58 protein-coding genes and 1 tRNA gene (1 of these 59 cut by a window edge) are annotated in these 56938 nt (G+C 63.6%); 11 read left to right on the forward strand and 48 right to left on the reverse strand.

The window, feature by feature from the left end; all coding sequences use genetic code 11:
* Positions 1–514, forward strand: a 514-nt coding sequence (locus tag RYL44_RS01540) for a tetratricopeptide repeat protein (protein ID WP_314974872.1), incomplete at its 5' end; no start/stop codon positions are given.
* Between the two features lie 69 nt (positions 515–583).
* Here the strand turns inward: RYL44_RS01540 and RYL44_RS01545 are convergent.
* Positions 584–657, reverse strand: a tRNA-Val gene (locus tag RYL44_RS01545).
* 100 nt (positions 658–757) lie between these two features.
* Complete coding sequence (locus RYL44_RS01550; RefSeq protein ID WP_073983219.1) at positions 758–1159, reverse strand: DUF3052 domain-containing protein; 402 nt, start codon at positions 1157–1159, stop codon at positions 758–760.
* Between the two features lie 324 nt (positions 1160–1483).
* Between RYL44_RS01550 and aceE the strand changes: the two genes are divergently transcribed.
* Together aceE and RYL44_RS01560 are read left to right on the forward strand one after the other, a co-directional pair.
* The gene (gene aceE / locus RYL44_RS01555; RefSeq protein ID WP_314974873.1) at positions 1484–4231 is read left to right on the forward strand and encodes a pyruvate dehydrogenase (acetyl-transferring), homodimeric type; all 2748 of its coding nucleotides are present in this window, start codon (positions 1484–1486) and stop codon (positions 4229–4231) included.
* Between the two features lie 165 nt (positions 4232–4396).
* A complete protein-coding gene (locus RYL44_RS01560; protein ID WP_314974874.1) occupies positions 4397–4966 on the forward strand; it encodes a flavin reductase in 570 nt (189 codons plus the stop codon).
* A 77-nt stretch (positions 4967–5043) separates the two neighbouring features.
* Here RYL44_RS01560 and aspA read toward each other — a convergent pair whose 3' ends face one another.
* The 18 genes from aspA to rpsB all read right to left on the reverse strand — a co-directional run bounded on the left by aspA (position 5044) and on the right by rpsB (position 21454).
* The gene (gene aspA / locus RYL44_RS01565) at positions 5044–6456 is read right to left on the reverse strand and encodes an aspartate ammonia-lyase (protein WP_073983217.1); all 1413 of its coding nucleotides are present in this window, start codon (positions 6454–6456) and stop codon (positions 5044–5046) included.
* A gap of 134 nt (positions 6457–6590) precedes the next feature.
* Complete coding sequence (locus RYL44_RS01570; RefSeq protein ID WP_314974875.1) at positions 6591–6971, reverse strand: acyl carrier protein; 381 nt, start codon at positions 6969–6971, stop codon at positions 6591–6593.
* Complete coding sequence (locus RYL44_RS01575) at positions 6971–7474, reverse strand: DUF3145 domain-containing protein (RefSeq protein WP_073983215.1); 504 nt, start codon at positions 7472–7474, stop codon at positions 6971–6973. Before RYL44_RS01575 ends, RYL44_RS01570 begins: the two co-directional genes overlap by 1 nt.
* A 173-nt stretch (positions 7475–7647) precedes the next feature.
* Positions 7648–8139: a peptide deformylase gene (gene def, locus RYL44_RS01580; RefSeq protein ID WP_073983214.1), complete on the reverse strand. Its 492-nt coding sequence runs from the start codon at positions 8137–8139 to the stop codon at positions 7648–7650.
* 1 nt (position 8140) lies between these two features.
* A complete protein-coding gene (locus RYL44_RS01585; RefSeq protein ID WP_314974876.1) occupies positions 8141–9949 on the reverse strand; it encodes a proline--tRNA ligase in 1809 nt (602 codons plus the stop codon).
* 75 nt (positions 9950–10024) lie between these two features.
* Complete coding sequence (locus RYL44_RS01590; protein WP_073983212.1) at positions 10025–10441, reverse strand: hypothetical protein; 417 nt, start codon at positions 10439–10441, stop codon at positions 10025–10027.
* Between the two features lie 112 nt (positions 10442–10553).
* Positions 10554–11057, reverse strand: coding sequence for a hypothetical protein (locus RYL44_RS01595; protein WP_073983211.1), 504 nt, complete (start codon positions 11055–11057; stop codon positions 10554–10556).
* A 19-nt stretch (positions 11058–11076) separates the two neighbouring features.
* On the reverse strand, positions 11077–12243 hold the full coding sequence (gene ispG / locus RYL44_RS01600; protein ID WP_314768290.1) for a flavodoxin-dependent (E)-4-hydroxy-3-methylbut-2-enyl-diphosphate synthase: 1167 nt from the start codon (positions 12241–12243) through the stop codon (positions 11077–11079).
* Positions 12244–12366: 123 nt separating this feature from the next.
* Entirely contained in the window at positions 12367–13608 is a 1242-nt protein-coding gene (locus RYL44_RS01605) for a M50 family metallopeptidase (protein WP_073983210.1), read from the reverse strand.
* A 2-nt stretch (positions 13609–13610) separates the two neighbouring features.
* On the reverse strand, positions 13611–14882 hold the full coding sequence (dxr, locus tag RYL44_RS01610) for a 1-deoxy-D-xylulose-5-phosphate reductoisomerase (RefSeq protein ID WP_314974877.1): 1272 nt from the start codon (positions 14880–14882) through the stop codon (positions 13611–13613).
* The gene (locus RYL44_RS01615; RefSeq protein ID WP_276739120.1) at positions 14882–15430 is read right to left on the reverse strand and encodes a DivIVA domain-containing protein; all 549 of its coding nucleotides are present in this window, start codon (positions 15428–15430) and stop codon (positions 14882–14884) included. The genes dxr and RYL44_RS01615 overlap by 1 nt, the downstream gene beginning before the upstream one ends.
* Positions 15430–16146 carry a DivIVA domain-containing protein gene (locus tag RYL44_RS01620; protein ID WP_314974878.1) on the reverse strand — a complete coding sequence of 239 codons (717 nt, stop codon included), beginning with the start codon at positions 16144–16146 and terminating at the stop codon, positions 15430–15432. Before RYL44_RS01620 ends, RYL44_RS01615 begins: the two co-directional genes overlap by 1 nt.
* Positions 16146–17426: a dual-specificity RNA methyltransferase RlmN gene (gene rlmN, locus RYL44_RS01625; RefSeq protein WP_314974879.1), complete on the reverse strand. Its 1281-nt coding sequence runs from the start codon at positions 17424–17426 to the stop codon at positions 16146–16148. The genes RYL44_RS01620 and rlmN overlap by 1 nt, the downstream gene beginning before the upstream one ends.
* A complete protein-coding gene (locus RYL44_RS01630; protein ID WP_073983206.1) occupies positions 17423–18334 on the reverse strand; it encodes a phosphatidate cytidylyltransferase in 912 nt (303 codons plus the stop codon). The genes rlmN and RYL44_RS01630 overlap by 4 nt, the downstream gene beginning before the upstream one ends.
* Positions 18334–18891, reverse strand: a complete 558-nt coding sequence (gene frr, locus RYL44_RS01635) for a ribosome recycling factor (RefSeq protein ID WP_073983205.1) — start codon at positions 18889–18891, stop codon at positions 18334–18336. The genes RYL44_RS01630 and frr overlap by 1 nt, the downstream gene beginning before the upstream one ends.
* A 38-nt stretch (positions 18892–18929) precedes the next feature.
* The gene (gene pyrH, locus RYL44_RS01640; protein WP_073983204.1) at positions 18930–19640 is read right to left on the reverse strand and encodes a UMP kinase; all 711 of its coding nucleotides are present in this window, start codon (positions 19638–19640) and stop codon (positions 18930–18932) included.
* Positions 19641–19770: 130 nt separating this feature from the next.
* Complete coding sequence (tsf, locus tag RYL44_RS01645; protein ID WP_073983203.1) at positions 19771–20598, reverse strand: translation elongation factor Ts; 828 nt, start codon at positions 20596–20598, stop codon at positions 19771–19773.
* A 25-nt stretch (positions 20599–20623) separates the two neighbouring features.
* Positions 20624–21454, reverse strand: a complete 831-nt coding sequence (gene rpsB, locus RYL44_RS01650) for a 30S ribosomal protein S2 (RefSeq protein ID WP_073983202.1) — start codon at positions 21452–21454, stop codon at positions 20624–20626.
* A 505-nt stretch (positions 21455–21959) separates the two neighbouring features.
* On the opposite strand from rpsB, the gene RYL44_RS01655 reads away from it, so the two are divergent.
* A complete protein-coding gene (locus tag RYL44_RS01655; RefSeq protein WP_314974880.1) occupies positions 21960–22391 on the forward strand; it encodes a M23 family metallopeptidase in 432 nt (143 codons plus the stop codon).
* 14 nt (positions 22392–22405) lie between these two features.
* Here the strand turns inward: RYL44_RS01655 and RYL44_RS01660 are convergent, their stop codons facing one another.
* The 17 genes from RYL44_RS01660 to RYL44_RS01740 form a co-directional block, all read right to left on the reverse strand.
* Positions 22406–23317, reverse strand: a complete 912-nt coding sequence (locus RYL44_RS01660; RefSeq protein WP_314974881.1) for a tyrosine recombinase XerC — start codon at positions 23315–23317, stop codon at positions 22406–22408.
* A 4-nt stretch (positions 23318–23321) separates the two neighbouring features.
* Complete coding sequence (dprA, locus tag RYL44_RS01665; RefSeq protein ID WP_276739104.1) at positions 23322–24491, reverse strand: DNA-processing protein DprA; 1170 nt, start codon at positions 24489–24491, stop codon at positions 23322–23324.
* Positions 24481–26028, reverse strand: a complete 1548-nt coding sequence (locus tag RYL44_RS01670) for a YifB family Mg chelatase-like AAA ATPase (protein WP_276739102.1) — start codon at positions 26026–26028, stop codon at positions 24481–24483. The genes dprA and RYL44_RS01670 overlap by 11 nt, the downstream gene beginning before the upstream one ends.
* Positions 26025–26465, reverse strand: a complete 441-nt coding sequence (locus RYL44_RS01675) for a YraN family protein (protein WP_276739100.1) — start codon at positions 26463–26465, stop codon at positions 26025–26027. Before RYL44_RS01675 ends, RYL44_RS01670 begins: the two co-directional genes overlap by 4 nt.
* 140 nt (positions 26466–26605) lie before the next feature.
* Positions 26606–26905 (reverse strand): DUF2469 domain-containing protein, encoded by a 300-nt coding sequence (locus RYL44_RS01680; RefSeq protein ID WP_021611788.1) that lies wholly within the window; start codon positions 26903–26905, stop codon positions 26606–26608.
* A 54-nt stretch (positions 26906–26959) separates the two neighbouring features.
* Positions 26960–27631, reverse strand: a complete 672-nt coding sequence (locus RYL44_RS01685; protein ID WP_073983197.1) for a ribonuclease HII — start codon at positions 27629–27631, stop codon at positions 26960–26962.
* Entirely contained in the window at positions 27628–28374 is a 747-nt protein-coding gene (lepB, locus tag RYL44_RS01690) for a signal peptidase I (RefSeq protein ID WP_276739098.1), read from the reverse strand. The genes RYL44_RS01685 and lepB overlap by 4 nt, the downstream gene beginning before the upstream one ends.
* A gap of 109 nt (positions 28375–28483) precedes the next feature.
* A complete protein-coding gene (gene rplS, locus RYL44_RS01695) occupies positions 28484–28840 on the reverse strand; it encodes a 50S ribosomal protein L19 (protein ID WP_009059185.1) in 357 nt (118 codons plus the stop codon).
* A 153-nt stretch (positions 28841–28993) separates the two neighbouring features.
* A complete protein-coding gene (trmD, locus tag RYL44_RS01700) occupies positions 28994–30367 on the reverse strand; it encodes a tRNA (guanosine(37)-N1)-methyltransferase TrmD (RefSeq protein ID WP_314768294.1) in 1374 nt (457 codons plus the stop codon).
* Position 30368: 1 nt separating this feature from the next.
* Entirely contained in the window at positions 30369–30881 is a 513-nt protein-coding gene (gene rimM, locus RYL44_RS01705; protein WP_314768286.1) for a ribosome maturation factor RimM, read from the reverse strand.
* A gap of 89 nt (positions 30882–30970) precedes the next feature.
* Positions 30971–31210, reverse strand: a complete 240-nt coding sequence (locus RYL44_RS01710) for an RNA-binding protein (protein WP_003792828.1) — start codon at positions 31208–31210, stop codon at positions 30971–30973.
* A 2-nt stretch (positions 31211–31212) separates the two neighbouring features.
* Positions 31213–31671, reverse strand: a complete 459-nt coding sequence (gene rpsP, locus RYL44_RS01715) for a 30S ribosomal protein S16 (RefSeq protein ID WP_276739088.1) — start codon at positions 31669–31671, stop codon at positions 31213–31215.
* Positions 31672–31891: 220 nt separating this feature from the next.
* Entirely contained in the window at positions 31892–32998 is a 1107-nt protein-coding gene (locus RYL44_RS01720) for an amidohydrolase family protein (RefSeq protein WP_276739086.1), read from the reverse strand.
* 4 nt (positions 32999–33002) lie between these two features.
* A complete protein-coding gene (gene ffh / locus RYL44_RS01725) occupies positions 33003–34577 on the reverse strand; it encodes a signal recognition particle protein (RefSeq protein WP_276739084.1) in 1575 nt (524 codons plus the stop codon).
* Positions 34578–34674: 97 nt separating this feature from the next.
* Positions 34675–35925, reverse strand: coding sequence for a signal recognition particle-docking protein FtsY (ftsY, locus tag RYL44_RS01730; protein WP_314974882.1), 1251 nt, complete (start codon positions 35923–35925; stop codon positions 34675–34677).
* 58 nt (positions 35926–35983) lie between these two features.
* Positions 35984–36355 carry an ABC transporter gene (locus tag RYL44_RS01735; protein WP_276739080.1) on the reverse strand — a complete coding sequence of 124 codons (372 nt, stop codon included), beginning with the start codon at positions 36353–36355 and terminating at the stop codon, positions 35984–35986.
* A 126-nt stretch (positions 36356–36481) separates the two neighbouring features.
* Positions 36482–38029, reverse strand: a complete 1548-nt coding sequence (locus RYL44_RS01740; RefSeq protein ID WP_276739078.1) for an RNA polymerase sigma factor — start codon at positions 38027–38029, stop codon at positions 36482–36484.
* A gap of 103 nt (positions 38030–38132) precedes the next feature.
* On the opposite strand from RYL44_RS01740, the gene RYL44_RS01745 reads away from it, so the two are divergent.
* Positions 38133–39236 (forward strand): polyprenyl synthetase family protein, encoded by a 1104-nt coding sequence (locus RYL44_RS01745; RefSeq protein ID WP_314974883.1) that lies wholly within the window; start codon positions 38133–38135, stop codon positions 39234–39236.
* Between the two features lie 23 nt (positions 39237–39259).
* Here the strand turns inward: RYL44_RS01745 and RYL44_RS01750 are convergent, their stop codons facing one another.
* Positions 39260–39613: an Rv2175c family DNA-binding protein gene (locus RYL44_RS01750; RefSeq protein WP_314974884.1), complete on the reverse strand. Its 354-nt coding sequence runs from the start codon at positions 39611–39613 to the stop codon at positions 39260–39262.
* 83 nt (positions 39614–39696) lie between these two features.
* Here RYL44_RS01750 and pknB point away from each other — a divergent pair, with 83 nt between their 5' ends.
* The gene (gene pknB, locus RYL44_RS01755; RefSeq protein WP_314770028.1) at positions 39697–41640 is read left to right on the forward strand and encodes a Stk1 family PASTA domain-containing Ser/Thr kinase; all 1944 of its coding nucleotides are present in this window, start codon (positions 39697–39699) and stop codon (positions 41638–41640) included.
* 98 nt (positions 41641–41738) lie between these two features.
* Here pknB and RYL44_RS01760 read toward each other — a convergent pair whose 3' ends face one another.
* The 3 genes from RYL44_RS01760 to RYL44_RS01770 form a co-directional block, all read right to left on the reverse strand.
* Positions 41739–43181: a class II 3-deoxy-7-phosphoheptulonate synthase gene (locus RYL44_RS01760; RefSeq protein WP_314974885.1), complete on the reverse strand. Its 1443-nt coding sequence runs from the start codon at positions 43179–43181 to the stop codon at positions 41739–41741.
* A gap of 10 nt (positions 43182–43191) precedes the next feature.
* Complete coding sequence (locus RYL44_RS01765) at positions 43192–44409, reverse strand: pyrophosphate--fructose-6-phosphate 1-phosphotransferase (protein ID WP_314974886.1); 1218 nt, start codon at positions 44407–44409, stop codon at positions 43192–43194.
* A gap of 214 nt (positions 44410–44623) precedes the next feature.
* The gene (locus tag RYL44_RS01770; protein ID WP_314770035.1) at positions 44624–45436 is read right to left on the reverse strand and encodes a lysophospholipid acyltransferase family protein; all 813 of its coding nucleotides are present in this window, start codon (positions 45434–45436) and stop codon (positions 44624–44626) included.
* Between the two features lie 58 nt (positions 45437–45494).
* Here RYL44_RS01770 and RYL44_RS01775 point away from each other — a divergent pair, with 58 nt between their 5' ends.
* Positions 45495–47228, forward strand: a complete 1734-nt coding sequence (locus tag RYL44_RS01775) for an exonuclease domain-containing protein (protein ID WP_314974887.1) — start codon at positions 45495–45497, stop codon at positions 47226–47228.
* A gap of 10 nt (positions 47229–47238) precedes the next feature.
* Here RYL44_RS01775 and trpD read toward each other — a convergent pair whose 3' ends face one another.
* The 6 genes from trpD to RYL44_RS01805 form a co-directional block, all read right to left on the reverse strand.
* On the reverse strand, positions 47239–48294 hold the full coding sequence (gene trpD, locus RYL44_RS01780; protein ID WP_314974888.1) for an anthranilate phosphoribosyltransferase: 1056 nt from the start codon (positions 48292–48294) through the stop codon (positions 47239–47241).
* On the reverse strand, positions 48294–48686 hold the full coding sequence (locus tag RYL44_RS01785; protein ID WP_073983180.1) for a response regulator transcription factor: 393 nt from the start codon (positions 48684–48686) through the stop codon (positions 48294–48296). The genes trpD and RYL44_RS01785 overlap by 1 nt, the downstream gene beginning before the upstream one ends.
* A gap of 111 nt (positions 48687–48797) precedes the next feature.
* Positions 48798–49814, reverse strand: coding sequence for an FKBP-type peptidyl-prolyl cis-trans isomerase (locus tag RYL44_RS01790; RefSeq protein WP_314974889.1), 1017 nt, complete (start codon positions 49812–49814; stop codon positions 48798–48800).
* A gap of 20 nt (positions 49815–49834) precedes the next feature.
* Complete coding sequence (gene erpA, locus RYL44_RS01795) at positions 49835–50188, reverse strand: iron-sulfur cluster insertion protein ErpA (RefSeq protein ID WP_073983178.1); 354 nt, start codon at positions 50186–50188, stop codon at positions 49835–49837.
* 85 nt (positions 50189–50273) lie between these two features.
* A complete protein-coding gene (locus RYL44_RS01800; RefSeq protein WP_314974890.1) occupies positions 50274–51236 on the reverse strand; it encodes a glycerate kinase in 963 nt (320 codons plus the stop codon).
* Positions 51233–52606, reverse strand: a complete 1374-nt coding sequence (locus RYL44_RS01805) for a M20/M25/M40 family metallo-hydrolase (protein ID WP_314974891.1) — start codon at positions 52604–52606, stop codon at positions 51233–51235. Before RYL44_RS01805 ends, RYL44_RS01800 begins: the two co-directional genes overlap by 4 nt.
* Positions 52607–52664: 58 nt before the next feature.
* Here RYL44_RS01805 and RYL44_RS01810 point away from each other — a divergent pair, with 58 nt between their 5' ends.
* From RYL44_RS01810 to RYL44_RS01825, 4 genes are all read left to right on the forward strand, one after another.
* Positions 52665–53285 carry a DUF3043 domain-containing protein gene (locus RYL44_RS01810; protein ID WP_073983176.1) on the forward strand — a complete coding sequence of 207 codons (621 nt, stop codon included), beginning with the start codon at positions 52665–52667 and terminating at the stop codon, positions 53283–53285.
* 191 nt (positions 53286–53476) lie between these two features.
* The gene (locus tag RYL44_RS01815; protein ID WP_276740635.1) at positions 53477–54151 is read left to right on the forward strand and encodes a hypothetical protein; all 675 of its coding nucleotides are present in this window, start codon (positions 53477–53479) and stop codon (positions 54149–54151) included.
* Positions 54152–54169: 18 nt separating this feature from the next.
* A complete protein-coding gene (locus tag RYL44_RS01820; protein ID WP_314974892.1) occupies positions 54170–55234 on the forward strand; it encodes a quinone-dependent dihydroorotate dehydrogenase in 1065 nt (354 codons plus the stop codon).
* A 7-nt stretch (positions 55235–55241) separates the two neighbouring features.
* Positions 55242–56114 carry a TrmH family RNA methyltransferase gene (locus RYL44_RS01825; protein ID WP_073983174.1) on the forward strand — a complete coding sequence of 291 codons (873 nt, stop codon included), beginning with the start codon at positions 55242–55244 and terminating at the stop codon, positions 56112–56114.
* A gap of 99 nt (positions 56115–56213) precedes the next feature.
* Here RYL44_RS01825 and RYL44_RS01830 read toward each other — a convergent pair whose 3' ends face one another.
* Positions 56214–56938, reverse strand: the 3' portion of a protein-coding gene (locus tag RYL44_RS01830; RefSeq protein WP_073983173.1) for an HAD-IIB family hydrolase. It continues 22 nt past the right edge of the window; 725 of the gene's 747 nt are visible here — the last part of the coding sequence; the start codon falls outside the window, past its right edge; it ends in the stop codon at positions 56214–56216.

The following is a 56938-nucleotide window of genomic DNA, read 5'->3' on the forward strand; positions in this document are numbered from 1 at the left end:
CACCGACCACACACGCGTCCTGGGCGAGGACCACCCCCACACCCTGACCTCGCGCAACAACCTCGCAGACGCATACGAGTCAGCGGGCCGCCTCACCGAGGCCATCGCCCTATTCGAGCAAGTCCTCACCGACCACACACGCGTCCTGGGCGAGGACCACCCCCACACCCTGGCCTCGCGCAACAACCTCGCAGTCGCATACGGGTCAGCGGGCCGCCTTGAGGAGGCCATCGCCCTGTACGAGCAGGTCCTCACCGACCACACACGCGTCCTGGGCGAGGACCACCCCGACACCTTGACCTCGCGCAACAACCTCGCAAGCGCGTACCATGCGGCGGGCCGCCTCACCGAGGCCATTATGCGATGGCAGGCGGTCTGCGCCGACTGCCTGCGTATCCTCGGACCCGACCACCCGCTGACCGCGACGGTACGCGAGAACCTCGAAGCAGCCAAGCGCGAGCTCGAGCAACAAGCAGAGGACTCAGCAAACGAGGAGCGCGAGCAGGAGGACTAACTCACGAGGCGCAATCCACTAAAACACGCCGAGGGGCCGGAAGCTGTTGCTTCCGGCCCCCGCCGTTTGTGGGCCCTACCGGGCTCGAACCGATGACCTTCTGGGTGTAAACCAGACGCTCTAACCAACTGAGCTAAAGGCCCCACGCACGCGCCAATCTACCAGATCAGGCACGCACGGTCATCCGAAGCCGAGCGACACGACGCAGGACAGCGCCGCCCCACCCAGGCCTCGTCGACGAAACTAGCGACGCGAACGCGGACGCGCGGTCAAGCGCACACCCGCCCAGTCCTGCCCCAACGCCGTCGACGTCGTCGCGTGCAAGCCCGCGATCTCCGCGGCCTCCTCCACGTCGCCCACGCGCACCGAATTAGAACGCCCCGGCTTAGGAATCAAGACCCAAATCAAGCCCCCGTCATCCAAGTTCGACATGGCGTCCACCAGGACGTCCGCAAGATCCTCCTCCTCGGCGTCATCCGCGCGCCACCAGACGATCGCACCATCCACGACGTCCGCGTAATCGACGTCAACGAGCGGATGCCCCGTCTCCCCTTCAACCGCGTCACGCACACCCTGATCCACGTCGTCATCGACGTAGAACTCCTGCACGATCGCATCGGACGCAAAACCCAGGCTCACTGCCATCACGCAGCACCACCCATCAACGAGCTGGCGCTCAGTGTCATATCAACGTTCACGCCTTCATCCTAGGGCATGAAAGCAGGTCGAATGCAAGGGATAACACCAGCCGAAACAGCCCCGCACGGCATCACCCCTCTGACCAGCGCATTTACTCCCACACAACACAGCCATCAGCGGTGATATGCACCTCATACATGCGCTCACTAGCAAACGCTCGCAAAGCCACACCAGAAGTGGGACAATAGTCCCGATATGCGCGGTGTCGATCGAAGACACTGCCCACGAACGCTGCACGTCGCAGCTCCGAGTCAAGCGAGAAGGTACACCGTGAGCCAACTCCACGAGTCACGCCCCGTCGTCGTCAACGGACTGATCCCCCAAGTCCCCGACAACGACCCCCAGGAGACCGCCGAATGGGTCGAGTCCCTGACCGGACTCATCAACGAAAAAGGCGGCCCCCGCGCGCGCTACATCCTGCTGCACATGCTGGACGAAGCGCGCCGCAACGGCGTTCAACTCCCCCAGGAATACACCACCCCCTACGTCAACACCATCCCCGTTGACCAAGAACCGTACTTCCCCGGCGACGAAGCCATGGAACGCGAATACCGCCGCTGGATCCGCTGGAACGCCGCCGTCCAGGTCACGCGCGCCCAGCGCCCCGGCGTCAAGGTCGGCGGACACATCTCCTCCTACGCATCCGTCGCCACCCTCTACGAAGTCGGCCTCAACCACTTCTTCCGCGGCAAAGACCACCCCGGCGGCGGAGACCACGTCTTCTTCCAAGGCCACGCCTCCCCCGGCCCCTACGCGCGCGCCTTCCTCGAAGGACGCCTCTCCGAAGAAGAAATGGACGGCTTCCGCCAGCAGGTCTCCACCGCTCACGGCCTGCCCTCCTACCCGCACCCGCGCCAACTCGACCACTTCTGGGAATTCCCCACCGTATCGCTCGGCCTAGGGCCCGCCGAAGCCATCTACCAGGCGTGGTTCGACCGCTACCTGCACATGAACGGCATCAAGGACACCTCCCAGCAGCACACCTGGGCCTTCATCGGCGACGGTGAAATGGACGAACCCGAGTCCCGCGGCATGCTCCAGCTCGCCGCCCAGCAGCGCCTGGACAACCTGACCTTCGTCATCAACTGCAACCTGCAGCGTCTCGACGGCCCGGTGCGCGGCAACGGCAAGATCATCCAGGAGCTCGAGGCCTTCTTCAAGGGTGCCGGCTGGAACGTCATCAAGGTCATCTGGGGCCGTGGCTGGGACCAGCTCCTCGCCGCCGACAAGGACGACGCCCTCGTCCACGTCATGAACGAAACCCTGGACGGCGACTACCAGACCTTCCGCGCGAACGACGGCGCCTACGTGCGCGAGCACTTCTTCGGCCGCGACCCGCGCACCAAAGAAATGGTCAAGAACTGGACCGACGACCAGCTCTGGGAACTCAAGCGCGGCGGCCACGACTACCGCAAGGTCTACGCGGCCTACAAGGCCGCCATGGAGCACACCGGCCAGCCGACCGTCGTCCTCGCCCACACCATCAAGGGCTACGCGCTCGGCACGCACTTCGCCGGCCGTAACTCGACGCACCAGATGAAGAAGCTGACACTCGGGGACGCCAAGCAGCTGCGCGACCGCCTCCAGATCCCGATCACGGACGAAGAACTCGAACGCGACCCCTACATGCCCCCGTACTACATGCCGCCGGCCGACCACCCGGCCCTGCAGTACATGAAGGAGCGCCGCGAGATCCTCGGCGGCTGGGTGCCCGAGCGCCGCGCCGACCGTGCGCCCAAGCTCCCCACCCTGCCCACCCGCCCCTTTGAAGCGCTGTCCAAGGGCTCCGGCAAGCTCGAGGTCGCCACGACCATGGCGCTCGTGCGCCTCATCAAGGACCTCATGAAGGACAAGCAGGCCGGCAAGTACTTCGTGCCAATCATCCCCGACGAGGCCCGCACCTTCGGCCTGGACGCGATCTTCCCGTCGGCGAAGATCTTCAACACGACCGGCCAGTCCTACACGCCCGTCGACGCGGACATGATGCTGTCCTACCGTGAGTCCGAGCAGGGCCGCATCCTGCACACGGGCATCACCGAAGCCGGCTCGGCCGCCGCCTTCCAGGTCGTCGGCACGGCGTACGCCACGCACGACCTACCGATGGTGCCGATCTACATCTTCTACTCGATGTTCGGATTCCAGCGTACGGGCGACCAGTTCTGGGCCGCCGGCGACCAGCTCACCAAGGGCTTCGTCATCGGCGCGACCGCCGGGCGCACCACGCTCGCGGGCGAGGGCCTGCAGCACATGGACGGCCACTCTCAGGTCCTGGCCGCCACCAACCACGCGTTTGTGTCCTACGACCCGGCCTACGCCTACGAGATCCGCCACATCATGGCGGACGGCCTGCAGCGCATGTACGGTGATGCGGGCGGCCGCGACCCGAACGTCATGTACTACATCACCGTGTACAACGAGCCGATCCACCAGCCGGCCGAGCCGGAGAACGTGGACGTCGAGGGCATCGTCAAGGGCATCTACAACGTCGATGAGCACCAGAACTTCGGTGGCCCCAAGGCTCAGCTGCTCGCCTCCGGCGTCGGCGTGCCGTGGGCGCGCGAGGCCCGCGAGCTGCTGGCCCGCGACTGGGGCGTGGACGCCGCCGTGTGGTCCGTGACCTCGTGGAACGAGCTGCGCCGCGACGGCCTGGACGCCGAGGAGCACAACTTCCTGCACCCCACCGCACCGCGCCGCACGCCCTACGTGTCGGCCAAGCTCGCGGGTCGCGAGGGCCCCTTCGTGGCGTCCTCGGACTTCGACCGTATGCTGCCCGACCAGATCCGTCAGTGGGTCCCCGGCGACTACCACGTGCTCGGTGCGGACGGCTTCGGTTTCTCAGACACGCGCCGTGCTGCCCGCCGCTGGTACCACATCGACGCCGAGTCGATGGTCGTGCGCACACTGGCTGCCCTCGCCGACAAAGGCCAGGTCGACCCGTCGGTCGTCGGCCAAGCGATCGCGAAGTACGACCTGTTCAACTACGCCATCGCAGGCTCAGATCACGCCGGCGAGGAGTGAGCGCCGCTAGGCGCCTCTTCCTCCACCGAAGCGCCTAACGACAACTGACGGGGCCGGGGTTCCCACGCGGGTTCCCCGGCCCCGCGCCGTCGTGAATTGGCCACGCCGCCCGTTCAAGCATGGGATGAACCCGCCACTCCCCGGTGAGAGGAGGACAATAGGACCATGCTCGTTCCCTACGACGCTGAGAAGTTCTATTACGGCTTTCCCGTCTACGTCCTGGCCTATCCCGATGAGGAAGTGGGAGTCGGCATCACGACGGGATCCTCGTCGTATTCGCTCGGCCAGATGGTGATGATCGGCTGCGACTCCACCACGCACGCCGCACGCTCGATCAAGCGCTCGGGCGTGTGTTCGCTCAATCTTTTCGGAGCCGAGGCCATGGGCTTATTCGAGTACGCGGGCACCGTCTCGGGTGGGCACAAGCTCGCCGACGCGCGCGTTCCATCAAGCGACCACGACGGCATCCCCGTCCTCGACGATTCCCAAATGAGCCTCCTGTGCCGCGTCCTAGAGGCCACGGAGGACGGCACCTACACGCATTTCCGCTGCGAGATCATCCAGCGTCTCGTTGACTCCCCACTCATCGACGAGCAAGGCCGCTTCCGCTACGAGGAACTGCACGCCGTCGAATACGTGGGTGATGCCCGCAGACGCATCTACCGTTACTTCTCGGACCGGGTGGAGCGCTTCGGCACCTTCGTCCGCCCCTTCAAGGAATCCCTCCTGCCCTAGCGGCGGCGTCAAACGACGAGGCCGTGGCCCACGCGGGTTCCCCGGCCTCGTCGATTCACAACGGCACCACGGAGGGCTTATTCCTCCTCACTGCCCGCATACTTCGGGTGCGCGAGGTTCTCAGGGGAGAGAATACGCTCCACCTCGGACTCGGAGAGAAGTTCCATCTCGTGGATCACCTCACGGATCGTCTTACCCTCGGCCGCAGCCCGCTTACCGACGACGTCGCCCAGGTGGTGGCCGATCACGTCGTTAAAGTAGGTGACGATGCCGATGGAGTTCTCCACGTAGGAGCGGCACACTTCTTCGTTCGCCGTGATTCCCGTGACGCAGCGCTCACGCAGCGTATCGCAGGCGTTGACCAACAGGTTGATCGACTCAATAAGGGCCTGAGCGATGACAGGTTCCATGACATTGAGCTGAAGTTGGCCGGCCTCGGCCGCCATGGTGACGGTCTGGTCGTTGCCGATCACCTTGAAGCACACCTGGTTAACCACCTCGGGAATCACAGGATTGACCTTCGCCGGCATGATCGATGAACCAGCCGCCATCTTCGGCAAGTTGATTTCGTTGAGGCCAGCTCGCGGACCCGACGCGAGCAGACGCAGATCGTTGCAGACCTTCGATAGTTTCACCGCGCTGCGCTTAATCGTGGCGTGCATGGACACGTAGGCACCCGTATCGGATGTCGCTTCGAGCAGGTCCGGGGAGCCGACAACACGCGCTCCCGTGATGCGACGCAGGTGGCGCACAACAACCTGTTGGTAGCCGTCCGGAGTGTTCAGGCCCGTGCCGATCGCGGTGGCACCCAAGTTCGTCTCCAGGAGCAGTTCCGCGTTGTTGACAAGGCGTTCGTCCTCCTCACGCAGCGTGTGCGCGAACGCAGAGAACTCTCTGCCCAGCGACATCGGGACGGCGTCCTGGAGCTGCGTGCGTCCCATCGTCAGGATGTTACGGAACTCCGCGCCTTTCTCATCAAAAGCGTCGGCAAGCTCGTCGATGGCCTTGCGCAGGCGATTCACCTTGCGCCACAGGGCGATGCGGAAGGCCGTCGGGTAGGCATCGTTCGTCGACTGTGAGCGGTTAACGTGATCGTTTGGATTAATGACGTCGTAGCGCCCCTTAGGCTCCCCCAGAATCTCGAGTGCAAGATTCGCGATGACCTCGTTCGCGTTCATGTTCACGGAGGTTCCTGCGCCGCCCTGGAACTGGTCGACGGGGAACTGATCCATGCAGCGACCGTTTTCGATGATCTCATCGCACGCGGCGATAATTGCCTCAGCCTTCACAGGCTTCATCGCCTTGAGTTGCATGTTTGCTAAGGCGCATGCCTTTTTCACTTGCGCGAATGCGCGAATCAATTCGGGTGCTTCATTGATAGTTCGGCCAGAGATCTGATAGTTCTCAATGGCTCGTAGTGTGTGGATGCCCCAATACGCGTCATCAGGTACTTCGCGTGTGCCGAGCAGGTCCTCTTCGGTGCGGGTCAACGTCGTTCCTTCCGTAGGAGTGTAGCCGGGGACTCCCCGGCGATCCGCCTCCATGGTAGGCCGGAAGTCCTTGACTGTCAGGAACTTTACGAATCTCGGGAAGGTCCTTGACGCTACCCTAACGAGCGCTTGCGTCAGTCATGACAAGCACCATTCGCGACGGCGCCCAGTAGGTCCCCGAGAGTCTGCCACCCCTCGATCTGTGCGTCGCTGAAGCCCACCTTCGCCTCGCGTTCGACGCGCGCAACGACGGCGTACAGCGCCACGTCGTCCATGTCCAGGTCCCGTCGCAGCGTCAGCTCAGCGCGGGCATCCGCTGGGTCTATGCCGCTTTCATCGAGAACAGCCTCCATGGCCGTTTCGCGTGCTCGTTCCTCCGCGGTCGCGCTCTCCCCCATCGCGTCGATAGACGAGGCCTGGGCAGGGCTGACAGCATCGCCATCCGGCGCGGGATCGACCAGCTGCGCTAAGCCTGCACGCAGCTGGTCGCCCAACAGGTCAGCGATGGACCCCATCAGCCCACCCTGTTGTTGAGCCAGCGCACGGGCGCTCCAGCTCCGGCATGGCGGAAAGACTCCAGCTCGTCATCCCAGGCCTGGCCGAGCGCCAGGTCGAGGCCCTCGCGCAGTTCCTGGTAGTTGGTGGCGGACTTCATAGCGGCACGGATACGATCCTCCGGGACTACCACGTTACCGACGGTGTCCATCTGCGAGTGGAAGATACCCAGCGAAGGAGTATGACACCAGCGACCGCCGTCGCTCGAGGCCGTGGCTTCCTCCGTCACCTCGTAGCGCAGGTGTTCCCATCCGCGCAGAGCAGACGCCAAACGAGCGCCCGAGCCGATCGGTCCCACCCACGAAAACTCGCAGCGAACCATGCCCGGCGCCGCTTCCTGATCCGACCATTGGAGGCGAACCTCCTGGCCGAGCGCGGTACCCAGCGCCCACTCGATGTGCGGGCACAGAGCGGGCGGTGTTGAGTGCACGAAAAGTACACCGCGGGTGTATGACCCTCTCATTGTTCCTCCTGTTGGCTTTGTCAGGATCGTCTTCCCCTACGTCCTAGGTAGCCGCGAGTAGCAATGAACTGTGCCTAATCGGCACACACGATGTATTTACAGGATAGTGGAACGCGCCGAACAATGCACTCCATTGTTCGGCACGTTCTCACGCTATGACCGCTGGGACTAGCTCAGAAGCCAGCTTTGCGAATGTCTCGCAGCGCCTTCTTTCGAGTCGGGCGATCCAGACGATCGATGTAGATGTGGCCGTCCAGGTGGTCGCACTCGTGCTGGATGCAGCGAGCCATGAGCTCCTCGCCCTCGACGACAACCTTCTTGCCGTCCAGGTCTGTGCCTTCGCAGCGCGCATACCAGGCACGCTCGGTCGGGTACCACAGGTCAGGGACCGACAGGCAGCCCTCGTCTCCGTCCTGGTACTCATCTTCGCTCAGTGCGACGATGCGGGGGTTGAGTACGTAGCCGATGTCCCCGTCGATGTTCCAGGAGAAGGCACGCAGGCTCACGCCGATCTGGTTGGCGGCGAGACCCGCGCGCCCGTCCATGTCGACGCCCTCGAGCAGGTCCTCGACGAGAGCCTTCACGCTCGGCGTGATCTCCGTGATCGGGTCACACACGGTGCGCAGAACCGGGTCGCCGATAATGCGGATGGGACGAATAGCCATGTCACTCCCCCTTCAGGGCCGCCGCGTGGGCCTCGCGCAGTCGCTCGACGGCCTCCTCGACGGGCACCACCATCGTCTCACCGGTGGCGCGCACGCGGATCTCGACCTGGCCGTCGGCCAGCGACCGGCCCACGACCAGACCGAAGGGCACGCCCACGAGCTCGTAATCCTTGAACTTCACGCCCGCGCTGACCTTACGGCGGTCGTCCACCAGGACATCCAGGCCGGCCGCGTCAAGCTGCTCGCCCAAAGACTGTGCGGTCTCGAAGACCTCGTCGCCCTTGCCGGTGGCCAGGACGTGCACGTCGAAGGGCGCAATCTGCGCGGGCCAGCTCAGGCCCTTGTCGTCGCAGTTCGCCTCAGCCAGGGCCGCCATGACGCGGGTGACGCCGATGCCGTAGGAACCCATGGTCACGACCTGGGTCTTGCCGTTCTCGTCGAGGACGGTCAGGCCCAGGGCCTTGGCGTACTTGCGGCCCAGCTGGAAGATGTGGCCGATCTCGATGCCACGCTCCAGATGGAGGGGACCCGAACCGTCGGGGGCCAGGTCACCCTCGCGCACCTCGGCGGCCTCAATCGTCCCGTCAGCCGTGAAGTCGCGGCCCATGACCAGGTTCAGGACGTGACGCTGCTCGGCGTTCGCGCCCGTCACCCAGGCGGTTCCCTCAACGACGCGGGGATCGACCAGGTAGCGCACGGAACCGGAGGCGTTACCTTCCTCATCCACAACGCGCTTCGGCGAGTTGGGGCCCAGCACCGTGGGGCCGATGTAGCCGCGCACCAGCTCGGGGTGCGGCTCGAAATCCGAATCCGACGCCATCTCGACCTCGGCGGGGGCCACCGCGGCCTCGAGGCGCTTCATGTCGACGTCGCGGTCGCCGGGCACGCCCACGACGAGGAGCTCACGCTGCCCGTCCGGGTGGGTGAGCGTCACGACGACGTTCTTCAGCGTGTCGGCAGCGGTCCAGGGACGATCATCGCGCGGGTACGAAACGTTGAGCAGATCGACGAGCGCCTCGATCGTGGGGGCATCGGGCGTGGGGACCTCCACGGGCGCGGGCACGCCGGACGCATCGACGGCCTCGGGGACAGGAGTCGTCACGGCCTCGGCGTTGGCAGCGTAGCCGCCCGGGGACGCCACGAACGTATCCTCGCCGATCGGCGAAGGATGCAAGAACTCCTCCGAGCGAGAACCGCCCATCGCGCCACTCATCGCGGAAACAATGACGTAGCGCAGGCCCAGACGCTGGAAAATGCGCTCGTAGGTGTCACGCTCAGCCTGATAGGAGGCGTCCAAGCCCTGGTCGTCAATGTCGAAAGAGTAGGCATCCTTCATGACGAACTCGCGGCCGCGGATCAGGCCAGCGCGGGGGCGCGCCTCGTCGCGGTACTTCGTCTGAATCTGGTAGAGCGTCGCGGGCAGGTCCTTGTACGAGGAGTACATGTCCTTGACCAGGAGGGTGAACATCTCCTCGTGGGTGGGAGCCAGCAGGTAGTCGCCGCCCTTACGGTCATTGAGCTTGAACAGCGTCGGGCCGTACTCCTCCCAGCGGTTCGTCGCCTTGTAGGGCTCGGCGGGGATCAGGCCCGGGAAGTGCACCTCCTGAGCGCCCATCGCGTCCATCTCCTCACGAACAATCGCCTCGATCTTGCGTAGCGTGCGCAGACCGAGAGGAAGCCAGGTGTAAATACCCGGAGCACAGCGGCGAACATAACCGGCGCGAACCAGAAGCTTATGCGAATTGACTTCGGCGTCGGCCGGGTCTTCACGCAGGGTCCGCAAGAAGAAAGTCGAGAGATTTCGAAGCATGGTCCAAGAGTACGGCACGCGCGGCTTTGAAGGCCAGCGGCACAGCCGTGTCAACACGCATCAGGGCGCCACCCCTCAGATCAGAGCACCGGCCCCCAGCTCTCGCTCGCGCGCATGCGGGTGGGCCGCATAATAGCGACGCGCCATCCAGCCCGGGTACGCCCACTCAGGAAGCCCACCCAGGTACAGGGATTGAATCGCAACCGCAATCATGACGCCAAAGAGGCCGAGCAGCAGCGCGCACGACCCCGTCGTGTCGGTGCCAGCAACCTCGTGACTCACCAGGTGGGCGGTCACGAACCACACGAGGGAGAGAAGAGGCACGAGCGGCCATACAACACGGTTCACTTCCGCGTTGGTCGATCCACCGCGCAAATCCAGGCGCATCGCGACACGCCTTGCGCTCGCAAAAAGCCCCGACCATACCCATGCCCACAAGAGCGCAATGAGTAGACCAACAACGGCGAGCAGCGCGGCGGAACTGAGGACCATCCCATCCCCCTCCTTCTAAGAGCGCAACATCCCCATCGGCGTTGCGTGTAGTTCGATACTACAACACCGCGGGGATGAGCGCGCCATCCGAGGAGCAGTGGCATCGAGCGAGTCAGGCGCCGGACACGTGCGCCACGCACGCGTCGCGCAAATCTCGCAGCATGGACAGCGACGAAAGCGACTCTGCGGCAACACCGGCCCACACAAGCGCGCGTTCGCGCCCGAAGGCCTGGTGACGCTCGCGAATATGAAGCAAGGTGCGTGAAGGAGACAGGGGCAGCAGGGCAATCACGCACGTTCCCGAGGCCGGGGCTCCCTCGGGTGCAGAGGGTGCGGCCACCCGCATAAGGACGTGGTCCCCGTCCTCAATGTCGATGATCGTTGACTCATCCGCAGGCTCGAAGGCATGCCCCAACACATCCCACACAACGGAAGCGGGGGCATCAATTGAGACTCCGCGATCAACGACGACATTCGCGCCCGGAAGCAGCAGATCACCGGGCAGCGACACGTCAGCCTGCGATGCCGTCAGGCCAATGCGACGCGGGAATCCACTCGCTGCCAGAGCGCACGCGCCGCCGAGCAGGGACAGACACACAAAAGTACGAAAACGCATCGGAAATTCCTTAGAGTTCTCAGCAGTCAATGCCCGGAAGCTTAACATCGGGAGTGGCGATGGGGGCAACCTCAACGGTACCCGACCCGGGTTCGAGGCCAAGTTCTTCAGCCAGCGCGTTTGCGCGACGGATCAGTGTTTCGACGATCTGATCCTCGGGAACGGTCTCCACGACCTCGCCACGGATAAAAATCTTACCCTTGCCGTTGCCGGACGCAACACCCAGGTCGGCCTCACGTGCCTCGCCCGGACCATTGACGACACAACCCATGACGGCCACGCGCAGCGGAACACTCAAGTCCTTCAACCCCTCGGTGACGTTTTCGGCCAACGTCCACACGTCCACCTGGGCGCGTCCGCACGACGGGCAGGACACAATTTCGAGTGTCTTATCGCGCAGGCCCAAAAACTCCAGCATCTTGGTGCCCACCTTCACCTCCTCGACGGGAGGGGCGGACAGGGAAACACGGATCGTGTCACCAATGCCCTCGGCGAGCAGGATCGAGAAAGCAGACACGGACTTGATGGTGCCTTGGAAAGCCGGACCAGCCTCCGTCACGCCCAGGTGCAACGGCCAATCCCCCGCCTCCGACAACATGCGATAGGCCTGGACCATCGTCAGCACGTCGTGGTGCTTGACCGAGATCTTGAAGTCGTGGAAATCATTCTCCTCGAAGAGGGAAGCCTCCCAGATTGCCGACTCAACCAAGGCCTCGGGCGTGGCACGACCGTACTTCTTCAGCAGGCGCGGATCCAACGATCCCGCGTTCACGCCGATACGCAACGAAACACCGTGATCAGAAGCAGCCTTGCAAATGTCCTTCACCTGGTCGTCGAACTTGCGAATATTGCCCGGGTTCACGCGCACGGCGCCGCAGCCCGCCTCGATCGCCTGGAACACATACTTCGGTTTGAAGTGGATGTCCGCGATGACGGGGATACGGGACTGCTTCGCGATAATCGGCAGCGCCTCGGCATCCTTATCCGTCGGGCACGCCACGCGGACAATGTCACAGCCCGCGGCAGTCAGCTCCGCAATCTGCTGCAGCGTCGCGCCAACATCATGCGTCTTCGTCGTCGTCATGGACTGAACAGACACAGGCGCGCCCCCGCCCACAGGAACATCTCCCACCATCAGGCGATGCGTCTGCTTGCGCGGAAACGGCGACGAAGCCACTGAAGGCATACCAAGATTGATTTCACTCACCCGCCCATTATCGCGCACCCGGGCGATTCCTTCCCACGCGGACGGCAGCCACGTGGGAAGGGTCGCTTTCCCCACTCCCACCACAGCGGGCGCGACACCCGCTTAGCCAATCGAAACGGGCTTGACGATGTCAGCGACGATCAACACCACACTCATAGCAACAAGCAAACCCCCAACCACCCACGTGAGGGGAACCAGCCGAGCTGTGTCGGCGGGACCAGGATCCTGTGCGCCGCGCACACGCGCAACCTGGCGCCGTACACCCTCATAGACAGCGCCCAGGATGTGTCCACCATCCAACGGTGGCAACGGGATCAAATTAAAAACGAAGAGCGCCATGTTCAACGACGCGAGCAAACTCAGTAGAACAGCTATCACCTGACGAGTGTCACGCAAACCCAACGCCTGCGAATCACCGGTTACTTCTCCAGCCATACGGCCCACGCCCACGACCGACACAACGCCACTCGCGTCACGCTGCTCATCAGTGAACACCGAGCGAGCCACCTGCCACACAGCCTGGGGCAAACGCACAACAACCGAAGCCGTTCCAGTGAACATCTGCCAGTCAGCGTGGATGACATCCGCGGGCGAGGCCGACACATACTCGTAGCTCGCTGTCACACCCACGTAACGCGCACCCTGGGCGCCCGTCACCGGCGTGACCGTGAGATCCACGCGTCCACCGTCACGCTCAACCGTCAGAGTCGCGGACTCGCCCTCGGGGGTCGCGCCCACGGCCTGCTGAAGCTCCGCGAAGGTAGTGACCGGCTGCCCGTTCCACGCCTCCACCGTGTCCCCGGGACGCACCCCCGCCTCGTAGGCAGGAGAAGCAACCTCACCAGAGGACGTAGAGATTGTCGCTGGCACGGCCGCAATGGTGCGCGAGGCGGTGGGGGCACCGATCCCGATCATCGTCACGGCGCTGAGCACAATCGCGATCAGCAGGTTCATGAGGGGCCCGCCCAGCATCACGACAATCTTCTTGGGCGCACTGAGCAGGTAGAACGCGCGATGCTCCTGCCCCTCGGGGATCTCCTCCGCCGAGGCCTCGCGAGCCTCCTGAGCGAGCGTCGGCTTACCGCCCCGCCCCACCAGGCGCGTGCCCGGGCGCGCCGGCGCGTACATGCCGACGATCTTCACATAGCCGCCAAGCAGAATCGCACGCAGCGCGTACGTCGTATCCCCGATCTTCTTCTTCCACAGGGCCGGACCAAAACCAACCGCATAATCCGGCACCAGGACGCCGAACTTCTTAGCGGGCAGCATGTGCCCCACCTCGTGCAACGCCACCGACGCCAAAATCCCCACGATGATGACGACGATACCGACGATAGAACCCACGCTCACAAATCCTTCCATTGGCCAGCCGCGACACACTCGCGTGCGCGCCGATCCGCCCAGCGCTGCACGGCCACAATATCCTCCATCGAGGGGTCCGCGACCCCCTCATGCTCACCCACGACCGCTGAGACGGTGTCGACGATCGCGAGCCACGGAACGATGCCCTTGATGAAGGCGTCGACCATCACCTCATTCGCGGCGTTGAGCACCGCAGGGTGCGTAGCCGAGGCGCCCACGGCAAAGCGCGCCAGATCAATCGCCGGGAACGTCTGGTCATCCACCGGCTCAAACGTCCACCGCGAGGGATTGCCCCACGTCAGGGGCTCCTCCACGCCATCGAGGCGCTCGGGCCACGTCAGCCCCAACGCGATCGGCAAGCGCATATCCGGAGGGGAGGCCTGCAGCGTCGTCGCCCCGTCGCGCCACGTGACCATCGAGTGCACGATCGACTGCGGGTGAACCGTCGCCACAATATGCTCCGGCTCCACGTCAAAAAGCAAGTGGGCCTCGATCAGCTCCAGACCCTTGTTGATGAGCGTGGAGGAATTAATCGTCACCACCGGCCCCATGTCCCAGGTCGGGTGAGCCAGCGCCTGCGCCGCGCGCACCCCGCGCAGCTGGTCGCGCGTACGACCGCGGAAAGGCCCGCCCGAAGCAGTCAGAACCAGGTCAGCGACCTCCGAGCGCCCCGACACCACCGGCGACGTCAGTCCGCGCTCATGCACGCCCGAAGCCAGGGCCTGCGCGATCGCCGAGTGCTCCGAATCCACCGGAACGATCTGCCCCGGGAAACGCATCGCGTTCTTCACCAGCGCGCCGCCCACGACCAGCGACTCCTTGTTCGCCAACGCCAGGCGGGCGCCGCAGCGCAGCGCCGCGAGCGTCGACGACAACCCCACGCCACCCGTAATGCCGTTGAGGACCACGGGAGTCGCGCTCGGATACAGCTCCTCCGCACGCTGCACCGAAGCACACACGACCTCGACCGAGGCGTCCTCGCCGACGAACACCTCCGGGCACGTGCCGCCCATCGACTCCACGGCAGCAGCCAGTTCCGCGCGCACGTCTCGAGCCACACCGACGAACGCGGGATTCAAGGCAAGGACCTGCGCGGCAAGCTCGGCGATCGACGAACCGCCAGCGCTCACACCCAACACGTCGAAACGGCCCCGGTTCGCTTCGATGACCTCGCGGGCCTGCGTGCCGATCGAGCCGGTCGAGCCCAGCAGAACAACGGGGATGGGATCCACCCCGAACACGTGATGGTCAGACATCAGTCGACCGCGAGCAAGATCTCGATCGCGCGCCCCAGGTAGGCGTCCACCGGCCCCTCGGCGTAGGCCTTCTTGCCACGCTTAGGGCGGAAGGTCGCCATGCGAATCTCATTCGCAGTCAGCTCCCCGGCCTCGTCGAAGTAAGCGGCAATGCGGTCAAGCAAATCATCTACCGCCTCGCAGTCATAACCGCGCCCACTAGTGGGATGAGCAAAACGCTCCCCGCGGGGGCGCTGAAGGCGCGGATACAGAGTAGTCGCGCGATCAGCGATACGGTCATACCATGCAGCCTCACCCTCAACCGCCACAGAATCAGCGCGGTCACGGTTAACGAACGCCGCCTCCAAGCGATTCATCGCGCCGTCCACAGCCTCAATGTCGTAACCACGGCGTGTGAGTTCGAACGTCGCCAAACGAACCTGCTCCGCGCTGAACTGCTCGGGAGGAACACCACCCTCGTACGCCCGGCGCGCATCCTCAAAGAACGCATCAACCTGACCGCGGTGGTAGCCCTTCGAGAAAAAACCAACCTTAGGGAACTCAGTCATCATTGCTCCTTACCTTGAGTCATGGAACGAAGAATCTCATCGACAGCCTCCTGGGTGCCAAACTGCGCGGCCACCTGATCCACAACAGTCGTGATCGGCGAATCGTCCACCAACGCATCACGCACGCGGTCAGCCTTGAAAGCCCCCGGAACGAGTGACGCGCCCACATCCGAGCTGTGAACGGGGACGACGAACGACTCGCGCGAGGGCATGGACACCGGAGCCGCCAGGGTCCCCGCCTGCTGTGCATCAGGAACGGGCACACCAACGTCAGGCGCAGGGACCCCGGCCACACTCGGGGGCTGGACGGATACGGACGGGGGCTGGACGGATGCGGACGGGGGCTGGACGGATGCGGACGGGGGCTGGACGGATGCGGACGAGGCCGCAGACGCCACTGCGAGCTTGCCCACACCAGCGGCCGAGGCATCAGCACTCGCGTCCCTGTCATCCTCTCGCTCGCCTTCCCACTCACGCGCACGATCCAGCCCACGTAAAACGCCAATCAGTCGATCAATCTCAGCATCGACTTGCTCCATGTCAAAGCCCCGGAACTTAACAGAAAACTCGATCTCCGTCGCTTTTTGAGCAGTCACGATGTGCTCGTCATCCGTCGCCTGACCCGCGAGAGTGCGCTCAACATCAGCGAGAAACGCGCGAACCTCGCTCATGTCGTACCCCTCACGTAAAAAAGTACGCGAAAACTCTGCCACCATCACACCTGCCCCTTTCCGGTGACCCGCTTACCCTGGGCCACCGCCGTTGCCAACTGACCACACGCACCATCAATATCAGACCCACGCGTATCACGGATAGAGGTCGCAATCCCGTTGTCGCGCAGACACTGAACAAACGCATCCTGAGCACGCCTGGTCGACGCCGTCCAAATGGAACCCGGCGTCGGATTTAAAGGAATCGGATTCACGTGAACCCAGCCATGGCCTCGTCTATTAAGCTCATCCGCCAACAACTGAGCACGCCACTCCTGATCATTCATGTCCTTAATAAGAGCGTACTCAATCGATACGCGTCGCCCCGTCGCCAAAAAGTAAGCGCGAGCAGCATCCAAAAGCTCCCCCACCTTCCACCGCGAATTGATTGGAATCAGCTCATCACGAAGGTCATCATCCGGGGCGTGCAAAGACACCGCCAGCGTCACCGCCAGCCCCTCCCGCGCCAGCTTCCTAATAGCAGGAACCAAACCAACCGTCGACACCGTGACGTTGCGAGCACTCATCCCAAAACCCTCGGGAGCCGGATCAATCAAGCGATGAAGCGCACCAACGACGGTCTTGTAGTTAGCGAGCGGCTCACCCATACCCATGAAAACAACGTTCGACAGCGTCGTAGGGCCGCCTGCCAGCACACCGTCACGGCACGAAGCCTGCGCATAACGAACCTGATCGACAATCTCAGCCGTCGACAAGTTACGGGTCAACCCCATCTGCCCGGTCGCACAAAACGGGCACGCCATCCCGCAGCCAGCCTGAGAGGAGACACACAGTGTCGTGCGGTGCGGGTAGCGCATCAGGACCGACTCAACCTGGGCTCCGTCATACAGACTCCACAGGTCCTTGATCGTTCGACCACCATCAGCCTGAAGTGAAACGACCTTCGACACCAGCACCGGCAGAAGCGCCTCACGCACCTGCGCGCGCATACCAGCTGGGATGTCACTCATCCGCTCCGGATCCGCCTCAAAGTGAGTGAAATAATGACGCGACAGCTGATCAGCCCTAAACGCCGGCAGTCCTAAGTCTTTCAGCACCTGCTTACGCCCAGCCGCATCCAAATCCGCCAAGTGCGACGGAGCTTTACCCCTGCGCTTAGCGGTAAAAGACAGAACAGGCTTAGCGCCCTCATGCGTCGCACCCTCCGGCGGCTGGTCCGTCGGACGGACCTCGCGGCGTGTCCCCCGGCGGGACGCAGACGAGGCTGCGGCAACGTCGGAATCAAAACCCTGCGGTGCGCGGCACCCCTTAGTCAACTGGCTCAATGACTGGACTCCCAAGAAATACCCGGCAGCGCCCACGCAAAAATGAAGTAAGCGACCGGCGCACTCATCAGCAGCGCGTCCACTCGGTCGAGAACACCACCATGCCCAGGCAGAAGCTGCGACATGTCTTTGAGGCCAGCCTCACGCTTCACAAGAGACTCCGTCAGGTCTCCCATCGTTCCAACGAAAGCAATCGACACGCCAGCAATAATGCCCCACCACCAGGCGGCACCCAGCAGCCACAGACCGACGCACCCAACGCCGACAGCAGTCAATGCGGAACCCGCGAAACCCTCCCACGACTTCTTCGGAGACAACGCAGGAGCCATCGGATGCTTCCCGAACATCACTCCGGCAGCCCAGCCGCCCGTATCGTTGGCAATGACCATCAGTTCGAAGACCACGAAGACCCACGGATTACGCCACGCAGCCAGCATCAACACGACAAACGAAGCCAAGAAAGGCACGTACACGGCGGTGAACGTCGTCGAAACGACATCGCTCATGCGCGACGCACGGCGCCGATCGAGCAATCTCCACGCCGCACAGACGAACACAGTGATATACAGGGCGAAAAGCATACCCTCGCTGCCCAGCCACCAGGCACACGTCACCATACCGATCGCGCCCACGTACAGAGGAGTCACAGCCAGGGTGATGCCCATGCGCGCGAACGCACCCGCCAACTCCCAAATGCCAATCAGGCAGACAAAACCGATCACCCCGACGAACGCAGAAAGCGACGTAAACAGGGGGACCGCAACGGCGGCGATCAGGACAACAGCCGTTGTGATCGCCTGCGTAAGATTACGCCCGGCCTTCCCCGTCGCCCCACTCGCGGGATGATCGTCGCGTGTGGGGCCCGGGGAGAAAATGCGAGCAAGCAGTGAAGGATCCGTTGACGCCATCAGATCGTCAGCAATTCGCTTTCCTTCGTCGCGAGCATCTTGTCGATTTGCTCCGTGTGTGACTTCGTCATCGCATCAAGGTTCTTCTCTGCGCGCTCAACATCGTCCTCAGAAGCCTCGCCATCCTTCTTCAGACGATCAAGCTGATCCTTTGCCTTGCGGCGCACACCGCGCACAGAAACACGGCCTTCCTCTGCCTTGCTCTTAGCCTGCTTCACGTACTCTTTACGGCGCTCCTCAGTGAGGGCGGGCAGGACCACGCGCACGACATTGCCGTCATCCGTGGGGTTCACACCCAGGTCGGACTCGCGCAGCGTGCGAATGATCTCCTGTGTCGCAGTGCGGTCAAAGGGAGAGATCAGGACCGTACGAGCCTCAGGAATCTGGAAACTCGCGAGCTGTTGCATCGGTGTGGGCGCGCCGTAGTAGTCCACCGGCAACTGCTCGAACATCGCGGATGTCGCTCGTCCCGTACGAATGTTCGTAAACTCGTGCCTGGCCGACTCGACAGCCTTGTCCATCTTGTCCTCAGCCTCGAGGAGAATATCGTCGATCACTATGTGCTCCTTAACGTCAGTGGTCTGTGAAGGTTATATCACGCCGTCACTAGGGTACCGATTTCAGCGCCCATCAGCGCGCGGGTGACGGCTCCGTCACCGCTCATACCGAAGATACGCGTCGTGAGTCCATTATCTCGACACAGAGCCAAAGCCGATCCGTCGATCACCTTCAGGTCACGACGCAACGCTTCCGAGTAGGTCAGCGTGTCAAAACGATGCGCGTTGGGGTTCTTATTCGGGTCGTCATCATAGACGCCGTCCACACCGTTCTTGGCAACCAGCAGTTCATCACAGTGAATTTCCAAGGCACGTTGAGCTGAGACGGTATCCGTCGAGAAGTAGGGCAGGCCAGCGCCTGCGCCGAACACGACAACGCGGTCCTTCTCCAGGTGACGAATCGCCCGCAGCGGTAGGTAGGGTTCAGCAACCTGCGCCATCGTGATCGCAGTCTGGACGCGCGCAGGAACACCGGCCTGGTCGATAAAGTCCTGCAGGGCGAGAGCGTTCATCACGGTTCCGAGCATGCCCATGTAGTCCGCGCGGGAACGCTCGAGGCCCTCACGCGCCAGCTGCGCCCCACGGAAGAAATTGCCTCCCCCGACAACAATCGCGACCTGCACGCCCTCACGCACCGCCGTGGCCACCTGCTCAGCAATGTTTCGCACGACCTTGGGATCCAAGCCGATCGACCCACCTCCGAATGCCTCTCCGGAAAGCTTGAGCAAAACGCGGCGCTTCGTCGACATGACGCTTCTCCTTTATGACGGCCCAGGGCGGGCGGAACGGTTCGGAACCATACTACCTGGTAAAAGGGAAGCGGCCCCGCCGTTAGGCGGAGCCGCTTCCAACTGTCAGCAAGCTGACGAGAGACTCATATCAGGCGCCAACGTGCACGCGCACGAAGTTGGTCACCGTTGCACCGGCCTCCTTCAGGACCTGGCCGACGGACTTTGAAGGGTCACGCGCGAAAGCCTGGTCGACAAGGCAGTTGTCCTTGAAGAACGCGTTCAGGCGCCCCTGAACGATCTTGGGAACGATGTTGGCGGGCTTGCCTTCCTCAAGCGTGATCTTCTCGAGGGTGGCGCGCTCCTTGTCGAGCACGTCGGCCGGAACCGAATCGCGGTCAAGGTACGCGGGCATGTAGGCAGCGACGTGCATCGCGATGTCGTGCGCAACGGACTTGCCAGCGGCATCGGTGACGACGAAGACGCCAACCTGCGGGGGCAGGTCGGGGTTCGTCTGGTGCAGGTAGAGGTCGACGTTCTCGCCCTCAACGCGCACGATACGGCCAACCTGCAGCTTCTCGCCGATAACGGCGGCGAAGGCGTCCAGGCGATCCTTGACGGTGCCCTCACCCATGGGTGCGGCGAGCAGCGCGTCCAGGTCGGCGGCACCGGAAGCGACCGCGGCGGCCAGGACCTCGTTGGAGAAGTCAATGAACTTCTGGTTCTTGGCGACGAAGTCGGTCTCGGAGTTGACCTCGACCAGCACGCCGACGGTGCCGTCGGTCTGAGCGGCCAGCAGGCCGGCGGAGGCCTGGCGGCCCTCGCGCTTGGACAGGGACTTCAGGCCCTTCAGGCGGATGATCTCGAGAGCCTTCTCGGCGTCGCCGTCAGCCTCGGTCAGAGCCTTCTTGACATCCATCATGCCGGCGCCGGTCTGCTCACGCAGCGCCTTCACATCTGCAGCGGTGAAATTCGCCATCGGATGATTCCTCTCAGTAAAAACTTCAGTCCTGCTTGGTGGCCGACTCTTCGGCGACCTCGGCGGCGACAGCTTCGTCAGCCTGAATCTCGCCCTCGAGGAGCTCGCGCTCCCACTCGGCCAGCGGCTCAGCGGCGGTCTCTTCGCCCTTGCCTTTGCGCACGTCGGAACGGGCGATGAGGCCCTCGGCGACGGCGTCGGCGACCACGCGGGTCAGCAGGGAAACGGCGCGGATGGCGTCGTCGTTGCCGGGGATACGGTAATCGACCTCGTCCGGATCAGCGTTGGTGTCGAGGATAGCGACGATCGGGATGCGCAGCTTGCGAGCCTCAGAAACCGCGAGGTGTTCCTTCTTGGGGTCGACAATCCACACCGCCGAGGGAACCTTGGTCATGTCGCGGATGCCGCCGAGCGTGCGCGAGAGCTTGTCCTTCTCGCGGCGCATCATGAGCAGTTCCTTCTTGGTGTGACCGGAGGAGGCCACGTCGTCGAAGTCGATCTGCTCGAGTTCCTTCAGGCGCTGCAGACGGGTGGCAACAGTCGAGAAGTTGGTGAGCATGCCGCCGAGCCAACGGTGGTTCACGTAGGGCATGCCGACGCGCTGGGCCTGCTCGGCCACGGCTTCCTGGGCCTGCTTCTTGGTGCCGACGAAGAGCAGGGTGCCACCGTGGGCGACAGTCTGCTTCACGAAGTCGAAAGCAATGTCGATGTCAGCAATGGTCTGCTGCAGGTCGATGATGTAGATGCCGTTGCGCTCGGTGAGGATGAAGCGCTTCATCTTCGGGTTCCAACGGCGAGTCTGGTGACCGAAGTGGACACCGGACTCGAGGAGCTGACGCATGGTAACGATCGCCATGGTTCGTCCTTTCCCCGCAAGTCGCGAGTGATCAGTGGGGTCTCCCCCGGGTTTATCGGTTTTCTGTGCGCTTGGCGCACCCTGGTGCCATGACCAGCGACCATCCCCGAAGGGACCGAAGCCGCCACGCCTCGCTGCCTTCTCGGTTTCGTGCGGACAGCGATAAATGGCACGCGAAGTCACCTGCACAAGGCAAGTGCCCAACAATGTTACCGCACAGGCACTCGTTGTCTGATCACGGGAGGGGTGTGAGTGTGCTGACTTTCACGTCGATGAACGAGGCGTGGGTTGGTTGTCTCCGTCATGCACAGTCGGAAGTGGGCATTGACCGCTATCCACAGGGACCCGGACCTGTCGCAGCCTGTGCACAGGCTTACTCGTTCGGGTGGATTCGGCCTGGTGGCGAACGCAGAGTGAAGAGATGAGTTCATTACGTTGTTACCACCGTCGGCTGAGCGCTGTCCTCGCCGCATGTGTGTCGTGCTGTCTCTTGCTTGTCGTGTGCATGCCCGCCCGATCTGCGCGCCGTGGTGAGCGCTGGCAGTGGCCGAGCGGCTCACCCGTTCCCGTTGTGTCCTCCTTCGCTGCGCCCGTCCACGATTGGTTGCCAGGTAGGCGCGGCGTCACCCTGGCATATCCGGGCGGCTCACCCGTGCACGCGTGTGATTCCGGCACGGTAACGTTTGCGGGCCAAGTGGGCGGACACTGGGTCGTCTCGATCCAGCACGATGTGCGCGGGCGCACCATTTGGTCGACATATCTTCCGGTAACGCCGAGCGTAAACGTCGGAGATACCGTCACGAAGGGCTCGCAGATCGGCCTCGTCGAGGAGGAATCGGAAACTCTGCACTGGGGAGCGAAAATCGGGCCGAAAACGTACGTCGATCCGATCCGCCTGACGGTGACAAGACCTCGGCTCCTCCCCTGGGACGGGTAGAGCCAGCGGACGCCTCAGGCGCGCGGATGAGCGCGCTGGTAGATTGCGCTCAGCCTGGCGGTGTCGACGTGCGTGTACCGCTGGGTTGTCGACAGCGACGCATGCCCCAGCATTTCCTGAACGGCACGCAGATCAGCCCCTCCCTGGAGGAGGTGAGTCGCCGTGGAATGCCTCAGCCCATGCGGAGCAATGTCGTGCACGCCCGCTCTAGCGGCCATTTTGTGGACCATTGTGCGTATGACACGCGGATCGATGCGCCCCCCTCGGTCTCCTAAGAACAACGCGTTACCACTGGTATCCCCCATGAGCTGAGGCCGACCGCGCACGAGCCAGTGATCAAGCGCCCGAGCCGCTGGAGGACCGTAGGGCACCACCCGTTCCTTGTTCCCCTTCCCAAGGACGCGCACTGTCAGCGCATCACGGTTCAGTGAGGACACGTCAAGGGCACACACCTCGGAGACACGAAGTCCGCACGCGTAGGTTAGCTCGAGGATCGCCCAGCTTCGTATTTTGGCAGGGCTGCCACCGAGTGCTTCGTCGCGTGCCGTATTAATGAGGGCGCGCGCGTCCGATTCGTCGAGAGGCACCGGCAGACGCTGGTCGGCACGCGCACTCGTGAGCGCCGCCGCAGGGTCGTTGGCCAGGATTTCCTCCCGCACCGCCCACGCTGTGAAATTACGGATGGCAGCAGTGTGGCGAGCGATCGTTGAGCGGGCACCCCCTCTGGTCAGCGTGTCTGCTAGCCACGAACGGATGCGACGCTGCGTGAGCACTGCTCGAAGCTGAACGACCGACGCATCCGGGCTAAGCCCGAGGAATTCCAGGAGCGAACGCAGGTCCCCCAGATAGGCGTCCACGGTATGCTCGCTCATCCGACGGCTCAGGCGCAAGTATCTCCCCCACTGATCGCCAACGGACTCACTCATGCGCTCATCCTACGGTGTCAGGTCCCGGTCTGCGTGCCCACCCACGGGTCGAACTCGTGACAAGTCCGGCCACTGACAGGTCCATCAGGGCGCGATTAACTTCGCCTCGTTCGAGTCCCGCGGACACGCAAATCGCCGCCACGTCAGCCGGCGAACTACGAGGCAGTGCCTCCCACACGCGACGCGGAATGGAAGCCAGCGCGCTGATTCCGCGGTCCTCCTCAACCGGCATACCAAACAGAGGTGTCTCGCTATCGACCGAAATGGGACCGGCCAGTTCCGCGGCGTCTTTCCCGTCACGAATGATCGTCGCGCCGTTACGCGCCAGCTCGAGGCATCCCACCGACATGGGGGCATCGACGGCCCCTGGAACGGCTCCCAGCTCGCGTCCACTAACCATTGCCCAGCGTGCCGTTGCGAGAGCACCTGATCGTGCCCCGGCCTCGACAACGATCGTTGCGGCACTCCAGGCCGCGATAAGCCTGTTACGAGTGAGGAAACGCCACTTCGCGGGTCTGGCCGTGGGAGACACCTCGGAGATGAGCGCCCCTCCGCCCGCGATCATCGCGCGGAAGTCCTCCGTGTGACTCGCCGGGTAAGGGTTGAGGACACCACCGGCCAGGATGCACACCGTCGCACCGCCACCCGCAAGCGCGCCGCGGTGTGCTTCGATGTCGATACCAATAGCTCCTCCCGATACGACGGTGTAGCCGACGCGCGCCAGGTGGTAGGCAATGTTGCGCGCGCACCTGCCCCCCGCTCCTGTCGAGGCGCGAGCGCCGACGATCGACACATGTCCGTCACTCCGGGCGCTTTCAGGTAGGGTTCCGAGCACCCACAGGCCGAGAGGTTCGTTGTCTCCGAGGCACGACAGCTGCGAAGGCCACCGAGGATCGGAGGGGGTGATCAGGGAACCGCCGACGCGCTCGATGCGCGCAAGGTCGCGGTCGGCATCGACCGACAATGCTCGCTCGCGCCACCGACCCCATTGGTGGTGCCAGTCAACGTGTCCGTAGGCGTTCAATTCGCGGGGCACGCCTTTCCAATCGTTCTGGAGCCATTCGCGTCCCGCACGGTCTCCGAGCAGAGTGCGCACGACACGTGCTGAGTTTTCGGCTGGTTCGGCCACGGCAGACCACCAGGCGGCCTCCCATGTGTGAGCGTCATGTGTCATGATCGTGTCCGTTCCGCAGCTGTTGCGCTGCAACGATATGGTCGAGTGTTGGGCGGCGGGTGCCTTCTAAGTCAGCCAGCGTCCATGCCAGGCGCAGCATGCGGTCAATGCCGCGCATCGACGACTCTCCGGCATCAACGAGTCGGTCAAGGTAGGCCACCAGGCCCGCATCGATGCCGCTGTGACGCCTGATCCACGCGCCTGGCAGCTGCGCGTTGCAGACCCACGGAGTCGCGGCAAGACGATGCCGCGAGCGTTCACGCGCCTCACAGACACGGCCTTTAATGGCGGCAGAATCGTGCACTGTGCCTACTGCCATATCGGCTCGCGTCGGAGTGTGCACGTCGATACGGATGTCCATGCGATCGAGCAGTGGGCCGGATAGGCGCGCCATGTATCGCCTCTTTGCAATGGAGGAACACGTACATCGTCGGCCGCCCTTGCGTCCTCCACACGGGCACGGGTTTGAGGCCATTACCAGTTGAAACGAGGCGGGGTAGCGCGTGTGGATTCCTGAGCGATGCAGGTTGACGACCCCCGTCTCGAGGGGTTCACGCAGGGAATCGAGGACCGAGGGAGCGAACTCCGCGGCTTCGTCGAGGAAGAGGATTCCGCCGTGGGCCAGCGAGGCTGCGCCCGGCGTGAGCGTGCGCGATCCTCCGCCGATGAGGGCCGCCATGGTGACGGAATGATGGGGGGCTTGGAAGGGCGGGTGTGTGACCAGACCGACACCAGCTGGTACTAGCCCTGCAACGGAATGCAGGGAGGTGGTCACCAGTGCGGTGTCCGGGTCAAGGTTCGGCAGGATCGTGGGAAGGCGCGAGGCCAGCATCGTCTTGCCAGAGCCGGGTTCTCCGAGGAGGAAGACGTGATGGCCCCCCGCTGCCGCGACTTCCATTGCTGCGACAGCCTCTGGTTGTCCACGTACATCCGCCATGTCGAGCGGAGGCTGCGCATCCACAGAGCGAACGACCTTGCGCGTTCCCATTCGTCCGCGGAACGGAGCTTTGAGCGCTTGTCCCCCACCCCAGGAGATCAGATCGGCCAGGTGCGAAAAGCTGATGACTTCGATACCGGTAACAAGATTTGCTTCGCTGGCGCATGAGGCTGGGACAATGACGCGGCGTACCCCGCGTGAGCGGGCGGCGAGCACAGCGGGTAGCACCCCGCGGACGGCTTGAATGCTGCCGTCCAGTGCGAGTTCACCGATGATCACACTGTCCTCGAAGGCCAGCGGAGAAACCAAGCCAGTGGCCAGCGCGATGGACGAAGCGATGGCCAGGTCAAAGCCCGATCCGGATTTGGGGATGCCAGCTGGAGAGAGATTGACGGTGATGCGTTGATCCAGCACGTCCAGGCCACACGATTCGAAAGACGCGCGCACTCGATCGCGAGCCTCACGAACCGACGTGTCCAGCAGGCCCACGAGTGTAAAGGCCACAAGCCCCGCCCCCGCGTAGGTTTCGACATCAACCAGGTGCCCTTCGATGCCGACGACACTGATTGAGTAGGTGCGGGCAAGACCCGGCCCGTTCATTGCACGCCTCGCAGCCATAAGGTATGTGCCCCACGTGTGCGCAGGTCCACGCCGGATCCCGGTGCTGTCGGCCAGTCGCGCAGTGCCCGCGCGTTAAGGGTCAAGGCGACAACGTCGATGCGGACCCGAGACCCGAGATGGCCTCGTTGCCGACACCACGCTCCAGTGAGCGCACGAAGACGAGCGACTTTACGTGGATCGACTGAGGCTAACGCGCTGCCCTTCCCCCGTCCCACCCGGGTGCGCACCTCAACTATCACCGTCCACGCTTGAGCCGAGTCAGTGTCGTCAAGTGCGATGATGTCGAGTTCACCTCGTCTTCCATCGCGCCAATTGCATTCCAGAACCCGCAGTCCAGCCTCTTCGATCATGAGGCGTGCCGTATACTCCCCGGCCGCGCCCAAGACCTTCCGATCGGGCCGTGTTGAGTATTCCATGTTCTCTCACCTCCACCACAACACTGCATCGGGGATAGACGGCCCTTCAACGCGGAAACCGCCCCCTGTGGATAGGGGGCGGCGAACAATAGTGGCTGTGGATAGGCCCGCAGCAACGGCGGGCCTGTGGATATGGAGAGTCAGGGGATGTCAAGCTCGGGTTTTGACAGCTCTTCGACGTTGACATCCTTGTAGGTGATGACTCGTACCGAACGCACGAAACGCGACGAGCGATAGATGTCCCAGACCCAGGCGTCGGTGAGCGTGAGTTCAAAAAACACGTCCCCTCCTACCGGTCTTGCTTGGACATCGACGTGGTTGCACAGGTAGAAGCGCCTCTCAGTTTCCACGACGAACTTAAACAAGCCGATGACGTCCCGGTACTCCTTGAAAAGCTCCAGCTCCAGGTTGTTTTCGTAACCTTCGATTTCTTCGCTCACGGACCCATCATGCCGGGCGCGTCGCTGCATCTCGCCGAGCTGACCCGGCGCGCCCTACTTTGTGGGGTTTGTCGGCATCTTCCACGAGCGGCGATGAAAATCGCTGACACCCAGGTGCGCGATGGCACGTGCATGCGCGGCCGAACCGTATCCTTTGTTGGAGGCCCACCCGTATCCGGGGTCCTCAACCTCACTCATGAGGCGATCACGCGAAACCTTAGCGAGAACCGAGGCGGCGGCGACGACCGCGCACGTTAGGTCAGCTTTGACCTGCATGTGCACGGGCAGGTCAACGCCGAAAGGGTCATCCGGACCGTCGAGTGTCCCGAATAGATCAACGGGGGCACTGAGCCAATCGTGTGATCCATCCAATAGGACGCCTCCGGGGACGAGGCCGTGGCTGGCGACCTCAGCCAGGGCACGTCGTCCGGCGAGGCGCAGGGCAGCGATAATCCCCCATTGATCGATTTCCTGTGGGGACGCGTAGCCGACGAACGACGCTAGCACCCAGGCCTGGATGGGCTTGACGAGGCTCTCGCGTCTGCGCGCGGTCAGTGCCTTGGAATCGGTGAGTCCCTCGGGTACGGGCGGCGCATCTGCACCGATGAGGGCGACACCGACGGCGACGGGGCCGGCTAGGGCGCCGCGTCCCACTTCGTCCATGCCGGCGACGACTCCCCACCGCTTCGCGAGGGAGAGTTCAAGATCGCGTGAGGCTGTAATCATGATGGGTCGGGGACGGAGGAGAACACCTCCGGATGCCCGACGTCACTCGACCAGCGCGAGATTGGCCAGATCACTGCCTGGACGGTACCCACGACCGAGGACACGGGCACGTAAGGCGACTGCCCCTCGCCCATATGATAGCGCGAATCCGCGGAGTTTGAACGGTTATCGCCCATGACCCACAGGTGTCCCTCCGGAACCGTGATGTCGAATGATCGTTCGCCGCACGGACTTTGCCCATTGGCGACGTAGGGTTCGTTGATTTCGACCCCGTTGACGCTCACTTTGCCGCTCGTGCTCTCGCAGGTAACGCGATCACCTCCGACACCGATGACGCGTTTGACAAGGGTCTGTTCGCCGCCGCCGGGCACAAAGCCCGTGAACTCCCCGAGTCTGCGCGCCGCCGACGGCGAGGTAACCGACGTCGTTCCGAGCCATCCGAGTGTGTCGTCGAAAACGACGACATCGCCGCGATGAATATTAGAGCGCAACGCGTCCACGCGAGACACGGCGATGCGATCATCCTCGACCAGCGTGTTGCGCATCGAGGGAGAGGGAATCCAGAAAACCTGGACAACGAAGGCGCGCAGGAGGGAGGAAATCACCAGTGCGACGACGATGATCATCAGGATTTCGCGCAGCCATACCAGGGGGTTACGCCGGGCGCGCGCTTCGGCGCGTTCACGATCGCGTAACGAGGGAGCATGCACCGGTCCGAGCTCGGTTCCTGCGGTCGGGCTCATGCGTCCTCCTCCTGAATTCGTCAACGTTCCAAGGATACGGCGAGGCCCGACACCGGCGCGCGGTGTCGGGCCTTTCCGTGAAAAATGCCAAGGCGCGTGGCCGCTGGCCTCACTCGGCCTTGCCGGAGCGGTGCTCCTTGATCTTCGCGGCCTTGCCGTGACGCTCACGCAGGTAGTAGAGCTTGGCGCGGCGCACGTCGCCCTTGGTGACGACCTCGATGTGGTCGATCGTGGGGGCGTGAACCGGGAAGGTACGCTCGACGCCCACGCCGAAGGAAACCTTGCGGATGGTGAACGTGGAGGACACGCCGTGACCGCGACGAGCGATCACGACACCCTGGAAGACCTGGATACGGGAGCGGTTGCCTTCGATAACCTTCACGTGCACCTTGAGGGTGTCGCCCGCGCGGAACGGCGGGATGTCATCGCGCAGCGAAGCCGCATCAACGGCGTCCAGCTTCTGCATTTTTTCTCCTTGACGCCTTCGCCGCAGGTCGGGGGCGCCTGGTTGGGCGAGCCTGTGCCCGCTCATTCGGTCGTCCGATCGTGCGCCTCGGTGTCCCCCTGCGGCAGGATCAACCGCGCACAATCTTGATAATTATCCCACGCGACCCCTTGTTCAGGGGAGCGTTGCGCCGCCCGTCGGGGTGAGATCACGCACCATGACGATGTCGTGGTTGAGGACGCCACCGACGTCGAAGGTCCTGGTGGAGCATCTGCGGAAGCCGTGGCGCTTATAGAAAGCCTGGGCTTTCTTGTTGGCGCGGTTCGTCCCGAGCGCGAGGGAGGCGTGCCCACAGTGGGCGGCGTCGCTCGCTGCCGCCTCCACGAGGGCGTCGGCGATGCCGCTGCCCCGCCACGGCGCGTCGACGTAGCACTTCGACAGGTAGGCGGCGTCCGCCTCGACCTTTCCGGGGCGAACGAGTTCGGGTGGGATGGCGTCCTTGCCGACGATGGTGAGGGTGTAGCCGACGAGGTGGGCGTCGATCTGCGCGACGAGGATCCTGTGGCGCGTCGGGTCAGCGAGCATGGCGTCGAACATATCCGGCCCGAGTTCGGCGGCAATGAACGCGTCGATAGCTGCGCGCGGCAGCTCGGGCGGGCACGCCTCGGGGAAGGTACGCGAGGCGAGAGCGCTGAGCTGTGCGGCGTCGCCGGGTTCGCCCTGGCGAATCGACACCGGACGCGCGCTGCCCTCACGCGGGTAGGCGACGCCGCAGGCGGCCAGGGCCGCGCGGTCCTCACGTCCGAGCGAGTCGGCGCGAAGCTCCAGCGCCAGGTCCGGGCGAACAGCCGCGGTCTTCTCGATGGCTCGGTCTCGCCGCCAGCGCTCGATGGCCGCATGGTTGCCTCCCAACAGGACCTCGGGGACCGGGCGGGAACGGAACTCCCGGGGCTTTGTAAACACGGGGTATTCGAGCAGACCTGCGCCCGAGTAGGATTCCTCAACAAGAGAGTCCGGGTTGCCCATGAATCCGTCGAGGAGGCGCGCGACTGCCTCAGCGAGAACCATTGCAGCCACCTCACCACCGTTGAGCACGTAGTCGCCGATGGAGAACTCCAACACCTCGATACCCACTCCCCGATAGTGCTCGGCAACGCGCGCATCGATCCCCTCATAACGCCCGCACGCGACGATAATCTGATCGGCGCGAGCCAGGTCCTCGACCAAAGGCTGGGTGAGCGGTGTGCCCGACGGAGTCGGGATCGCGAGAATACGCCGGGACGAGGCCGGGGCGGCGTCCTCGTCACCGGCGCGCAGCGAGATGGCGAGCACCTCATCGAGGGCACACGCCCACACGTCCGCGCGCATGACCATGCCGGCGCCACCACCATAGGGAGTGTCGTCGACGCTGCGGTGCTTACCGGTAGCCCACTGCCGCAGGTCATGGGCAGCGAGGGTCACGAGGCCGACGTCCTTCGCCTTGCCCATGAGGGAGAGGGTCAAGGGCGCGAAATAGTCGGGGAAAATGGAGATGAGATCAAAACGCACGCTACTTGCCGTCCCGCTCAGATACGGCCTGGTCATCGAACAAGCCTGGAGGCGCGTCAATGACGACGAAACCACCCTCCACGTCGACAGTCGGCACAAGCTGAGTGACGAAGGGAACCATGACGGTGCCAGCCTCAGTCGTGACGAGCAACAGGTCCTGGGCGGCACCGGGGGTCAAGCCACTGACGGTACCGAGCGCCTCACCACTCGGTGCGCGGGCTGCAAGACCCTTGAGCTGATGCGGATACCAGGCGCCCTCCTCCTCATGCTCCTCAACGAGCAGTCGAGCGCCACGCAACGCTTCAGCATCCTCGCGCGACACGCACTCCTCGAAAGATGCCAGGACGCGATCCTTGTGGACGCGGATGGATCGGACCGTCACCACGGCACCGCGTCCCGCGACGTCCAGGCGCGCACCCGGTGTCAAAATCTCCGGGTCGTCGCTGCGAACGTCGAGAATGACCTCGCCGCGCAGACCGTGGGCGGGGCCGACGATAGCGGCTGTGAGCTGCATGGGATCTCCTCATCATGAACTGGGATCTGTCCGAAGGATACAACGAAGGGGTCCGGCATCGCCGGACCCCTTCGTGACGTGTGCGAGTCTTACTCGCGATCCGTGTCGACGACGTCGACTCGGACTGTGCCGCGCGTCGACAGCGCACCCATGACGGTGCGCAGCGCGCGAGCCGTCCGACCGCCACGCCCGATGACTCGACCCAGATCCTCGGGGTTCACGCGAACCTCCAGGAGCTGACCGCGTCGCATCGAACGAGGGGTCACCTCGACATCTTCGGGGTGGTCAACGATGCCGCTGACCAGGTGCTCCAACGCGTCGGCGAGCATGCTCAGGCATCCTCTCCGGCGGCCTCTTCGGAAGCCTTCTCGGCCTCGGCGGCGGCTGCGGCAGCAGCGGCCTCTTCCTCGGCTTTCTTCGCGGAAGCGGCGGCCTTGGACTTCTCAGCCGCAGCCTCGGCGTCCTTGACGGCTTGCTCGGCCTGGGCGGCCTTGTCAGCCTCGGAGACCTCCACGCGGGAAACCGCGTCGGCCTTGCCGTTGAACTTGGCGATGTCACCGGTCAGGACCAACAGGTTGCGGACCTGGTCGGAGGGCTGAGCGCCGACACCGAGCCAGTACTGGGCGCGCTCAGAGTCGATGCGGATGATCGACGGGTTGGGCTGAGGATCGTAGTAGCCGACCTCTTCGATGACGCGGCCGTCACGCTTCTTGCGGGAATCGACGACGACAACACGGTACTGGGCGGCGTGGATCTTACCCACGCGCTTCAGGCGAATTCGAACTGCCACTTGTGTGGTCTCTCCATTTCAGAATTGGTGTGGACCTTCGCGTCCCAAGGTGGGAAACACAGGGGTCGCATCGGACCGGGACACGACGATACGCAGTGAGAGGGTCTACGAACCGTCGGGTACAGCTAGCGATTATGCCACAGATTGGGCCGAATTCCCACATGGACCCCTGACTCTCCCCCCAGCGATACGGTTAGATCAATCACTACGATGATGTGAGTCAGGGACGCTGCCAAGCGAGAACTCCCCCGACGTAGACGTCGGTTGGGCGAGCGAGCGCAAGAGGATCGGTGCGCGGATCCTCGTCGAGAATCAGCAGGTCGGCTTCCCCTCCCTCAACGAGACCCGGCCCCCCCAGGTAGCGCTGGCTGATCCACGTGGACGCATCGATGACGGCCTGAGAGGTTGCTCCCCATCGCTTCCACAGGTCAAGCTCGCCCGCGATCGACCCATGCTCCTGGTAACCTCCCGAATCTGTACCTTGGAGCAGGAGGACGCCCTGGTCGAGGAGCATTAAAAAGTGCTCGCGACGCCGCTCATACATAGCCCGCATCGTGGCGGCATACACGGGGTACTTGGTGCCCGCCTGGGCAGCAAAATCCGCGAAAAGCTCCACCTGGCGAAGCGTCGGCGTCACGGCGATGCAACGCTTAGCGATCTCGGCGGCCTGGTCAGCGTCAATACCGCTGCCGTGTTCAATGTCATCGACCCCAGCCTCAATAAGCGAGTCGATGACGCGGTGAGAGAAAGCATGGACCGCGATGCGAGCCCCGGCCTCGTGAACGGCGGCCACAGCCTCGCGAAGAATTGACGGATCCCACAGGGGCATGAGGTCCGCCTCCACGCCATCCGAGCGATCAATCCAGTCGCCGACAATTTTGACCCACCCATCCGAGCGCGCCGCCATGTCGGACAGGACAGCAGGTAGCTCGCGTTGTTCCCCGACATCGACGGGCAACCCCCGCATGTAGCGCTTCGGACGAGCGACGTGACGCCCACAGCGGATCAGCCGAGGTCCAACCAGAGAAGCGACGCAAGAATTATCGACAGGCACGCCACAGTCGCGCACGAGGGTGACGCCACTGGCTACTGTAGCCCGAGCCTGACGCACCATCTCGTCGGCGTCGACCGGACCATCCTTGGAATACCCGACGTGACAGTGAGCATCGACCAATCCAGGGACGATAAAGCACGAACACTGCCCGCGAGTGTCCCCCTCGGCGCATACCCGCCGAATAATCCCATTGGAGACGGACCACGTACCCTTCACCCACTGCGGGCGAACAGACGCATCATCGGCCCACAGGCACACGCCGCTGACGAGCATACGATCAGAGCCGCCCAAGCATTCGCTTGACGTCGTCGGGCAGATCGTCAAAAGTCGGACGCGGAGCGGGGACCCCAGTCGGTGCGCCAAACGAGGACCCCTGAGCGGCGTTGCGTTCCGACGGGGGTAGCATCGCCTCGAGTTCTTGCTGGCGGCGCTTCGCCGGATTACCGGAACGAGCCTTCTTCTTCACGCGCGCACGCTGAGCCTGCGCCTTGCGAGCATTCGCCTTCTGTTTGGCCTTGCCGCCGCGCCCAGGAAGAGCACCCATGCCAGGCACGCCAGCACCCATCTGGCCCATCATGTCGCGCGCAGCCTCGAAGCGTTGGACGAGCTGGTTGACCTCAGCGACGGTCGTACCGGAGCCTCGGGCGATACGTGCACGGCGCGAACCGTTAAGGATAGAAACGTCCTCACGCTCCGCGGGAGTCATCGAACGAACAATGGCCTCGACGCGATCAACCTCGCGCTCGTCGAAGTTCTCGATCTGGTCGCGCAACTGCGCAGCCCCCGGGATCATGCCGAGCATCTTCTTCATGGAACCCAGCTTCTTGATCTGCTGGAGTTGACTGAGGAAGTCTGCGAGGGTCAGCTCACCGGCCAGTGCCTTAGCGGCGACCTTCTCGGCTTCCTCGGCATCCATCTTCTTTTCGGCCTGCTCAATGAGGGTGAGAATGTCACCCATGTCGAGGATCCGCCCGGCCATGCGGTCCGGGTGGAAACGCTCGAAGTCGTCAAGGCCCTCACCCGTGGAGGCGAAGAGGATAGGCGCCCCTGTGACGCCGCGCACGGATAACGCTGCGCCACCTCGCGCGTCACCGTCCAGCTTGGACAGCACGACTCCAGTGAAACCGACACCGTCACGAAAGGCTGTGGACGTCGAAACGGCGTCTTGGCCCACCATTGCGTCTAGGACGAACATAATCTCGTGCGGTTTCACCGCATCACGGATCGCGATCGCCTGGCCCATCATCTCCTGGTCGACGCCCAGCCGACCAGCCGTATCAACGATGACGACACTGATGCCGCTCTGGCGGGCAAACTCGACACCCGAGCGGGCGACCTCAACGGGATTGCCGACTCCGTTACCCGGCTCAGGGGCCCACACCTTGACCCCGGCGCGCCCGCCGACAACCTGGAGCTGCTGGACAGCGTTCGGACGCTGAAGATCGGAGGCCACGAGCAGGACAGTCTTACCTTCCTCACGCAGCCATTTGCCAAGCTTTCCAGCGAGCGTCGTCTTACCGGCACCCTGGAGGCCGGCGAGCATAAAAACAGTCGGACCGGAGTCAGCAAAGGAGAGCTCACGAGTCGCACCGCCCAGAATCTCCACGAGTTCGTCATGAACAATAGAAACGACCTGCTGGCCGGGGTTCAAGGCCTTCGAGCGAGCCGCGCCGTAAGCCTTCTCGCGCACCTGGGACGTGAACTGGCGAACGACAGGGAGGGCGACATCCGCATCGATCAGGGCGCGACGAATGTCGGAAATCGCCTTGTCGACGTCCGACTCGGTCAGGACCCCGCGGCTGCGCAGGGTGCGGAAGGATTGGGTCAGGCGATCTGACAGGTTTCCAAACACGTGATCTCTCCCAAGATGGCGACAGTACAAGGCCAGAGTAGCGCACCTCGGCCCCGGTCGTAGGACCGGGGCCGAGGAGAGCAGCATGGAAGGGACTCTAGGCGTTGCCCACGATCGCGTCAACGAAGCCTTGCGGATCGAAGGGGGCCAGATCATCTGCGCCTTCACCGAGACCGACAAACTTCACGGGAACACCCAGGGCACGCTGAACCGAGACGACGATACCTCCCTTTGCGGAGCCATCAAGCTTCGTCAAGACGATGCCGGTCACGCCGGTCGCCTCCGCGAAAACTTCGGCCTGCTTCATACCATTCTGGCCGGTGGTGGCGTCCAAGACGAGGAGGACCTCGCAGACGGGCGCTTGCTTTTCCATAACGCGCTTGATCTTGCCGAGCTCGTCCATCAGGGTCGACTTGTTCTGCAGGCGGCCCGCGGTGTCGACGAGGACGACGTCCACATCGCGCGAGATTCCCTCGCGCACGGCCTCGAAGGCGACGGATGCCGGGTCGGCACCCTCACGATCACTCCTGACGACGTCGACACCCACGCGCTCACCCCAGGTGGCGAGCTGATCGGCGGCGGCCGCGCGGAAAGTGTCAGCGGCGCCCAGAAGAACGGTCTTGTCCTCCGCGACAAGAATGCGGGCAAGCTTGCCCACGGTCGTGGTCTTGCCGGTACCGTTAACACCGACCATCAGGACGACGGCGGGCTTGGTGACATCATCGGCCTCTGGACGGGTCAGGTCGAGGGAACGATCCATGTCGGGACCGACGAGGGCCAGGAGTTCCTCACGCAGGATCTCGCGGATGCGTGCCTCGTCGCTCGTGGACTCGACGGCGACGCGACGCTTGAGGGCCTCCATGAGGGAATCAGTGGCCTCGAGGCCGAGGTCGGCGATCAGGAGGGATTCTTCAATCTCCTCCCAATCGGCGGCGCTGAGCTGACCACGACTGAGTACTCCAAGGATGGCGCGGCCCAGGGAACCGGACGAGGCAAGCCGTTCGCGCAGGCGCTGCATGCGCGAACGCACAGGTTCGGGGCGCTCGACACTTGGCTCCTGCGCAGCTTCTTCTTCGGCGACCGGGCTCTCATCTTCCTCGGCGACCGGACTCGCGTTTTCAGCGGTCGGGCCAGCGCGCGGCTGCTCGGCTGGCTCCTCCTCAGATTCGATAGGCGTTGGGCTCTCGCCTTGGGCGGACACCCGGGACTCAACCGTGATGGTTACGTCGTCGGTGGAAGGGCGTCGGGCGCTGACGGCGAGGCGAATAACCACGCCGATAAGCACAGCGAACACCACAGCGACGACAACCGCCCACGGCGTGTGAAGGAATGAAACAAATGCGTCCATGGGGTCATTATCCCCCATGGACACATTCGGATGAAAGAGGCAGTGAGTTCGTGGTTCCTTAACGCCCCTCCGCGTGGCCTCCCTTACGCCCTCGGTCGAAGCGACCGCTCATCCGCTCGGTAACGTTTTCGAGACGATCCACGCCCGGGAGGCGGTCGGCATCGAAATACGCATTGGAAGTGTCAGCGCTAAGCAGGAGGGATTGCAAAGAAGCAGTGCGCGGTGTCACGGGTCCGTCACCCGAGCCAGAGGCGCGCTTGGGCAGGGAATGGCTCTTGACGTCCTCCTTCAGCTCTTCGCCCTCACGCCTAATGACCCCCTTCCAATCGTCGGCACTGCGCCTCGACAGTGCGAGCGCGGCAACGACACCACCCGCAACGACGAGAACAAGGACGACAGTCACGACAAGAATCAGTGCACCCTCAAGCATGTCTTCATCCTGCCCTACCGCACGCTCAGCGGCGAGAGTGCCACCCGATACTGACCGCATTGTGACAATAATGTCACGGGCCGGGAACGCGATGGTCCCGGCCCGTGCGTGGCGTATGAGGTACGGTCAGTCGAGATAGTCTCGAAGCACCTGCGAACGCGAGGGGTGACGCAGCTTCGACATGGTCTTGGATTCAATCTGACGGATGCGCTCACGCGTAACACCGTAGACCTTGCCGATCTCGTCGAGGGTCTTAGGCTGGCCGTCCCCAAGACCGAAACGCATTGAAACAACCCCCGCCTCACGTTCGGACAGTGTGTCAAGCACGTGGTGGAGCTGCTCCTGAAGCAGCGTGAAAGACACGGCATCAGCAGGCACGATAGCTTCGGAATCCTCGATAAGGTCACCGAATTCTGAGTCACCATCCTCGCCCAGAGGCGTGTGAAGCGAGATGGGTTCGCGACCGTACTTTTGAACCTCCACGACCTTCTCAGCGGTCATGTCGAGTTCCTTGGCCAGCTCTTCAGGCGTCGGCTCGCGGCCCAAGTCCTGCAGCATCTGGCGTTGGACGCGGGCGAGCTTGTTGATGACCTCGACCATGTGCACGGGGATACGGATTGTTCGTGCTTGATCTGCCATCGCGCGTGTGATCGCCTGGCGAATCCACCACGTGGCGTAAGTCGAGAACTTGTAACCCTTCGTGTAGTCGAACTTTTCGACCGCGCGGATAAGGCCCAGGTTGCCCTCCTGGATCAGATCCAGGAACTGCATACCGCGACCGGTGTAGCGCTTGGCTAGCGACACGACCAGACGCAGGTTAGCTTCGAGCAGGTGGTTCTTCGCCTGCTGGCCGTCCTGGGCGAGGAAGTGCAGCTCGCGACGCTTCCGGCTGGTCATCTCGTCAGCCTGGTTCTTCAACTTGTACTCAGCGTACAGGCCAGCCTCAATACGCCTGGCCAGGTCAACCTCCTGCTCGGCGTTGAGCAAAGAAACCTTGCCAATCTGCTTCAGGTAATCCTTCACCGGATCGGCGGTCGCGCCGGCGACCGTCACTTGCTGGACAGGTTCGTCGGTCTCATCAGAGTCGGAGACGACGAAACCACCCTTCACGTGAATACCCGCGTTTGTGCGTTCACGCAACGCCGCCCCTTCAGAAACCTTGGCGTCTTCTTCCTCTGCTTCTTCCTCAGCCTCTACCACCTCCTCGTCGTCGCTGCCGGCGCCAAGATCAGGATCCTCCAGGTCTTCGCCGATGGGTTCGAATTCCTCCTCGGATGTCTCGAGATCAGGCGTAACCTCCTCGACAACCTCGACGTCCTTCTTCTTGCGTCCGCGCGGCTTCTTGGCTGCAGCCTCCCCGTTGGCCTTCTCCTCGGGGGCGCCGCTCGCCTTCTTCGTACTCTTGCGAGGCGCAGTCTTCTTCGCGGGAGCCTTCTTCGCAGCGGACTTCTTCGCAGCGGGCTTCTTGGCGGCAGGCGACTTGTCCTCGGCACCCGAGGCAGCCCCACTCTTCGCCGACGCAGCCTTGGCGACACGCGTCGTCTTCTTCGCGGGGGCCTTCACCTCCGGGGTCTCCTCGCTGGTCGCAGAGTCCTTTGCCGAAGCGCGCGATGCACTCACACGGGTCCCTTTCGTTGATGGGTATGCACAACAGAGCCGATTGCAAATCGGCATACCACGCCCATTTTAGTGCGTTACCCGCGAGTTTTCCTGACGGTAGGTGTGAATCTTCCCAGCTGTGCCGCGCCCGCCCACAACCGTCCATTAGAGTAACCATATGAGTCTGAGCGAGAGTTTCTCAATGCTGCGTCCCCACATCGACGAGGCCACAACCACCGCGCTGGCCAGCCTCCTCACCCGCGTGGGAACCACGCAACGCTCAACGAATTTCGCCGAGGCGGTGGTGGCCTCAACATCCGGAGGCAAGCGTTTTCGTGCGCTCATGGCACACGTCGGCTGGTCTTTGACATCCGGCCTGCCTCTCACGCAAGCTTCCCTGCCACACCTGTCCGCGGCCCTCGAACTCTACCAGGCGAGTGCTCTCGTCCACGACGACATCATTGATCACGCTGACGAGCGCCGAGGCGCACCCACGCCGCACCGCCGCTTGGCCGACCATCACGTATCCAGCGCATGGATTGGTTCACCCACCGATTTCGGCGATCACGCGGCCATCCTTGTCGGTGATTTCCTCTTTTCAGCTGCCGTCAATGCGGCGGATGAGCAGGCCCTGGCCCTGCGTGGCGACTCCGTGCGGGCATTCACCCGTCGTTTCGCCGACATGCACGCCGAGGTTGCACTCGGCCAATACCTCGACATCGTCGCTGAGCAGACCCCGCTCGATCCGGAGCGTACGGACGCGCTGAACACCTGTGACTCCCTGGAGGTCGCACTCCACAAGTCAGCGCGGTATTCCGTCGTCCACCCGGCGGTTCTCGGAGCAATCTGCGGGGCAGCGTCACTGAGCGAAGCCCTCGGACTCATCGAGGTCCTCGAAAGGATCCTCACGCCCTGGGGGCTGGCCTTCCAACTCCGTGACGACGACCTAGGCGTCTTCGGAGACCCCGCTCTCACGGGCAAGCCTGCCGGCGACGACCTACGCGAAGGCAAACGTACCGCGTTACTGGCCCTCACCTGGGAAGCGTCCTCCCCCACCGAGCGCCGCGCGCTCACTGATGTGCTCGGGGTCGCCGAGGCCTCGGCTGGGCAGATCGAGGAAGCAAAGCAGATTGTTGAACGCAACGGCCTCGCTGCCCACGAAGCAGAGATCGCACGACTGGTCCGTGACGGTCGCGAAGCCCTGGAGACAAGTGGCATCGACGCAGACGCAGCCATCATGCTGCAAGAGCTGTGTGACATCCTCACCGCTCGGCGCGCCTAGAGGCCCCGGCAAGGAAGACTCCCCTAGAACGCCAGCGTCGACGCAATCCGGTTAACCCGATGGTGACGTCCAGACGTCATCGCGTCGATCGGGCGTTCACCGAGTTCGTCCTGCATCGCGTAAAGCCAGGCGACAGACTCCTCAGGCGTAAATCCATCGTCCGCCAGAAGAGTGAGCGTGCCCTGCAGCACAGGCAGAGGTTCCCAGCCGTTAGGCCCCTTGACGATGACCTCGCGGGGAATCCCACGCTCTCCGTCCTCGCCGCGTACCTCAATGAGGACACGGTCACGAAGGAGCTGCTTCAGGCGTCGTTCTTCGATACCGAGCAAACGGCACACCTCATCGCTAGACAACAGGGTTATATCAGTACTGCTCATGATCGCAACACTACCCCATCGCGGCGCCGCACCGATGCACGCACCTCCAATGATTTGCCGAAAACTCCCATAGAATCAAACAAGTGAGCGACGAGAAGACATTTGACCAAACTGATCCACTGATCGGGCTCTTGGTCGACGAACGCTACCGGGTCACCCGCAGGCTCGCCCGCGGAGGAATGGCCACCGTGTACATCGCGCAAGACGAACGCCTTGACCGCCCCGTTGCCCTCAAGGTCATGCACCCACACCTGGCGGACTCCGATGCCTTCGTCGAACGATTCCGCCGTGAAGCACGCGCCGCCGCTCGCATCGTCCACCCGGGGGTGGTCTCCGTCTTCGACCAGGGCGTCGTCACCGGCCAGGGGTTCCTCGTCATGGAACTCATCGACGGTACCAACCTACGTCAGCTTCTGCGCGCACAAGGAGCGTTCACGATCCCCCAGGCGCTGCGCTATACGACCGACACGCTCGAGGCGCTGCGCGCCGCCCACCGCGTCGGTGTCATCCACCGCGACATCAAGCCTGAAAACATCCTCGTTCCCTCCGATGGACCCGCGAAGGTCACCGACTTTGGTCTGGCCCGGGCCGCCTCGGAGGTATCGATGTCGTCCACAGGCAACATGCTGGGCACCGTCGCCTACATCGCCCCCGAGATCGCGACAACGACTGAGGCGGATGCACGCTCCGACATCTATTCCGTGGGCATCATGCTCTATGAGATGCTCACGGGTTCCGTGCCGTGGGCAGGCGAGACTCCCCTGCAGATCGCCACCCATCACGTCTCCGACGACGTGCCCAGCCCATCAACCGCCCAACCGTGGATTCCCCGAGAAATCGACGACCTCGTCGCCGCTCTCACAGCGCGCAACCCAGCGAATCGCCCAGCTGACGCATCCGAGGCTATCGACCTTGTAACGCGCGCAGCCGCAGCCATTCCCTCTGAACTGAGCAACCGACGCGCCGACATCGCAATGAAGAACACGCAGGATGGTGCCCAGACAAGCGCACTCAACACCGAGGTTTTATCCTCCCAATTCACGAGGCCGCTGCCGGTGCCCGCGTCACGAACCATCGCGACAGTTCACACATCCGCTCCCCCGCCCCCGCCTGCGCCCAGGACCGCCATGAAGAGTCGCCGCCGTGCGCTCACCTGGATCGCGCTCGTCACTCTGCTCCTCATCGTCGCTGGCATCGGCGGGCGCTGGTGGTGGACCGAATACGGTCCCGGCTCCTACCTGACAATGCCCGAGACAACGGGACGTCCCCTCACCGACGTGCAAACGGACCTGGGCGCCCTCGGATTGACCTCCCAAGTCGAAGAAGAGTTCTCCGACGACGTTTCCAGCGGCGCCGTTACCCGCTCCGACCCGCAAGGTGGACAGTCCGTGCACAAGCGAGCAACTGTCCAACTGTACGTATCAAAAGGCGTAGACATGAAGACCGTCCCCGATGTCACTGGCAAGAGCCAGGACGAGGCGGGGCGTACCCTGAGCGATGCCGGACTCGGAATCGGTTCTGTCACCGACGCATACTCCGAGGACGTGCCCCAGGGACAGGTCGTCTCCCAGTCGGTGAGCGCTGGAACCTCCATCGCACACGATTCAACCGTCGACATTGTCCTGTCCAAAGGCCGCGAGCCCTTGACCGTTCCCTCCCTGAGCGGACTCGGCGCCGACGCAGCCAAAGCCACGATCGAAGCCCTCGGCCTCGTGGCCTCACCCTCCGAAGCCTACTCCGACACCGTTGCTGCCGGCCAAGTCATCTCCCAGCAAACCCGCGAAGGCTCCACACTTTACCGCGGAGACTCCGTCGCCTACACCGTGTCGAAGGGTCCCGAACAAGTGGCCGTCCCCGATGTGGTCGGCCTCCAGCGAGAAGACGCCAAGAACCGACTCGAAACCGCCGGTTTTACCGTTAAAGAGGAAGCCATCCTCGGCGGGTTCTTTGGAACCGTTCGTTCCACCGACCCAGCAGGCGGCACGATGGCCAAAAAAGGATCCACGGTCACGATCACAATCGTCTGAGGAGTCGCGCGCACCGACTCACCGATGACGCTGCACTGACGAAACCCGGCCTCGTTCATCACAAACGAGGCCGGGATCGCGTATGAGCAGTAGAAAACTCACCCCTCGTTGGAAGCAGACCCCTTCGCCAGATACTGGGCGACCTGGAAGGCCATCTCCAGGCTCTGCTGGTGGTTCAGCCGCGGATCCACGAGCGTCTCGTAGCGATCGCGCAGAGATTCATCGTCAATGTGCTCCGACCCGCCGACCACTTCGGTGACATCGTCACCCGTCAGCTCCACGTGCAGGCCACCCGGGACTGTGCCCACTGCCTCATGCGCCTCGAAAAAGCCACGAACCTCATCCATGACCGTCTCGAAGCGGCGCGTCTTGAAGCCGGTCGACGACGTGATCGTGTTGCCGTGCATCGGATCCGTCATCCACGTGAGCGGGCGACCATCCTCGCGGGCAGCCTCAAGCAGTGGCGGCAAAACCTCACGAATACGATCAGCACCCATTCGGGTAATAAACGACAGGCGCCCATCCTCACCATCCGGATTCAGCCGGTCGATGAGCGAGAGCATCTGATCGCGCGTCGTCGACGGACCCAGCTTGACCCCAATCGGGTTACGCACGCGTGAGAGCAACTCGATGTGAGCACCCTCCTCCTCACGCGTCCGCTCCCCCACCCACAGGAAGTGAGCGGACGTGTTGTAGGGTTCGCCCGTGCGCGAATCGATGCGCGTCATCGCCGACTCATACTCCAAGAGCAGAGCCTCGTGCGACGAAAACAGATCCACATCGCGCAACGTCTCAAAATCAACGCCCGCCGCACCCATGAACTTAATGGCCCGATGAATGTCTGCGGCCAACGACTCATAACGAGCGTACGCCGGATTCGACATGAAACCCTGGTTCCAGCGGTGCACCTGACGCAGGTCCGCGTAGCCACCTTTCGTGAAGGCGCGAATCAAGTTAAGCGTCGAGGCCGCATGGTTGTACAGAGCGAGGAGACGCTGCGGGTCGGGCTCGCGTGCCTCGGGGGTGAACTCGAACGAATTCACGGCGTCACCGCGATAGCTCGGCAGCGTCACGCCGTCTCGCGTCTCTACGTCGGAGGAACGCGGCTTGGCGTATTGGCCGGCGATGCGCCCCACCTTTACGACGGGCAGCGAAGCACCGTAGGTCAGCACAACAGCCATCTGCAGCAGCGTCTGGATCTTCAAACGCACGTGATCGGCCGTCGCCTCTGCGAACGTCTCGGCGCAGTCTCCCCCCATCAGGACGAAAGCCTCGCCGCGCGACGCGGCCCCCATCCACGTGCGCAGGTCATCGACCTCGCCCGCGAACACGAGAGGCGGCTGGCAGCGAAGCTGAGCCGTCACCTCGGATACGGACTCGGCATCCGCATACGAAGGTTGCTGGGCAGCGTCCAGGCCGCGCCACGTGTCCCAGGGAGCGCGCTCCCCGGACTCGGGCGACCACAAACGCTCGGGGACGCGGCGGGAGTAAGGCTTACGCACAGGCTCGCCGCCACGTCCAGGAGTAATAGAAGGAATCACGCGAAGCGACTCACTCGCCAGCCGGCTCGACGCTCTGACCAATTTCGGCCATCATCTCGAGGAACCACTGAGCCGAGACGTCGAAAGGCTTGCCACCTGCGATACGCGGGAACGCAATGGCCTTCAGACGATCGTTGTCCTCTTCGTCGTGACCGATGACGCCAGACTCGCCCTTGAACGCGCACTCGACGGCCAGGTCCGTCATCGACTTGATGAGTCGCAGGTCGTCGGCGTTCGCGCGCGAGGAACGCGAGAAGTAACCGGACTTTTGAACCATGACCTTCTCAGCGTTGATTCTCTCGGCGAACTGCTTGGCGAACCACTGGCCGGGGTTGATCGTGTCGAGCTTGACGTGGCCGAAGGGATCACGCTGAACCTCGCCACCGGCAGCCTCGATCTCCGCAATGATCTCGGGGACGCCGGCGCCCTCGGACAGGAAGATGTTAACGTTGCCCTGCTCGTCCATGATCGCCTTCAGGCGCTTCGCCTCGGCGTCCAGGTCGATCTTCATCTCGGGCACGAAGATGGCGTGGATGTCCCAACGCTCCTTGGTCAGGCCGATCGAGGGCACCCACTCCTGGGTCTTGAGCCACTCATGATAGCGCAGCGAACCCGCGGCGGTCAGCCAACCGCAGTGGCGGCCCATGATCTCGTGGATGATGAGCATGCGGGGGTTGGAGCGATGCTCACCGATGACGTTCTGGGAGTATTCCGAAACCTCTTCAGCGGCGGTCCACGCGCCCAGGGACTGGCGGATCGGCACAACGTCGTTGTCGATCGTCTTAGGCAGACCCACGACGGTGAGGTGGTAGTCGTGTTCCTCCAGGTAGGCGGCCAGGTCGGCGGCCGTCGTGTTGGTGTCGTCACCACCGATCGTGTGCAGGACGTCGACGCCGTCGGCGCGCAGCTGCTCGGCGGCCTTCTGCAGCGGATCTTCATCCTCAGACACGAGGCCGCGCTCGACGAGGTTCTTCTTGTTCGTCAGCTTGACGCGGGAGTTACCGATCGGCGAGCCGCCGAAGCGGTGCAGGACGGCGGCGTGCTTGCGCGCTTCCTCGTCCACCAGCACGTAGTTGCCGGTGAGCAGACCGTGGTAGCCGTTCTGGTAGGCGATGATCTCAACGGTGGGATCAATTTCGTTGTAGCGCTCGATGAGTCCACCGACGGCGGAGGACAGGCACGGGGCGAAGCCACCTGCGGTCAGCAGGGCAACACGACGGACCGACATGAATGTCACCTTTCTCAGGTTGGTTGGGGACGGCCCCGCGCATTCATGCGCTGCCCGCGTCACCCTGGCTGCCCAATGGGGCTGCCTAGTGCACGGGCGCGCGCGTGCGCAGGGCACAGTTCATTCTACCCGGCCCACATCGCCTTTCGCCAAGGACGCCCGTCCCACGAAACACCGATGCGCGCCACCAACCGCCGCGTTGAATCCGAGCCGATTACTCCTTGTCGGCGCCCTTGTCCTCCTTGACGCTCTCCTCCTCGGGAGCGGTCGGCACGGGTACGTCGGGAGCTGTGCGTCCGCCGGGCGCGGGGCGACCGTTGGAGGGAACCGGCCCCTCGAAGGCGCCCTCGGCTGCCAGCTGTGCTTTGACGTCGGCGGCGTACAGGTCGACGTACTCCTGGCCGGACAGGAGCATCAGGTTGTACATGATCTCGTCGGTGATCGCGCGCAGCACGTAGCGGTCCTTGTGCAGGCCCTTATAGCGCGAGAAATCGAGGGGCTCGCCAATCACCATGCCGATGTTGGTGCGTGATGGAATCTTCTGACCGATCGGCTGTGCAGCGTGAGTGCCGATCATGGCGACAGGAATAACGGGAGCGCCAGACAGAAGAGCCAGTCGGGCCACGCCGGTCTTGCCGCGGTAGAGGCGCCCGTCTGGGCTGCGCGTGCCCTCGGGGTAGATGCCGAACAGTTCCCCGGAGCGCAACCGTTTGAGTCCGGCGTTGAGCGCAGCCTCAGAGGCACGACCACCGCTGCGATCCACGGGGATGGTACCCACCGCGCGCATGAATTCCTTCGTCATCCACCCCTTAACGCCCGTGCCGGTGAAGTAGTCGGCCTTTCCCATGAAGACGACCTCACGGTCGAGCATCATCGGCAGGAACACGGAATCCCACACAGCGTTATGGTTGGAGGCCAGGATCGCAGCACCTTGCGCGGGAATATTTTCCTTGCCGCGAATCCATGGGTGATACGCAGCCTTCAGGATCGGGCTGCCGGTAGCCTTGAGTGCCTGATAGAACGCCACTGTGACTCCTCGATTGTTAGCGGGCGCGCGGGCGCGCGTTGGAATTAGTATCAAATCTATGACGAAACAGACTCCCGTGCGCAATTGTGGGGAAACCATCGCGCCCGAAGAGTCTGACAAACGCTTTGCTCGCGCGATTGTTTCTGACGCCCTGTCTCGTAGTGCGAGACCGGAACTTCAACCGAGCCTCGACGAGGTGGGAACCCCGGCCTCGGGCGGGCACTGGGTGATCGTTGACCTGGAGACAACTGGACTCAGTGCGGACGCAGAAATCACGGAGATCGGAGCGGTTCGGGTGCGCGACGGTCACCTCTCGGATGAGTTTTCCTCCCTAGTGTGCCCTTCACGCCCGATTCCTCCTTTCATCACGTCACTGACGGGGATTACTCCGGCGATGGTGAAAGACGCAGAGCCGATCGCAGCCGTGCTGGAGCGTTTTATCGACTGGGCGGGCCTGGAGGATGAGCGCGCGCCCGTCCTCGTGGCTCACAACGCATCCTTCGACGTGGGGTTCCTGCGCCGGGCAGCACGCGCCGCGGGACGTCACTGGCCCAAGCCGCCAGTTGTCGATACGCTGGCGCTCGCGCGACTGGCGCTGCCACGACCCCTTGTGCGCAACCACAAGCTCGCGACCATTGCATCATATTTCGGCACGGCGACCACTCCGGGGCACCGCGCCCTAGGAGACGCTCGCGCCACGGCGGAGGTGCTGCTCGGTTTCATCAACCTGCTCACCTCGGCGGGCGTAACGGACGTGGAAGACCTGGTGGCCCTCAGCAAAGAGGCCCCCGCGCGACGCCCGACCGTCCCCTCCTTCGTGTCGGAGATGCCCACCACCCCGGGTGTCTACCACTTCATCAATGCGTCTGGCGACACGCTCTACGTCGGGTCAGCCTCGTCTCTGCGATCACGCGTGAGCAGCTACTACACGCGCGCGGAGAAACGACAGAAAATCCAGCGCATGGTGTCTGTGGCTTCCGGGGTGCGTACCTTTCCCACGTCATCAATCCTGGAGGCCCGCATTCGGGAACTGCGCGACATCGCAAGCCTGGCTCCCCCGTACAACTCAGCGTCGCGCCGCCAGGCCTGCCAGCATTGGGTGGTGCGCAACGGACACCGCGCAATCGTCACCCCCACCGTAGCCCTGGAGGACCTTCCCCGTGCCCTCGGCCCTTTCGGTACGCGGGCGCATGCAACGCGGGCGGCAAACGCGATCGCTCGGGCGCTCGGCGAGCACGGCAGCTGCGAGGTAAGCACCCTCATCGACGAGGCCGTGGCCGCCTCCTCGCTCGCCGTTCCGACAGCCCTCACAGCGATCATGACGCGCCTGTCGGAGCGGGGACTATTCGAGTCGGCAGCCACCGTGCGCGACGAGTTGAGCGCCTACGTCGCTGGCGTGGAGCGCGCGACCATGCGTCCGGTACTAGCGGCACCGCGCATCGTGTGGGGGATGCGCAGGGACACAGGTGAGCCGGGTTGGCTGATACACGCCGCATCCTACGGGCGCCATGTGGCTTCGGTCGTGGTGCCACCGCGCACCGACCCCACTCCGTGGATCAAGGTCATGACTTCGACGATCCCACTCGAAGTGAATGGACTCGCGGCGACGGTCGCATCGTGGGCGGAGACAGCGCTAATCAGTGCCCAACTGTGCGAACCCGGTATTCGCTTGATCGAGTGGAATTCTCCCCTGCCGTGGACCCAGCCAGTGTTCAGCCCGCTACGCGAGGGACGGCTGCGCGAACTCTTGGCTCAGGCAACCGCCAATCCGTGCCGTTCCCAGCGCTCCTAGCGCAGGCGTGTCATGCGTTGGAAGCATCCACCCAACGATCAATGAGTCGCACGCCACTACCGTCAGCCAGCGCGCCCAGGGCGCGTTCAACGGCACAGGCCATGCGATCCTCGAAGTTGTCCCGCGTCACCGCCTTGTCCAGGCTCTCCCAGGCCAGGAGACCGGCACCCACGTTAAGGGCAACCGCGTCACGAATGGCATCCGATCCCCCACCCGACAAGACGTCACGGGCCACGACCGCATTGTGCGAGGCCTCACCACCGGCGAGTTCCCCGATCGAGGACGGGGCCATGTCCAGGGATTCACGAGCGTCGAAAGCGACCTCACTGACCCTACCGTCCGACACAATCCAGATCTGGTTCGAGTCAGCGGTTGTCAGCTCATCCAGACCCGTTGTCGCACCACGGAAAACCAGGGCAGAGTTGCCGCGCGACGCAAAGACACCCGCCATGAGGCGCGCATTGTCCTCGCGTGAGGCACCGATCGCCAGCGCCTGCACCTTCGCGGGATTGGTCAGCGGACCCAACACGTTGAATGCCGTGGGGAAGCCGAGCGCACGGCGCACAGGTGCCGCAAAACGCATGGATGGGTGCATCTTGTTCGCAAACAGGAACGCGATACCAACCTGGTCGAACACGCGACGCAGGGAATCAGCGTCAAGGTCGAGGTTGATACCGAGAGCCTCGATAGCATCCGCCGAACCAGACTTCGAGGTCGCCGCGCGATTGCCATGCTTGACGAGAGGAATCCCCATCGCTGCCAGAAGAATCGCGGACATGGTCGAGATATTGACGGTCTTAAAGCCGTCCCCGCCAGTCCCCACGATGTCAAGCGCGCGGCTGGGCAGATCCACGCTCGCGGCGTGATCGCGCATGCCGTCCGCAAGGCCGTGAATCTCCTCAATAGTGGCGCCCTTGATCGCCATGGACGTCAGAAACGAAGCTAGGCGTGCCTCACCCAAGTCACCGCTCATCACCTGGTCCATCAGCCAGTACGACTGTTCGTAGTCGAGTGAGCGACCTGCGTTGAGCGAAGCGATGATGGGTGCCCATTCCTTGTTGCTCATCAGTTAGCCTCACGCAGAATGTCGGCAACGGTCTCTTGCAGGATGATCGGGTCGATCGGGTCAGCGACAGCGGCCACCGCACCAGCCCAGGTAGCCAACCACTCGTCCTGCGCGCGCGCCGTCAGAAAAACCATCGGGGGGACGCCTTCGCGCGTTTCAAGAAGGTCCCGAGCGACGGACATTCCGCCTTCCTTCTTTGTCTCCGCGTCAAGGATGAGCACCGAGAAATCCTGCTGATCGAAAGCATCGCGCACGCCAAAGGCCGTGGCGGCCTCCACCCAGTCGATGGGGGGCGTGTCCTTGGAGGCACGCAGGCCGATACCGTTGATGACAGCGGCACGTTTGTCCTTGTCATCGCTGAAAACCAGGATCGACACGGTTTCGTCGCTCATGAAAACTCTCCTTGAGTATGTGGCGTAATCGACGCATTGGCCTCATTCTAACGGGTAGCGGACGGCTCCCCCACTGGGAGCCGCCCGCACACGGTCTCGATACGCAGGCGATTACTGCATCGAAAGCGTTCCAACAATATCGATGACCAGAACACTCACATTCGGTGCTTGGCCGGACTGACCGGACTGCTGCTCACCCGACTGGCCGGACTGATCGGCGCCGTTATCGGAGGGCAACACGAGGAGGAGACGAGAACCCACCGTGTAGCCAGCGAGGCCAGCCTGAGCGACACCGCCTTGTTGAATGCTGTCCCCCCACGTGGATTCAGTGTGTCCATTGGTACCCCACACTCCGCCGACAGCCTTGTATAGGAATGCCTGATCGTCGGTGAGTTCCTCACCGCTGCCCTGGTAGATGACGTAGACCTTACGCTCGGTCGGGGCCGCCGCGTTGTCATCGATCGACAGAGTCGGCTCCTGGGCCGGATCTCCAGTAACGGTAATTCCGGCCGGAAGCTCCTCACCGGTCGCGGTCGCGCCCGTCAGGACAGACTCGTCAGCGATGTTTTCCACACTCGCACTGACGATGTCAACGACGAAAACCAGCGTCGAGTTCGCGGGAATACTGCCCGCAGCTTGACTGCCGTAGCCCAGGGCGGCAGGGATCACGAGTTGAACACGATCACCCACATGCGCATGAGCCAGGCCATAGCTCCATCCCTTGACAACTCGGTCGAGGGAAAACGTCGCAGCCTGCCCGCGATCGAAAGAAGAATCGAAAACAGTTCCGTCCCACAGCGCACCAACGTAATTTGCCTTAATCGTTGCACCTGGGCACACAACTGCTCCATCGCCCTGCTTGAGGGTCTTGACCAGGACCTTGTCGGTCGGCTCATTTCCCTTGCCCGCCGAGATGACAGGCTTATCGTCGCCCGACACAGCAGGGAAATTCCCCGTGCCGCTACGGTCGACGTTTTGGGTCTGCTGCGAGGAATCGTTCGTCGAGCAGGCAGAATAATCGATAGCAGACGACGAGGAAGACGCAGTCAGATCCGTGCAGGCGGACATGCCCAGGGCAAGAGCGACCGCACCAGCGAGGGCGCCGAAACGGCGCAGGGTGAACATCATGAGGTGGAGTCTCTTTCGGCTCAGTGGAAGGATTCGCCGCAGGCGCAGGTGTTCTTGGCGTTCGGGTTGTCGATCGTGAAACCCTGACGCTCAATAGTGTCAGCGAAGTCGATCGTTGCACCGCTCAGATAGGGAACACTCATACGGTCGACAACAACCTCGACGCCGTCGAAGGAACGGATAGCGTCTCCGTCGAGCGTGCGGTCGTCGAAGTACAGCTGGTAGATCAGGCCGGAACAGCCGCCGGGCTGCACAGCGATGCGCAGGCGCAGGTCGTCGCGACCCTCCTGCGTCAGGAGGCTCTTCACCTTCGCAGCTGCGACGTCGGTGAGGATAACCTCGTGGGTGGGAGCCTGAGTTGCGGACTCGGACATGGCGCTCCTTACGATGCTGAAAAGACGTATGCGCTTGACACACTACTCCCCCCTTCGCACCTGGCGCCAGGGGTGGGGTGTGCGCTTAGCGTAACCAGGTGCGCGCGATGCGCCGCCCAGCTTCCTCCAGTGTGATGCGCGCCTCTGTCTCAAAGACCCCATGCAGGCCCCACTGCGCTCGCTCGTAGCGGGACAGGCTGGAGCGTACGGTCACCGCAACGACCGGCAGGGCCAGTTCGGCGGCAGCGTTGGTGATCGTGTCCATCGTCGATTGTGCCAGAAGAGGCGAAGACAGCTCCGGTTCGACCACGATAACAAGATCAGCTGGCGTGAGCGCAGCACCAAGCCTCGTCAGATCGGCGAGGACCTCTCCCGTGCCTACGATCCGACCACCGATCGCCGCGATGACCGCGCCGACACCACCACCGGCACCGGACCCCCACATGCGCCCCGGATGAGCCTTCGAGTCCTCCAGGAGCAGACGGCGCCCCAGAGGCCGGTGCGCGAAAGCCTGCATGAGGTTCCCCGTCAGCGATGTGTCCTGTTCCTCAATAGGGTTAAGGTCGGGAGCAACCGCCAGCACCGAGTCAAAACCAAGGAGAGGACGCGGCGTGGAGGCGGCGCACACCAGGTCGGTGCCGCTCGCGCCGAGCATGTCTTCTGCACGCGTCAGGGCGGGACCCAGTCCCTCGCCGCTCACATCGGACTCGGCGACGCCAAGAAGCCCCGCGAGGAACCCGAGCCCGCAGTCGGGGGAAGCGCCGTGTCCGCCCTCGACGACGACCCTGGGTTCCCCCAGCGCAGCCGCCACGCGCTCGCCGACCTGGCGGGTCGAGGAAGCCTCGGTGGGCACCCGCACGAACGAGGCCTGGGAGCGACAGGCGGCCACGGCCTCGTCGAACGTGGGTCCGGAGCCGAAGGGAACGAGGACGACGTCGAGGCCGTCGCCCCCCGCCCTCAGGCCGCGCCCGATCTCTTCCAATGCGACGCCGGTCGGCAGGAGGGGACGCGCCCCATCCCACCGACCGGCAACGACTACTCGCCTCACAGGGAAGCCAGGCGGGTCAACAGCAGCGCCTCGGCGAGAATCGCTGCCTTCAGATCCGGGATCGACTGCGATTCGTCCTCCGAATGCGCGTTGGTGAGCGGATCCTCGACTCCCGTAACGAGAACCTGCGCTCCCGGGAAAATACGCTGGAAATCGGAAATGAAGGGGATCGAGCCGCCCACCCCGATGTTCACGGACGACACGCCCCAGGCCTCGGTCAGGCACTCGTGCAACATCGCGGTAACCGGAGAGTCCATGTCCGCCTGGTAGCCCGCACCCGCATCCTCAGCCGTCACCTCGACGCGCGCGCCGAAGGGCACGTTCGCGAGCAGGTAATCGACGAGCGCGGCCTGTGCCTGCGTGGGATCTACGCCCGGCACCGTGCGCATCGACAGGCGGAACCGCGTGTGCGGGGCGATCGTATTCGAGGCATTGGCCACCGGGCGCGCATCAAAGCCGATGACCGAGATCGAAGGCTTGGTCCACATGCGTGCGGCGATGTCACCCGAACCGGCCAGCTGAAGGCCCTCAACCATGCCCGCGGCTTCACGCAGCTCATCCTCAGGCCAAGCCACGTCCGCGTGGTCCGAGCCACCCAGACCCGGCACCGCGACGTCGCCCTTTCCATCAAAAAGAGACGCAATCAGCATCGAGGAGATCGCGACCGAGTCAAGCAACGGGCCACCGAATGCGCCCGAGTGCACCGCGTGGTCCGCGACGGTCACGTCGACGGTCACAATCGCGTTGCCGCGCAGCGTCGTCGTCACAGCGGGTTCGCCCGGCTTCCAGTTCGACGAATCCGTCACGACGATAACATCGGCCGCGAGTTCATCGCGGTGAGCATCCAGGAACGCAGTGAAAGACGGCGAGCCGATCTCCTCCTCGCCCTCAATGAAAACGACAACGTTGACGGGCAAGTCTTTGCCAAGAATCGACAGCGACCCCAGGTGAACAGTCACGCCAGCACCGTCATCGGAGGAACCACGTCCGTAGATGCGGTCCCCGCGCACCTCAGCCCTGTAGGGATCCAAGCTCCAGCGATGCAGCTCCCCCACCGGCTGGACATCGTGGTGAGCGTACAGGAGAACAGTCGGCGCTCCCTCGATATGGGGCGTGTGAGCAATCAGCGCGGGCTTACCCTCCGTGCCATCCTCCGCGTTCTCACGCAGGACCTTAGCCTCAAGTCCCAGGGCAGCGAAACGCTCACGCAAGTGCTCGGCGCTGCGCTCCACATCGGCAGCGTGCGCGGGGTCCGAGGACACAGAAGGAATAGCCACCAGCTGGGTAAGTTCTTCGAGGAGAGAGGGGAAAGCGGCCTCGAGGCGCTCTCGCAGAACGGATGTCGACAACTCATGTGAAGTATCAGCCATACGCCCAGGGTAGACCATGACAGTGCACGGCGGGTGGGCTTTCCGCTAGCCTGGGAGCGTGTTTGGACGAAGCAAGAACAAGAGCGAGGACGACGCGGCAACCACCGCGGTCGCCTCCACGACTCCCACCGGTAAAAAGGGCCGCCCTACGCCCAAGCGTAAGGCGGCCGAGGCCGCACGCATCCACCCGCTGGTACCCGCCGACCGCAAGGAAGCCAAGCGCGCCGCGAGGGCCGCACGAAACGCCAGATGGGATGCCGAACAGCGTGCACTTCTAACGGGTGACGAGAAGCACCTGCCTGCGCGAGACAAGGGACGCGCGCGGCGCTTCGTGCGCGATTACGTCGACGCGCGCCATTCTTTCGCCGAGTGGGTTCTGGCCTTCATGATGGCAGCCCTGATCTTCCTCATGGCACCATCCATATTCAAGGATGCCGTATCCGAACAGATGCTCATGGTCTTCATCTACGGATCCACGATCCTCATGTACGGCTCCTTCATCGTCACCGGTATTGAGGCCTTCCTCGTGTGGCGAGCGATCAAGACACAGTTCGCACAGAAGCACCCGCGCGAGGACATCCCGCGTGGCACCGGCTACTACGCCTTCTCGCGCATGATTATGCCGCGCCGCTGGCGCTCCCCACGCCCGCAGGTAGCCCGCGGAGAGTTCCCCAAGTAAACTCCTGCCCGTCTTTCCGCGGTCCCACACCCGTCCACAGGGTGTGGGACCGCGGCTTGTGTGTCCACAAGGACGCGTCGCTTACCTCCCCTATCCACAGGGGACTGCACGCGGCTGGTGTTGGCCGAGGCATCGGCGTCATCCTGGAAGAGAAACGGCACCGATGCCGTTTTCGAACGGAAGGACACCCCATGCACGTTTCAGTTTCACTCAGCGCTTTCTCGCAGGTCACAGTCGACGAGGAGGACAGGATCCCAGCCCCGGTCGTCGACGGCGCCGACGAGCCGACACCTCCCGCACACCACTCCACGGTTTCGCCCGAACCAACAACACAGCAAAACCCCCTCGAGGACACAACTGACGACGAACCCGCACGCGAGGGCCTTTATGGGCCGATGCACTGGCTCGACGACCGCCACGTGAGTTCCCTGCTCGCGCCCTACATCTGCGACGGGTGGGATACGGGAGACTACGCACGCTTCGCCGACCTCTCCGGGGCGGACGCACGAACGCTCAGTAGCCTCCTGCCGCCCCTGGCCCGCGAAGACCGTCAGAACAACGCGCCGCGCATCACCGACCTTTTGCGCGCCGCCTCCCGCATCGATGGACTCGCCCTTGACGGCTACGTCATCCGGGCGCCACGCTGGGACGAACGTGTCAGCATCGACACCGTATGCGTGCCAGAAAGCGCGATCATCGCCCAGACGGGACAACCAATTGACGAGACCGCCTTCCCGACCTATCAGCACTGGCTCATTCTCGCCGACGTACTCGGCTTGGACGACGACGCGACTCCACCCGACGACATGCGCATCCTCGCGCGAGACACATCGACCACGCGCTGGTGGTGGGCATGGTGGGACTAATCAACTACCCTTGGAACCATGATCCGACGCGCCTACAACTGGACATTCCGACACTTTATTTCCCGATCCGACCCGGAGCGAGCACACCACCTGGGTCTGGGGGCTATTTCCCTCGCCGGGCGCTTCGCCCCCACGCGCGGACTCATGCGGGCGACCCTGGGATACTTGAATCCCCTACACCGCCCAACTCGCACCATCGGAGGCGTCGAGGTCCCGCTCATGCTGGGTCCCCGTCCCCTGTCCTCTCGTCTGGGCCTAGCCGCGGGAATGGACAAGGATGCCGAAGCCGTCTTGGGCATGTGCGCCCTGGGCTACGCCTTCGTCGAAATCGGCACCGTGACGCCACGCCCTCAGCCGGGCAACGAAGCGCCGCGCCTGTGGCGTCTCATGGAGGAACGGGGACTGCGCAATCGAATGGGCTTCAACAACGCGGGCGCGGACGCGACCGCGAAGAAGCTGCGCGAGCTGCGCGCCACGCCTGCGGGGCGCGCCACCGTCGTCGGGGCGAACATTGGAAAGAACAAACTCACCCCCGAGGCCGATGCGCCCGCCGACTACGAATACTGCGCGCGGGTTTTGGCCCACTGGGTGGACTTCGTCGTCGTCAATGTCTCTTCACCCAACACTCCTGGTTTGCGCGACCTGCAGTCCGTCGACCACCTGCGCCCGATTCTGCAGGCCGCACGCCGCGGCTGCGAGGCCGGCGCCCCAGACCGCGTCATGCCCCTCTTCGTCAAGATCGCACCCGACTTGGCAGACGAAGACATCGTCGCGGTCGTCGAACTCACCAAAGAACTTGGACTGGCAGGAGTCGTCGCCACGAACACGACGATCAACCACGACCTGGGTGAAGGCGGTGTCTCGGGTGCTCCCCTGCTGTCCCGCGCCCTCGAGGTTGTCTCGCTGGTGGCACGCCACCTGAATGACGAGCAAATCCTCATCGGCACGGGCGGCATCTCCTCCCCGGAGGATGCACTGCGCATGATCGGTGCGGGCGCCGATCTGGTCGAGGCTTTCTCTGCCTTCATCTTCGAAGGTCCCTCCTGGCCAGGCGAAGTCTCGCGCGCTCTGCAGCGCGCCTGAGGACGCCATGATCATCGAGCTGACCAGCGCCGATCTGTCCGCCGATCCGCGACTGGATGACTATACGCGCCTCAAAGACGTCAAGCTCCGCTCGAAACTCGAGCCGGAGCGCGGCCTGTACATGGCGGAGTCCACCAACGTCATCGAAAGGGCGTTGCGCGCAGGCCACAACCCGCGTTCCTTCCTCATGTCCAGCCGGTGGCTGCCCACGCTCTCCCCCCTCATCGAAGCTGCGACGGGAAAAGCAGACGGGGCCGACCTGCCCATCTTCGTCGCACCCGAGAACATCCTGGAGCAGATGACGGGCTTCCACCTGCACCGCGGCGCACTGGCCGCCATGCAGCGACCGGTTCTGCCCAGCCTCGAGGAGTTGCTCGCGACGGCTCGAGGAGGAATGCCCGCGCGCCGCGTCGTGGTCTTAGAAGACCTCGTCGACCACACGAACGTCGGCGCGGCCTTCCGCAGCGCCGCCGCCCTGGGCGTGGACGCCGTCCTCGTGACCCCCTCCTGCGCCGATCCGCTCTACCGCCGAGCCGTCCGGGTCTCGATGGGAACCGTCTTCCAGGTCCCCTGGACGCGCCTGGAGACCTGGCCGGCCGGCATCACGACGCTTCAGGAATCCGGCTTCACCGTCGCTTCCCTGGCCCTCTCGGACGATTCCATCTCACTCGACGACTTCGCCACGCTGCCAGCCCTCCAAGGACCGGGCGCCCGCCTGGCAATGGTCATGGGTACCGAGGGCGATGGCCTGGCACGGCGAACCATCACCGCCTCCGACTACACCGTCAAAATTCCGATGGACCACGGGGTAGACTCTCTCAACGTCGCAGCCGCCTCGGCTGTCGTCTTCTGGGCGACGCGCGGCATCGGCGCCTCCTAGCGCCACGCACGCGACGACGCCCTCCCCCTGCGCAGGGACAACAAAACGAGGCCGGAGCTGGTGTCCCAGCCCCGGCCTCGTCGTTGTTGGTCTAACGGGTCAGCTCATAGACTCCACGAGCTGATCGATCACTTGAACGCACTCTTCCCACCCGGACACGGCGCGCGTCGCGTAGCCCGCTGCCATCACCGGGTAGTCGTTGCCCTCGGGGTCCAGGCGGTCCCCGATGAAGAGCATGTCGGACGCGGGGATACCGGTCTCCTCGACCAGCTTGCCCATTCCGTAGGCCTTATCGATGCCGCGCGTCGTGATGTCGACCGAGGTCGAGCCACCCCCACGGACATCCAGCTCCGGCACGTCGGGCTGCACCGCGTCGCGCAGGGCAGCTTTCTTGGTCCCATCCGGATCCCAGGCACGCTTGGCGTCCAGCGGTGCCTCCTGGCCCAGGGCAGAGAAGGTGATCTGCGAGCCGCGGTCCTCGATGATGTTGCCCCACGGATTCTCCTCCCACAGGCCAAGCTCACGAGCGTGGCGCTCCAGGGATTCGATGACGCGGGCGGCTACCTCGGGGTCCAGGTCGTGGGCGTAACGCTCGACCCACGCGCCGTCCTCGAAGCGGTAGTAGCGCGTCCCGCAGGTGGGCATCAGGTGCAGGCGCGAAAGCTCCTCGTCAGAGGCATGGAGGTTATCGAGCACCTGCGTGCGGAACTGCCCCATCTGGCCGCCGGAGATGATGCACACCTCCACGTGGTCCAGCAGGGAGCGCAGCGCCACGTCCATCTGGGGTGGGAGCGGCGACTTCGAGGGGGCCAGCGTATCGTCAA

It is taken from the genome of Actinomyces bouchesdurhonensis, from assembly GCF_963540955.1.
GTDB classification, from domain to species: Bacteria; Actinomycetota; Actinomycetes; order Actinomycetales; family Actinomycetaceae; genus Pauljensenia; species Pauljensenia bouchesdurhonensis.

Coding starts and splice junctions, on each gene's coding strand:
- trpD (WP_314974888.1), bottom strand. CDS start 48,294: ATGAGCAACAAGGAATGGGCACCCATCATCGCTTCGCTCAACGCAGGT.
- RYL44_RS01585 (WP_314974876.1), bottom strand. CDS start 9,949: ATGCTTCGAAATCTCTCGACTTTCTTCTTGCGGACCCTGCGTGAAGAC.
- rpsB (WP_073983202.1), bottom strand. CDS start 21,454: ATGGCGATCGTTACCATGCGTCAGCTCCTCGAGTCCGGTGTCCACTTC.
- RYL44_RS01740 (WP_276739078.1), bottom strand. CDS start 38,029: ATGCCGATTTGCAATCGGCTCTGTTGTGCATACCCATCAACGAAAGGG.
- RYL44_RS01630 (WP_073983206.1), bottom strand. CDS start 18,334: ATGGCGTCAACGGATCCTTCACTGCTTGCTCGCATTTTCTCCCCGGGC.
- RYL44_RS01670 (WP_276739102.1), bottom strand. CDS start 26,028: ATGAACGGGCCGGGTCTTGCCCGCACCTACTCAATCAGTGTCGTCGGC.
- RYL44_RS01815 (WP_276740635.1), top strand. CDS start 53,477: ATGCACGTTTCAGTTTCACTCAGCGCTTTCTCGCAGGTCACAGTCGAC.
- RYL44_RS01620 (WP_314974878.1), bottom strand. CDS start 16,146: ATGGTGGCAGAGTTTTCGCGTACTTTTTTACGTGAGGGGTACGACATG.
- dprA (WP_276739104.1), bottom strand. CDS start 24,491: ATGACACATGACGCTCACACATGGGAGGCCGCCTGGTGGTCTGCCGTG.
- RYL44_RS01550 (WP_073983219.1), bottom strand. CDS start 1,159: ATGGCAGTGAGCCTGGGTTTTGCGTCCGATGCGATCGTGCAGGAGTTC.
- RYL44_RS01570 (WP_314974875.1), bottom strand. CDS start 6,971: ATGGGGTCCATCGCTGACCTGTTGGGCGACCAGCTGCGTGCAGGCTTA.
- RYL44_RS01790 (WP_314974889.1), bottom strand. CDS start 49,814: ATGATGTTCACCCTGCGCCGTTTCGGCGCCCTCGCTGGTGCGGTCGCT.
- RYL44_RS01825 (WP_073983174.1), top strand. CDS start 55,242: ATGATCATCGAGCTGACCAGCGCCGATCTGTCCGCCGATCCGCGACTG.
- ftsY (WP_314974882.1), bottom strand. CDS start 35,925: ATGGACGCATTTGTTTCATTCCTTCACACGCCGTGGGCGGTTGTCGTC.
- RYL44_RS01595 (WP_073983211.1), bottom strand. CDS start 11,057: ATGCGTTTTCGTACTTTTGTGTGTCTGTCCCTGCTCGGCGGCGCGTGC.
- RYL44_RS01745 (WP_314974883.1), top strand. CDS start 38,133: ATGAGTCTGAGCGAGAGTTTCTCAATGCTGCGTCCCCACATCGACGAG.
- RYL44_RS01615 (WP_276739120.1), bottom strand. CDS start 15,430: ATGACTGAGTTCCCTAAGGTTGGTTTTTTCTCGAAGGGCTACCACCGC.
- RYL44_RS01560 (WP_314974874.1), top strand. CDS start 4,397: ATGCTCGTTCCCTACGACGCTGAGAAGTTCTATTACGGCTTTCCCGTC.
- RYL44_RS01675 (WP_276739100.1), bottom strand. CDS start 26,465: ATGGAATACTCAACACGGCCCGATCGGAAGGTCTTGGGCGCGGCCGGG.
- RYL44_RS01775 (WP_314974887.1), top strand. CDS start 45,495: ATGACGAAACAGACTCCCGTGCGCAATTGTGGGGAAACCATCGCGCCC.
- RYL44_RS01710 (WP_003792828.1), bottom strand. CDS start 31,210: ATGCTCGCCGACGCGTTGGAGCACCTGGTCAGCGGCATCGTTGACCAC.
- RYL44_RS01655 (WP_314974880.1), top strand. CDS start 21,960: ATGCCCGCCCGATCTGCGCGCCGTGGTGAGCGCTGGCAGTGGCCGAGC.
- RYL44_RS01765 (WP_314974886.1), bottom strand. CDS start 44,409: ATGTCGGTCCGTCGTGTTGCCCTGCTGACCGCAGGTGGCTTCGCCCCG.
- RYL44_RS01660 (WP_314974881.1), bottom strand. CDS start 23,317: ATGAGTGAGTCCGTTGGCGATCAGTGGGGGAGATACTTGCGCCTGAGC.
- erpA (WP_073983178.1), bottom strand. CDS start 50,188: ATGTCCGAGTCCGCAACTCAGGCTCCCACCCACGAGGTTATCCTCACC.
- ispG (WP_314768290.1), bottom strand. CDS start 12,243: ATGCCTTCAGTGGCTTCGTCGCCGTTTCCGCGCAAGCAGACGCATCGC.
- RYL44_RS01575 (WP_073983215.1), bottom strand. CDS start 7,474: ATGAGAGGGTCATACACCCGCGGTGTACTTTTCGTGCACTCAACACCG.
- RYL44_RS01720 (WP_276739086.1), bottom strand. CDS start 32,998: ATGCTCGTCAGCGGCGTGTGCCTGTGGGCCGATGATGCGTCTGTTCGC.
- rimM (WP_314768286.1), bottom strand. CDS start 30,881: ATGCAGCTCACAGCCGCTATCGTCGGCCCCGCCCACGGTCTGCGCGGC.
- dxr (WP_314974877.1), bottom strand. CDS start 14,882: ATGTCTGACCATCACGTGTTCGGGGTGGATCCCATCCCCGTTGTTCTG.
- RYL44_RS01590 (WP_073983212.1), bottom strand. CDS start 10,441: ATGGTCCTCAGTTCCGCCGCGCTGCTCGCCGTTGTTGGTCTACTCATT.
- RYL44_RS01820 (WP_314974892.1), top strand. CDS start 54,170: ATGATCCGACGCGCCTACAACTGGACATTCCGACACTTTATTTCCCGA.
- def (WP_073983214.1), bottom strand. CDS start 8,139: ATGGCTATTCGTCCCATCCGCATTATCGGCGACCCGGTTCTGCGCACC.
- tsf (WP_073983203.1), bottom strand. CDS start 20,598: ATGGCGAATTTCACCGCTGCAGATGTGAAGGCGCTGCGTGAGCAGACC.
- lepB (WP_276739098.1), bottom strand. CDS start 28,374: ATGAGCCCGACCGCAGGAACCGAGCTCGGACCGGTGCATGCTCCCTCG.
- RYL44_RS01750 (WP_314974884.1), bottom strand. CDS start 39,613: ATGAGCAGTACTGATATAACCCTGTTGTCTAGCGATGAGGTGTGCCGT.
- RYL44_RS01685 (WP_073983197.1), bottom strand. CDS start 27,631: ATGATTACAGCCTCACGCGATCTTGAACTCTCCCTCGCGAAGCGGTGG.
- rplS (WP_009059185.1), bottom strand. CDS start 28,840: ATGCAGAAGCTGGACGCCGTTGATGCGGCTTCGCTGCGCGATGACATC.
- RYL44_RS01805 (WP_314974891.1), bottom strand. CDS start 52,606: ATGGCTGATACTTCACATGAGTTGTCGACATCCGTTCTGCGAGAGCGC.
- pyrH (WP_073983204.1), bottom strand. CDS start 19,640: ATGTCGACGAAGCGCCGCGTTTTGCTCAAGCTTTCCGGAGAGGCATTC.
- RYL44_RS01785 (WP_073983180.1), bottom strand. CDS start 48,686: ATGAGCGACGAAACCGTGTCGATCCTGGTTTTCAGCGATGACAAGGAC.
- RYL44_RS01735 (WP_276739080.1), bottom strand. CDS start 36,355: ATGCTTGAGGGTGCACTGATTCTTGTCGTGACTGTCGTCCTTGTTCTC.